This window comes from Burkholderia sp. Bp9099, from assembly GCF_003857805.1.
In the GTDB taxonomy this organism is placed as follows: Bacteria; Pseudomonadota; Gammaproteobacteria; order Burkholderiales; family Burkholderiaceae; genus Burkholderia.
On record NZ_QTPU01000013.1, the window covers coordinates 167,900 to 223,255 of the forward strand.

58 protein-coding genes and 1 pseudogene (2 of these 59 only partly in view) are annotated in these 55,356 nt (G+C 67.9%); 21 read left to right on the top strand and 38 right to left on the bottom strand.

Translation table 11 applies throughout. From position 1 onward, the window contains the following. On the bottom strand, positions 1-502 hold the 5' portion of the coding sequence (locus DIE17_RS17120) for a cupin domain-containing protein (protein WP_044844989.1). The gene continues 77 nt to the left of window position 1, outside the view; only the first 502 of its 579 coding nucleotides appear in the window; the start codon lies at positions 500-502; its stop codon lies off the left edge, out of view. Between the two features lie 499 nt (positions 503-1,001). Between DIE17_RS17120 and DIE17_RS17130 the strand changes: the two genes are divergently transcribed. Together DIE17_RS17130 and DIE17_RS17135 are read left to right on the top strand one after the other, a co-directional pair. Next, positions 1,002-2,525, top strand: coding sequence for a peptide MFS transporter (locus tag DIE17_RS17130; RefSeq protein ID WP_124921177.1), 1,524 nt, complete (start codon positions 1,002-1,004; stop codon positions 2,523-2,525). Between the two features lie 120 nt (positions 2,526-2,645). After that, complete coding sequence (locus DIE17_RS17135; RefSeq protein ID WP_044844987.1) at positions 2,646-2,852, top strand: hypothetical protein; 207 nt, start codon at positions 2,646-2,648, stop codon at positions 2,850-2,852. Between the two features lie 49 nt (positions 2,853-2,901). On the opposite strand, the gene DIE17_RS17140 is transcribed toward DIE17_RS17135, so the two are convergent. From DIE17_RS17140 to DIE17_RS17155, 4 genes are all read right to left on the bottom strand, one after another. Then, complete coding sequence (locus DIE17_RS17140) at positions 2,902-4,026, bottom strand: OpgC domain-containing protein (protein WP_124529150.1); 1,125 nt, start codon at positions 4,024-4,026, stop codon at positions 2,902-2,904. A 198-nt stretch (positions 4,027-4,224) separates the two neighbouring features. Further along, positions 4,225-4,470, bottom strand: a complete 246-nt coding sequence (locus DIE17_RS17145; protein ID WP_124921178.1) for a hypothetical protein — start codon at positions 4,468-4,470, stop codon at positions 4,225-4,227. Continuing rightward, positions 4,425-5,324, bottom strand: a complete 900-nt coding sequence (rarD, locus tag DIE17_RS17150; RefSeq protein ID WP_124486045.1) for an EamA family transporter RarD — start codon at positions 5,322-5,324, stop codon at positions 4,425-4,427. The genes DIE17_RS17145 and rarD overlap by 46 nt, the downstream gene beginning before the upstream one ends. Before the next feature lie 19 nt (positions 5,325-5,343). Beyond that, positions 5,344-5,640 carry an acylphosphatase gene (locus DIE17_RS17155; protein WP_124921179.1) on the bottom strand — a complete coding sequence of 99 codons (297 nt, stop codon included), beginning with the start codon at positions 5,638-5,640 and terminating at the stop codon, positions 5,344-5,346. Between the two features lie 256 nt (positions 5,641-5,896). On the opposite strand from DIE17_RS17155, the gene hpnA reads away from it, so the two are divergent. Both hpnA and DIE17_RS17165 read left to right on the top strand, forming a co-directional pair. Continuing rightward, positions 5,897-6,904, top strand: a complete 1,008-nt coding sequence (gene hpnA, locus DIE17_RS17160) for a hopanoid-associated sugar epimerase (RefSeq protein WP_044844982.1) — start codon at positions 5,897-5,899, stop codon at positions 6,902-6,904. A gap of 108 nt (positions 6,905-7,012) precedes the next feature. Continuing rightward, positions 7,013-8,428 carry a phage tail protein gene (locus DIE17_RS17165; RefSeq protein ID WP_124529148.1) on the top strand — a complete coding sequence of 472 codons (1,416 nt, stop codon included), beginning with the start codon at positions 7,013-7,015 and terminating at the stop codon, positions 8,426-8,428. Positions 8,429-8,552: 124 nt separating this feature from the next. Here the strand turns inward: DIE17_RS17165 and DIE17_RS17170 are convergent, their stop codons facing one another. After that, a complete protein-coding gene (locus tag DIE17_RS17170; RefSeq protein WP_044845035.1) occupies positions 8,553-9,740 on the bottom strand; it encodes a glycosyltransferase in 1,188 nt (395 codons plus the stop codon). 416 nt (positions 9,741-10,156) lie between these two features. Here DIE17_RS17170 and ispH point away from each other — a divergent pair, with 416 nt between their 5' ends. Next, positions 10,157-11,098, top strand: coding sequence for a 4-hydroxy-3-methylbut-2-enyl diphosphate reductase (gene ispH / locus DIE17_RS17180; RefSeq protein WP_044844980.1), 942 nt, complete (start codon positions 10,157-10,159; stop codon positions 11,096-11,098). Positions 11,099-11,110: 12 nt separating this feature from the next. Beyond that, positions 11,111-12,271 carry an adenosyl-hopene transferase HpnH gene (hpnH, locus tag DIE17_RS17185; RefSeq protein ID WP_044844979.1) on the top strand — a complete coding sequence of 387 codons (1,161 nt, stop codon included), beginning with the start codon at positions 11,111-11,113 and terminating at the stop codon, positions 12,269-12,271. A 167-nt stretch (positions 12,272-12,438) separates the two neighbouring features. Here the strand turns inward: hpnH and DIE17_RS17190 are convergent, their stop codons facing one another. The 5 genes from DIE17_RS17190 to DIE17_RS17210 all read right to left on the bottom strand — a co-directional run bounded on the left by DIE17_RS17190 (position 12,439) and on the right by DIE17_RS17210 (position 14,424). Continuing rightward, positions 12,439-12,699 (bottom strand): hypothetical protein, encoded by a 261-nt coding sequence (locus tag DIE17_RS17190; RefSeq protein ID WP_124486042.1) that lies wholly within the window; start codon positions 12,697-12,699, stop codon positions 12,439-12,441. A 180-nt stretch (positions 12,700-12,879) separates the two neighbouring features. Beyond that, entirely contained in the window at positions 12,880-13,359 is a 480-nt protein-coding gene (locus DIE17_RS17195; protein WP_124486041.1) for a hypothetical protein, read from the bottom strand. Continuing rightward, positions 13,356-13,568, bottom strand: coding sequence for a hypothetical protein (locus tag DIE17_RS17200; RefSeq protein WP_124486040.1), 213 nt, complete (start codon positions 13,566-13,568; stop codon positions 13,356-13,358). Before DIE17_RS17200 ends, DIE17_RS17195 begins: the two co-directional genes overlap by 4 nt. Before the next feature lie 14 nt (positions 13,569-13,582). Further along, positions 13,583-13,960, bottom strand: a complete 378-nt coding sequence (locus DIE17_RS17205; protein WP_124486039.1) for a hypothetical protein — start codon at positions 13,958-13,960, stop codon at positions 13,583-13,585. Positions 13,961-14,136: 176 nt separating this feature from the next. Beyond that, complete coding sequence (locus DIE17_RS17210) at positions 14,137-14,424, bottom strand: hypothetical protein (RefSeq protein ID WP_124486038.1); 288 nt, start codon at positions 14,422-14,424, stop codon at positions 14,137-14,139. Between the two features lie 30 nt (positions 14,425-14,454). Between DIE17_RS17210 and DIE17_RS17215 the strand changes: the two genes are divergently transcribed. Together DIE17_RS17215 and DIE17_RS17220 are read left to right on the top strand one after the other, a co-directional pair. Continuing rightward, entirely contained in the window at positions 14,455-14,808 is a 354-nt protein-coding gene (locus DIE17_RS17215) for a DOPA 4,5-dioxygenase family protein (RefSeq protein ID WP_044844975.1), read from the top strand. 129 nt (positions 14,809-14,937) lie between these two features. Continuing rightward, positions 14,938-15,369: a nuclear transport factor 2 family protein gene (locus tag DIE17_RS17220; RefSeq protein WP_124486037.1), complete on the top strand. Its 432-nt coding sequence runs from the start codon at positions 14,938-14,940 to the stop codon at positions 15,367-15,369. A gap of 93 nt (positions 15,370-15,462) precedes the next feature. Here the strand turns inward: DIE17_RS17220 and trhA are convergent, their stop codons facing one another. The 5 genes from trhA to DIE17_RS17250 form a co-directional block, all read right to left on the bottom strand. After that, the gene (gene trhA, locus DIE17_RS17225) at positions 15,463-16,083 is read right to left on the bottom strand and encodes a PAQR family membrane homeostasis protein TrhA (protein WP_044844973.1); all 621 of its coding nucleotides are present in this window, start codon (positions 16,081-16,083) and stop codon (positions 15,463-15,465) included. 228 nt (positions 16,084-16,311) lie between these two features. Beyond that, complete coding sequence (locus tag DIE17_RS17230; protein WP_124486036.1) at positions 16,312-16,518, bottom strand: YbdD/YjiX family protein; 207 nt, start codon at positions 16,516-16,518, stop codon at positions 16,312-16,314. A 12-nt stretch (positions 16,519-16,530) separates the two neighbouring features. Continuing rightward, positions 16,531-18,609 (bottom strand): carbon starvation CstA family protein, encoded by a 2,079-nt coding sequence (locus DIE17_RS17235; protein WP_124520108.1) that lies wholly within the window; start codon positions 18,607-18,609, stop codon positions 16,531-16,533. 290 nt (positions 18,610-18,899) lie between these two features. Beyond that, positions 18,900-19,328 carry a PRC-barrel domain-containing protein gene (locus tag DIE17_RS17240; protein WP_124520109.1) on the bottom strand — a complete coding sequence of 143 codons (429 nt, stop codon included), beginning with the start codon at positions 19,326-19,328 and terminating at the stop codon, positions 18,900-18,902. Between the two features lie 375 nt (positions 19,329-19,703). Continuing rightward, positions 19,704-20,834, bottom strand: a complete 1,131-nt coding sequence (locus tag DIE17_RS17250; RefSeq protein WP_014900794.1) for a 3-deoxy-7-phosphoheptulonate synthase — start codon at positions 20,832-20,834, stop codon at positions 19,704-19,706. 425 nt (positions 20,835-21,259) lie between these two features. On the opposite strand from DIE17_RS17250, the gene DIE17_RS17255 reads away from it, so the two are divergent. Beyond that, a complete protein-coding gene (locus DIE17_RS17255; RefSeq protein ID WP_124486034.1) occupies positions 21,260-21,814 on the top strand; it encodes a hypothetical protein in 555 nt (184 codons plus the stop codon). A gap of 59 nt (positions 21,815-21,873) precedes the next feature. Here the strand turns inward: DIE17_RS17255 and DIE17_RS17260 are convergent, their stop codons facing one another. Continuing rightward, on the bottom strand, positions 21,874-22,584 hold the full coding sequence (locus tag DIE17_RS17260) for a YceH family protein (protein ID WP_044844969.1): 711 nt from the start codon (positions 22,582-22,584) through the stop codon (positions 21,874-21,876). A gap of 416 nt (positions 22,585-23,000) precedes the next feature. On the opposite strand from DIE17_RS17260, the gene DIE17_RS17265 reads away from it, so the two are divergent. Together DIE17_RS17265 and hutC are read left to right on the top strand one after the other, a co-directional pair. After that, on the top strand, positions 23,001-23,765 hold the full coding sequence (locus DIE17_RS17265) for an SDR family oxidoreductase (protein WP_124520112.1): 765 nt from the start codon (positions 23,001-23,003) through the stop codon (positions 23,763-23,765). Positions 23,766-23,808: 43 nt separating this feature from the next. Continuing rightward, positions 23,809-24,546, top strand: coding sequence for a histidine utilization repressor (hutC, locus tag DIE17_RS17270; protein ID WP_124921180.1), 738 nt, complete (start codon positions 23,809-23,811; stop codon positions 24,544-24,546). A 181-nt stretch (positions 24,547-24,727) separates the two neighbouring features. On the opposite strand, the gene DIE17_RS17275 is transcribed toward hutC, so the two are convergent. Both DIE17_RS17275 and DIE17_RS17280 read right to left on the bottom strand, forming a co-directional pair. Continuing rightward, positions 24,728-25,576, bottom strand: a complete 849-nt coding sequence (locus DIE17_RS17275; RefSeq protein WP_044844966.1) for a phytanoyl-CoA dioxygenase family protein — start codon at positions 25,574-25,576, stop codon at positions 24,728-24,730. A 55-nt stretch (positions 25,577-25,631) separates the two neighbouring features. Then, complete coding sequence (locus DIE17_RS17280) at positions 25,632-26,435, bottom strand: ABC transporter substrate-binding protein (protein ID WP_124486032.1); 804 nt, start codon at positions 26,433-26,435, stop codon at positions 25,632-25,634. Between the two features lie 217 nt (positions 26,436-26,652). Here DIE17_RS17280 and DIE17_RS37465 point away from each other — a divergent pair, with 217 nt between their 5' ends. The 3 genes from DIE17_RS37465 to DIE17_RS17290 all read left to right on the top strand — a co-directional run bounded on the left by DIE17_RS37465 (position 26,653) and on the right by DIE17_RS17290 (position 28,091). Continuing rightward, entirely contained in the window at positions 26,653-26,814 is a 162-nt protein-coding gene (locus DIE17_RS37465) for a hypothetical protein (protein WP_185640962.1), read from the top strand. Positions 26,815-26,925: 111 nt separating this feature from the next. Then, a complete protein-coding gene (locus tag DIE17_RS17285; protein ID WP_124486031.1) occupies positions 26,926-27,405 on the top strand; it encodes a helix-turn-helix domain-containing protein in 480 nt (159 codons plus the stop codon). Continuing rightward, on the top strand, positions 27,402-28,091 hold the full coding sequence (locus DIE17_RS17290; protein ID WP_124921181.1) for a nucleotidyl transferase AbiEii/AbiGii toxin family protein: 690 nt from the start codon (positions 27,402-27,404) through the stop codon (positions 28,089-28,091). The genes DIE17_RS17285 and DIE17_RS17290 overlap by 4 nt, the downstream gene beginning before the upstream one ends. On the opposite strand, the gene DIE17_RS38325 is transcribed toward DIE17_RS17290, so the two are convergent. Next, the gene (locus tag DIE17_RS38325; protein WP_311768787.1) at positions 27,973-28,338 is read right to left on the bottom strand and encodes an ankyrin repeat domain-containing protein; all 366 of its coding nucleotides are present in this window, start codon (positions 28,336-28,338) and stop codon (positions 27,973-27,975) included. The genes DIE17_RS17290 and DIE17_RS38325 overlap by 119 nt on opposite strands. Here DIE17_RS38325 and DIE17_RS38330 point away from each other — a divergent pair. Together DIE17_RS38330 and DIE17_RS17300 are read left to right on the top strand one after the other, a co-directional pair. After that, positions 28,234-28,554, top strand: a complete 321-nt coding sequence (locus DIE17_RS38330; RefSeq protein WP_185500305.1) for a hypothetical protein — start codon at positions 28,234-28,236, stop codon at positions 28,552-28,554. The genes DIE17_RS38325 and DIE17_RS38330 overlap by 105 nt on opposite strands. Positions 28,555-28,587: 33 nt before the next feature. After that, positions 28,588-29,454: a LysR family transcriptional regulator gene (locus DIE17_RS17300; RefSeq protein WP_044844964.1), complete on the top strand. Its 867-nt coding sequence runs from the start codon at positions 28,588-28,590 to the stop codon at positions 29,452-29,454. Between the two features lie 58 nt (positions 29,455-29,512). On the opposite strand, the gene DIE17_RS17305 is transcribed toward DIE17_RS17300, so the two are convergent. The 3 genes from DIE17_RS17305 to DIE17_RS17315 form a co-directional block, all read right to left on the bottom strand. Beyond that, the gene (locus DIE17_RS17305; RefSeq protein ID WP_124486028.1) at positions 29,513-29,992 is read right to left on the bottom strand and encodes a nuclear transport factor 2 family protein; all 480 of its coding nucleotides are present in this window, start codon (positions 29,990-29,992) and stop codon (positions 29,513-29,515) included. Positions 29,993-30,057: 65 nt separating this feature from the next. Continuing rightward, positions 30,058-31,242: an amidohydrolase family protein gene (locus DIE17_RS17310; RefSeq protein ID WP_124520114.1), complete on the bottom strand. Its 1,185-nt coding sequence runs from the start codon at positions 31,240-31,242 to the stop codon at positions 30,058-30,060. Positions 31,243-31,322: 80 nt separating this feature from the next. Beyond that, a complete protein-coding gene (locus DIE17_RS17315) occupies positions 31,323-32,522 on the bottom strand; it encodes an amidohydrolase family protein (protein ID WP_124921182.1) in 1,200 nt (399 codons plus the stop codon). A gap of 451 nt (positions 32,523-32,973) precedes the next feature. Between DIE17_RS17315 and DIE17_RS17325 the strand changes: the two genes are divergently transcribed. Beyond that, the gene (locus tag DIE17_RS17325; RefSeq protein WP_044844961.1) at positions 32,974-33,588 is read left to right on the top strand and encodes a glycine zipper 2TM domain-containing protein; all 615 of its coding nucleotides are present in this window, start codon (positions 32,974-32,976) and stop codon (positions 33,586-33,588) included. Positions 33,589-34,159: 571 nt separating this feature from the next. Further along, a complete protein-coding gene (locus DIE17_RS17330; protein ID WP_124486024.1) occupies positions 34,160-34,666 on the top strand; it encodes a GNAT family N-acetyltransferase in 507 nt (168 codons plus the stop codon). A gap of 90 nt (positions 34,667-34,756) precedes the next feature. Here DIE17_RS17330 and DIE17_RS38005 read toward each other — a convergent pair. Next, a pseudogene (locus DIE17_RS38005) lies at positions 34,757-35,115 on the bottom strand (endopolygalacturonase); the annotation flags it as partial. A gap of 181 nt (positions 35,116-35,296) precedes the next feature. Continuing rightward, positions 35,297-35,833 (bottom strand): fimbrial protein, encoded by a 537-nt coding sequence (locus tag DIE17_RS17340; RefSeq protein WP_260427252.1) that lies wholly within the window; start codon positions 35,831-35,833, stop codon positions 35,297-35,299. 514 nt (positions 35,834-36,347) lie between these two features. On the opposite strand from DIE17_RS17340, the gene DIE17_RS17345 reads away from it, so the two are divergent. Continuing rightward, the gene (locus DIE17_RS17345) at positions 36,348-37,706 is read left to right on the top strand and encodes an aspartate aminotransferase family protein (protein WP_124486022.1); all 1,359 of its coding nucleotides are present in this window, start codon (positions 36,348-36,350) and stop codon (positions 37,704-37,706) included. Positions 37,707-37,869: 163 nt separating this feature from the next. On the opposite strand, the gene DIE17_RS17350 is transcribed toward DIE17_RS17345, so the two are convergent. The 5 genes from DIE17_RS17350 to DIE17_RS17370 form a co-directional block, all read right to left on the bottom strand. Then, positions 37,870-39,162 carry a serine hydrolase domain-containing protein gene (locus DIE17_RS17350; RefSeq protein WP_124921183.1) on the bottom strand — a complete coding sequence of 431 codons (1,293 nt, stop codon included), beginning with the start codon at positions 39,160-39,162 and terminating at the stop codon, positions 37,870-37,872. Beyond that, entirely contained in the window at positions 39,162-40,361 is a 1,200-nt protein-coding gene (locus tag DIE17_RS17355) for a serine hydrolase domain-containing protein (RefSeq protein WP_124486020.1), read from the bottom strand. Before DIE17_RS17355 ends, DIE17_RS17350 begins: the two co-directional genes overlap by 1 nt. Positions 40,362-40,430: 69 nt before the next feature. Beyond that, a complete protein-coding gene (gene hydA, locus DIE17_RS17360) occupies positions 40,431-41,846 on the bottom strand; it encodes a dihydropyrimidinase (protein WP_124486019.1) in 1,416 nt (471 codons plus the stop codon). 10 nt (positions 41,847-41,856) lie between these two features. Next, entirely contained in the window at positions 41,857-42,585 is a 729-nt protein-coding gene (locus DIE17_RS17365; RefSeq protein WP_124486018.1) for an aspartate/glutamate racemase family protein, read from the bottom strand. Between the two features lie 52 nt (positions 42,586-42,637). Then, positions 42,638-43,936, bottom strand: coding sequence for an MFS transporter (locus tag DIE17_RS17370; protein ID WP_124486017.1), 1,299 nt, complete (start codon positions 43,934-43,936; stop codon positions 42,638-42,640). Between the two features lie 172 nt (positions 43,937-44,108). On the opposite strand from DIE17_RS17370, the gene DIE17_RS17375 reads away from it, so the two are divergent. Further along, on the top strand, positions 44,109-44,822 hold the full coding sequence (locus DIE17_RS17375) for a GntR family transcriptional regulator (RefSeq protein ID WP_124486016.1): 714 nt from the start codon (positions 44,109-44,111) through the stop codon (positions 44,820-44,822). Positions 44,823-44,881: 59 nt separating this feature from the next. On the opposite strand, the gene DIE17_RS17380 is transcribed toward DIE17_RS17375, so the two are convergent. Then, positions 44,882-46,066, bottom strand: a complete 1,185-nt coding sequence (locus DIE17_RS17380; protein ID WP_124520128.1) for a M20 aminoacylase family protein — start codon at positions 46,064-46,066, stop codon at positions 44,882-44,884. A 38-nt stretch (positions 46,067-46,104) separates the two neighbouring features. Then, positions 46,105-47,373, bottom strand: a complete 1,269-nt coding sequence (locus DIE17_RS17385; RefSeq protein WP_124921184.1) for a diaminopropionate ammonia-lyase — start codon at positions 47,371-47,373, stop codon at positions 46,105-46,107. Positions 47,374-47,554: 181 nt separating this feature from the next. Here DIE17_RS17385 and DIE17_RS17390 point away from each other — a divergent pair, with 181 nt between their 5' ends. Further along, the gene (locus DIE17_RS17390) at positions 47,555-48,031 is read left to right on the top strand and encodes an Lrp/AsnC family transcriptional regulator (protein WP_124486013.1); all 477 of its coding nucleotides are present in this window, start codon (positions 47,555-47,557) and stop codon (positions 48,029-48,031) included. Positions 48,032-48,041: 10 nt separating this feature from the next. On the opposite strand, the gene DIE17_RS17395 is transcribed toward DIE17_RS17390, so the two are convergent. The 6 genes from DIE17_RS17395 to DIE17_RS17420 form a co-directional block, all read right to left on the bottom strand. Next, positions 48,042-48,659 carry a PolC-type DNA polymerase III gene (locus DIE17_RS17395; protein WP_124486012.1) on the bottom strand — a complete coding sequence of 206 codons (618 nt, stop codon included), beginning with the start codon at positions 48,657-48,659 and terminating at the stop codon, positions 48,042-48,044. 231 nt (positions 48,660-48,890) lie between these two features. After that, entirely contained in the window at positions 48,891-50,615 is a 1,725-nt protein-coding gene (locus DIE17_RS17400; protein ID WP_124921185.1) for a tannase/feruloyl esterase family alpha/beta hydrolase, read from the bottom strand. Between the two features lie 28 nt (positions 50,616-50,643). Next, a complete protein-coding gene (locus DIE17_RS17405) occupies positions 50,644-51,783 on the bottom strand; it encodes a porin (protein WP_124520138.1) in 1,140 nt (379 codons plus the stop codon). A gap of 67 nt (positions 51,784-51,850) precedes the next feature. Beyond that, positions 51,851-53,056: a 3-(3-hydroxy-phenyl)propionate transporter MhpT gene (gene mhpT / locus DIE17_RS17410; protein WP_124486009.1), complete on the bottom strand. Its 1,206-nt coding sequence runs from the start codon at positions 53,054-53,056 to the stop codon at positions 51,851-51,853. Positions 53,057-53,329: 273 nt separating this feature from the next. After that, on the bottom strand, positions 53,330-53,824 hold the full coding sequence (locus DIE17_RS17415; RefSeq protein ID WP_027790251.1) for a MarR family winged helix-turn-helix transcriptional regulator: 495 nt from the start codon (positions 53,822-53,824) through the stop codon (positions 53,330-53,332). A gap of 122 nt (positions 53,825-53,946) precedes the next feature. Continuing rightward, positions 53,947-55,356: the 3' portion of an acyl-CoA dehydrogenase gene (locus tag DIE17_RS17420; protein WP_124486008.1), read on the bottom strand. The gene runs 342 nt beyond the window's last position; the window shows 1,410 of its 1,752 coding nt (coding positions 343-1,752); its start codon lies beyond the right edge, outside the window; the stop codon is at positions 53,947-53,949.

A 55,356-nucleotide genomic window follows, 5' to 3' on the forward strand; every position in this document is an offset into this window, starting at 1 on the left:
TCGACTGATAGTGCGAACTGTCGCCGGCCTGCAGGACGAACGTCTTGCCTTCCAGCGTCAGCGACACTTCCCCTTCAATCACATACAGGAATTCCTCTCCTGCATGGGTCGTCACCTCCGACCGCTTCTGCCCCGGCGGCATCCGCACGAGGATCGCCTCGAGCTGACGCCCTTCGGTCACGTTGGTCAGCCTCGCGAACAGGTTCGCCGAATCGGCGAATCCGAAGAAGCGCAACTGATCGCCTCTGCAGACCGAGCGTTCCTCGCTCGGCGTATCCACGAAGTACTGCACCGTCACGCCGAGCGCCTGTGCGATACCGGCCAGCGACGTCAGTGACGGCGACGCGAGCCCGCGTTCGACTTGAGACAGAAACGGCTTCGAAATCCCCGCGGCGGTAGCGGTGTCGTCGAGCGTGCGCTTGAGTCGTTGGCGCAACGCGCGAATCTTGCTGCCGAGTGCGGCAGCGTCTGCCGCTCGCGAGTTTTCAGTGGGGGGAACCATAGCAGGCCGAAAAGTGGTCGTCAAAAAATGTTTGATGGAAAGTAACTAAGTTAATACGAGATAGCTTAATCTTCGGGTTCGCACACGTCTTCGGTGTTGAGCCCGGTGCACTAAACAGGGCACGAAGCGGGCGAAACGACGCGCTATCTTGCCAGACTCGCCGGCTTCACAGGCAAGCTGCAAGCGGCTCTCCGGGAATTTTCGGAGAACGGGCGCGAAGCTTACAAATAGATGATGAGACAAATTTTCCTGAAAGCTGCTGCCATATCGGGAGTTTCCCTGAGTGGCGCGGACCTGACGCACCGGACCGGCAAACGTTACCACTCGCGCGCCGGTCGGGGCCTCGCACCGCCTTATCGGGCGGAGTCCGACCCCGGCCCGGGCTAACCCGCCCGACTGCTCCATCGCCGACGCAAAGCCTACCCGGCCACCGTGCTCCGGCGCCAGTTCGACCCCCAAGGCGACGCGCGATCCGCGCCGTCCGTTTCAAACGAGATTGATGATGCACGCACCTGTTTCACAGACCCGTTCGTTTACGACGGTCTTCCTCATCGAAATGTGGGAGCGCTTCGGCTACTACGGTATGGCCGCGCTCCTGGTCCTCTTCATGGTCGACCGGCTCGGTTTCACCGACAGCCATGCGAACCTGACCTGGGGCGCGTTCACCGCGCTCGTCTACGCGTCGCCGTCGATCGGCGGCTGGATCGGCGACAAGGTGCTCGGCGCACGTCGCACGATGATCATCGGCGCGGCCGTGCTGTGCGCCGGCTACCTGATGCTGGCGGTCCCGAACGACGCGCTGGCGTACATGTACGCATCGCTCGGCGTGATCGTCGTCGGCAACGGCCTGTTCAAGGCCAACGCGGCGAACCTCGTGCGCCGCATCTACGAAGGCGACGATGCGCGCATCGACAGCGCGTTCACGATCTACTACATGGCGGTCAACATCGGCTCGACCGTGTCGATGCTCGCGACGCCGTGGATCAAGGATCACTGGGGCTGGCACACCGCGTTCGCGGTCTGCTGCGCCGGCATGCTGCTCGCGATCCTGAACTTCATGCTGATGCACCGCACGCTCGCGCACATCGGCTCGCAGCCCGACGACGAACCGATCCGCTGGAAGCGCCTCGGCGGCGTGGCGGCGGGCGGCGTGGCGCTCGCGCTGGTCACGCTGTACGTGCTGCAGCACAAGCAGCTCGCGGTCGCGAGCGTATGGACGGCGGCGTTCGCGATCCTCGCGATCTTCGCGTACATGATCGCGAAGTCGGAGCGTTCGGAACGCGCGGGCCTGATCGCGGCGCTCGTGTTGATCGGCCAGGTGATCCTGTTCTTCATCTTCTACGTGCAGATGTCGACGTCGCTCACGCTGTTCGCGCTGCGCAACGTCGATCCGCGCTTCATCCTGTTCGGCACGACGCTGTTCACGTGGAGCGCCGCGCAGTTCCAGGCGCTGAACCCGATCTGGATCATGATGCTGAGCCCGGTGCTCGTGTGGGTCTACAACGCGTTCTCGAAGAGCGGCCGTGACCTGCCGGTCGCCGCGAAGTATGCGTTCGGCTTCGGCGCGGTAGCCGCCGGCTACCTGGTGTTCACGATCAGCGGCCGCTACGCGGTGGACGGCCGCGTGTCGTCGTGGTTCATGGTGTGGGGCTACGGCCTCTACTCGCTCGGCGAACTGCTGGTGAGCGGCCTCGGCCTCGCGATGATCGCCCGCTACGTGCCGGCGCGCATGAGCGGCTTCATGATGGGCGCGTATTTCGTCGCGACGGGTGTGTCGCAGTATCTGGGCAGCGTCGTCGCGAACTTCGCGCAGATGCCGTCGCACGACCTGCCGGCCACCGAATCGCTGCCGCTGTACCTGTCGCTGTTCGAGAAGCTCGGCTGGCTCGCCGCGATCGGCATGCTGCTCGCCCTGCTGCTGCTGCCGATGATGAACCGCCTGTCGCGCCAGCATCAGCGCTGCGCGGAAGAGCGCCGCGAGGAAGAAGCGGTGCAGGCGCAGGCGATGGCCTCGGCGCAGTAAGTACTATCCCTCGGCGTGCGGCGTGCACGCCACATTCTCCCGCCAGCGCGGCCAGCACGTCCTACACTGGTTGCAACGGCGCATCTGCTCCGTCGTGATGCGCACTGGCGGGAGAAGATCATGAAAAACAAGACGACTCGGCTCTTGAGGATACTGTCGGACATCCGGCACGCGCAGCGCTGCACCACATTGCGCGCCGCCCGGGCCGCGGCCGAAGCCGATGCGGTGCTCGCGCAGCAGGACGATCCGAAGTCCGACGAACGCGACGACGCCGAATCCGACGACGCGACCGTCGTCCCCCGCTCCCGTATCGGCTCACCTCACTGAGCGCACAGCGCGGCACGTTGCGTGCCGCCTGCGCGTTTTCCCGCACCGTTCACGCGGCCGCGCCGCGCCGGCGTGCGAACCACGTTCCCGAACCGGCCACCGCCATCATCAGCCCGACCGCGCATGCGTCGGCCGCGAGGCCCACGCCGATATGCCGCAGCTCGGCGCCGTTCGCGACCGGATGCAGCAGCGAATCGATGACGAGCGAGATCGCCGCGCCCGCGACGAAGCAGATCAGGCCGCGCCGGCCGACCGCGACGACCGGCCGCACGGCCCGCGCAATGCGCGCGATCCAGCCGTAGCGCACGCAGTCGGCCATCAGCCAGGCAATCGCCGCGAAGCTCACGATGCGCGGCAGCGCGAGATCGCGCTTGAGAATACCTTCCGGCAACGGCAGCCCCGAGAACAGCTTGTAGCTCGCACAACCGAGCACGATCGCGCACGCGACGCCGGTCGCCGCGGCGCTCCAGCGCCCGAGCGCGACGTACCGGTAGAAAGGCTGGCAGCGGGCGAGCACGCCGGCGACGAACATCAGCTGCCACGCGAACGGGTTGAAGTTCCAGCGGAACGCATCGGTGTCCAGCAGCTCGGGGCCGAGCCAGCCCGCCGCGAGCCACGACGTCGCGCCGAACGCGACGAGGAGCCACGGATGGCGGCGCGCGAACGGCACGATCACCGGCGACGCGAGCGCGAACAGCACGTACATCGGCAGCACCGACGCGAGATACGGCTGGCGCTGGAACGTGAGCAGTTCGGCGAGCCCCGTGAGCGGCGACGCGAGCATCACACTGACGTCGTCGAGCGCGAGGTTCGGCGTGTCGATCCCGTAATGGTCGAGCACGGCGGACACGACGAGCATCAGCGTCGACGTCGCGAGAAACGCGCGGTAGATCTGCATCGCGCGGCGCACGAACCGCCGCTGCGCCGCGCGCGCGCCGTGCCGGTCGGCGATCGCGCCGTACGCGCTCGCGGTCGCGAAGCCGCCGAGGAACACGAACACCTCGGCCGCATCGCACAGCGCGAATGCATGGAGCGTCACGCGCGACAGCACGCTCGCGCCGATGTGATCGACGACGATCATCAGCAGCACGATGCCGCGGAAGAAATCGACTTCGATCAGGCGCGCGCTACGGGTCGGCGGCATCGGGACGGCAGGCGGCGTGTTCAACGACATGGCCGCACCTGCACGACGACGGTGCGGCATGCACCGAAGGAGGATTCGGAAGGGAGAAGGCGAACGCGATCGGCGGCGCTACGCGTATGCTCGTATCGCGCCAACCCGGCCGGCCCGGCACGAAAATGACCGTTCATGGAAAAGCCGCATACGAAGAGGAGGCGGTCAGATCAGTCTAGCGGCCGGTCGGGAGATACCCTAAGTAACAAAGTGCAACGGAATCTTCTGTTCGATTACAGGCGTGACATCGGCGATGCAACGCTGGCGAGGCCGCCAGCCAGACGTCAGCTGCACATCAGCGCGATGCCGGTTCGACGCCGGCATCGCGTGACGCGACGCAAGCAATGCGCGCTGCGCGGCACGTTCGTTGCCGCCGTCGCGCGGCCGGGCGGCGATGCTCAGCCGCGCGCGGGCAAGCGCCGCATCAGCATCGCGCTGTGCCACGCGGTCAATGCAACGGCCGCCCAGATCGGCCCGTACGTCGCGAGCTGCGCGACGCTCAGCGTCTCGCCGAGCAGCAGCAGCGACACCGCGACGAGCAGCACCGGTTCGACGTAGCCGAGGATCCCGAACAGCGCCATCGGCAGCATCCGGCTCGCCTTCAGGTAGCTCGCGAGCGCGAGCGTGCTGAGCACGCCGAGCCCCGGCAGCAGCACGGCCCACAGCAGCGGATGGCTGGCGACCGGCGTCGCGCTCGCCGACACCATCGCGAACGCGACCGGACACAGCAGCACGATCTCGAGCGCAAACGCGGCCAGCGAATCGGCGTTGATCCGGCGGCGCAGCACGAAATACGGCGGATAGCCGAGCGCGACGACGAGCGTCGGCCACGCGAACGCGCGCGTCGCCCATACCTCGTGCGCGACGCCGAGCGCCGCGCATGCGACCGCCGCCCATTGCAGCGGATCGAGCCGTTCGTGATAGTAGAAGCGGCCGACGAGCACCATCGTCAGCGGCAGCAGGAAATAGCCGAGCGACACTTCGAGCATGCGTCCGTGCAGCGGCGCCCACAGGAACAGCCACAGCTGCAGGCCGAGCAGCGCCGCGCTCGCGGGCAGCGCGACCAGCAGGCGCCAGTCGCGCACGCCGCGCCGCACGAGTTCGACGAGCGCCGGCCAGCGGCCGCGCAGCGCGATCAGTGCGAGCGCGCCCGGCGCGGTCCACAGGATGCGCCACGCGAAGATGTCGAGCCCCGTGAGCGGCGCGAGCAGTTTCGCGTAGGCGGACATCAGCGCGAACAGCGTCGACGCCATCACCGACAGCGCGATGCCGCGCCCGGCCTCCGGATACCCCGTCATGTTGTTTTAGCCTTGCGCGTTACTGCTGCTGGAAGCGCTCGAAGCGCTTTTCGACGTGGCGCTCCTCGAACGTCACCTCGGTCACGCGCGCGGACGGCGGCCCGTGGCGCAGCCACGCGAGCATCCGGTCGATCTGTGCGCCCGTGCCCTGGATCATCGCCTCGACGCTGCCGTCCTCGAGATTCGCGACCCAGCCGCGCAGCTTCAGCGCATGCGCCTCGCGCACCGTCGCGTGACGGAAACCGACGCCCTGCACGACGCCGCGCACCCGCACGTAGTAGGTCTCGATCCGTTCGTCCAGTTCATTGCGGCTCATCGCGTCGCCCTCCCGTCGTGCAATCCATTCAAGCCCGGCATTGTAGTCGCGTCGGCCGCTTCGCACACGGGCCCGGCGGGCCGGCTCGGCGCCGTCGCCAGTGCAGCCGCCCGCGCGAGCACGCAACTGCGGGTTTGCTGCCCGGCGATGCGTGCGTGCCGGAGGACGGCGCTCGCGTCGCCGGGCGCGCCGACCACGTACAATCTCGCCGACGCACAACCGCCGCGCCGCCCGCGCGCGGCCCTGAAGGAAACGCATGACTGATACTTCCCGCGATCTCGTTCTCGTCACCGGCGCGTCCGGTTTCGTCGGCTCGGCCGTCGCACGCATCGCGCAGCAGAAAGGCTATGCGGTGCGCGTGCTGGTGCGCCCGACCAGCCCGCGCACGAACGTCGCGGATCTCGACGCCGAGATCGTCACCGGCGACATGCGCGACGAGACGTCGATGCGCGCCGCGCTGCGCGGCGTGCGCTACCTGCTGCACGTGGCGGCCGACTACCGGCTGTGGGCGCCGGACCCGCACGAGATCGAGCGCGCGAACCTCGAAGGCGCGGTCGCGACGATGCGCGCGGCGCGCGCCGAAGGCGTCGAACGGATCGTCTACACGAGCAGCGTCGCGACGCTGAAGGTCACGAGCGCCGGCGATCCGTCCGACGAGAACCGGCCGCTGACCGCCGAGCAGGCGATCGGCGTGTACAAGCGCAGCAAGGTGCTGGCCGAGCGCGCGGTCGAGCGGATGATCGCCGACGAAGGGCTGCCGGCCGTGATCGTCAACCCGTCGACGCCGATCGGCCCGCGCGACGTAAAGCCGACGCCGACCGGCCGCATCATCGTCGAGGCCGCGCTCGGCAAGATTCCCGCGTTCGTCGATACCGGGCTGAACCTGGTGCACGTCGACGACGTCGCGCACGGCCACTTCCTCGCGCTCGAGCGCGGCCGGATCGGCGAGCGCTACATCCTCGGTGGCGAGAACCTGCCGCTGCAGCAGATGCTGGCCGACATCGCGCAGATGACGGGCCGCAAGGCGCCGACGATCGCGCTGCCGCGCTGGCCGCTCTACCCGCTCGCCGTCGGTGCGGAGGCCGTCGCGAAGTTCACGAAGAAGGAGCCGTTCGTGACCGTCGACGGGCTGCGGATGTCGAAGAACAAGATGTATTTCACGTCCGCGAAGGCCGAGCGCGAGCTCGGCTACCGTGCGCGTCCGTACCGCGAAGGACTGCGTGACGCGCTCGACTGGTTCGGCTCGGCGGGCTACCTGAAGTAACACAAAGCGGCGTATTTCACGCCGCTTTGCGCACTTTGTTACACGTCGCTGACGGACCGGCACCGGCGCAGCGGTTAAAATCGCGGGTCTTACGCAGAGAAGACACGCATGAACCTGAACGAACAGATCGATTCGCTCAACGCGGGCGTCGATCAGCTCCTCCACGATCACCACGCCGCGCAGCAGGCGGCACGCAGCGCGGAAGCGTTCGCGCGCGCCGCCGCGGCGGAAGCCCAGGCCGCCGCCGCACGTCACGCCGCCGCGGAAGCCGAAGCACAGGCCGCCGCGCAGCGCCACACGGCCGCAGCCGCCGACGCCGATGCCGCGCAGCAGCGCCACGCCGACGCCACCGCCGCGGCCGAAGCCGCCGCCCAACGCCACACCGAAGCCGCCGCGCAGGCCGAGGCCGCCGTCCAGCGGCACGCCGAAGCGACCGCGCTGACCGAGGCGCTCGCGCAGCGCCACGCGGATGCCGAAGCCGCGTCGCAGCGTCATGCGGCCGCGATCGCCGAAGCCGAGGCCGCCGCGCAGCGTCATCACGCCGCCGCGACCGAAGCGGACGCGGCCGCGCAGCGTCATGCAGCGGCCGCCGCGGAAGCCGAAGCCGCCGCGAAGCGCCATGCGGAAGCGACCGCCGCAGCCGAGGCCGCGACGCAGCGCCACGCGGCCGCGATCGCCGAGGCCGAGGCACTCGCGCAGCGTCACACGCAGGCGATCGCCGAAGCGGAAGCGGCTGCGCAGCGCCATGTCGAGGCAACCGCCGAAGCCGAAGCGATCACGCAGCGTCACGCCGAAGCGATCGCGCAAGCCGACGCGGCCGCGCAACGCCATGCGGAGGCGACTGCCGAGGCCGAGGCCGTCGCGCAGCGCCATACCGACGCGATCGCGCAGGCGGAAGCGGCCGCCGAGCGTCACGCGAAGGCGATCGCCGACGCGGAAGCGCTGGTCGAAGCCGTCGTGAAGGACGCCGCGACGAACGCGGCAGCTTTGGCCATCGAGCCGGCCGTCGCGGCTGAGGTGGTCGAACCGGCCGTCGGGTCCGCCGTTGAGCCGATGACGAACGCCACCGCGCCGGCTGCCGCCGATGAAGTCGCCGCTGCGGCGGCCGACGCGATCACCGACGTCGTCGCGACCACCGTCGCCGACGCCGCGATCGAAGTCGCACCTGCGGCCGAAGCAGCCGCCGACGCCCCCGCGGACAAGGCGACGCTGCACGTCGCGCGCCCGTCGCAGAACGAACTGACGCTGACCGTCAACGGCCAGTCGATCACGTTGCACCCGGAACAGCTGGGCCAGCTGATCGAGGAACTCGCGCATGCGCGCGCGTCGATGCAGCCGGAACCGCCGCCGGGCATCCCGGCCGGCTGGCGCTTCGTGACGACGAAGAACCCGATGATGGCCGTGCAGAAGCAGTCGAACGGCGATCGTCTGCTGGTCGCGCGCCACACCGGCTACGGCTGGGTGCCGTTCACGTTCTCGCCGGACGTCGTGATTCAGATGTACATGATGCTGACGCAGCGGTAAGCACGCGCGCAGCGGCGACCGGACGTCGGCCGGAAAGCAAACAGCCCGAATCGGCTCACGTCGATTCGGGCTGTCTGTTTTCAGCAATCCGGTGGTCCTGACGGCCGGCATCCGCCGGCCCGCTTCAGCGCTCCACCGGCGCCTGCACCCGCGCCTTCCACTGACCACCCTTGCCGCGCCAGTAGCGCCACGCGGACGCGAACGTCGCGCCGACGTAGAACAGCGCGACGAGCGGCAGCGCGGGCGCCCACAGCGGCGAGCGCCGGTAATAGCGCAGCATCGGCGCATACGCCGTGCACATCGACGCCCATGCCAGCCACGCCGGCCAGGCCCGCGCGCCGTATGCGAGCGCGGCCACAGGCGGCACGAGATAGATGATCGTCATCCCGAGCAGCGTGCCGGCGAGCAGCAGCGGCGAATAATGGAGCTGCGTGAACGCGGTGCGCGCGATCATGTTCCAGATGTCGCGCCAGCTGTCGTACGGACGCAGCGACACGCTGCGCTCGGCCAGGTCGAGCCGGATCGGATGCCGGCCGCTGCCGCGATGCTTGATCTGCGCGGCGAGGCTGCAGTCGTCGATCAGCGCGCCGCGGATCGATTCGATGCCGCCGGCCTCTTCCAGCGCGCTGCGCTTGACCAGCATGCAGCCGCCCGCGGCGCCGGCCGTCCGGTTGCGCGGATTGTTGATCCACGAGAACGGATAGAGCTTCGCGAAGAAGAACACGAACGCCGGGATCAGCGCCTTTTCCCAGAACGAATCGCAGCGCAGCCGCACCATCAGCGACACGAGATCGCGCTGTTCGGCCTGCGCGCGCGTGACGAGCTGGGCCACCGCGTCGGGCGGATGGCCGATGTCGGCATCCGTCAGCAGCAGATAGTCGGCCGGCAGCCCGAGCGTGCGCACCGCGGCGATGCCCTGCGACTGCGCCCATACCTTGCCCGACCAGCCGGCCGGCAGCGGCTTCGCGGCCAGCACCGTCAGCCGGTCGGCGCGGTTGATCGCGAGCGCGGCCGCGCGGGCTGCGGCGGCGGTGCCGTCGTCGCTGTGGTCGTCGACAATGATCAGATGAAAGTCGCCCGGATAATCCTGCTCGAGCAGCGACGTCGCCGCTTGCGCGATCACGTCGACCTCGTTGCGCGCCGGCACGACCGCGACGACGGCCGGCCAGCCGGCCTCGGCCGCGGCGCCACGCGCTTCCGGCGGCAGGGCCCGCGCGGGTCGCGCGCGCCAGAAGCCGCCGCGCGCGACCAGCAGCACGATCCAGATCAGCAGCGACAGGCCGGACACCAGGAAGGTAATCGCCAGCATCATCGGCACGCCTCCTGCCGGACGCCGGCGCCAGCAGCCCCGGATCGTTCGATCTCAATCGGGGTCGGAGTGGAAACACCCTTGACCGCACCAGCGGCAGGGCAATACGCGTAAGAATCGACGGTCATCGAATGGCCTTGAAATGAGCGCGACGCCGGGCAGCCGGACGGGCTGCCCGCGAAACCGCGCAGTTTACCGGGTTCCGCACGCACGAGCGCCGACGCGGCGCTGCGGCGGATGCAACACGGCCGATACAGCACCAGAGCAAGGACGGCCCGATAGGGTTAAAATGCGCGATTAATTCGGGGTTCCGGGGCCTGGCCTGGCCGGTTCGTTCCTGCCTTCATAACATCAAGCCGGGGCGAGCGAGCGGTGCCAGCTCTTCGAACCCGGCGTCTGTCGTCGGAGTTCGCTCACTTATGCGAGTCATCCTTGCCCAGCCCCGCGGCTTTTGTGCGGGGGTTGTCCGCGCGATCGAGATCGTCGATCGCGCGCTGCAACAGCACGGCGCGCCGGTCTATGTGCGTCATGAGATCGTGCATAACCGGCACGTCGTCGAAAACCTGCGTAATAAAGGGGCTCGATTCGTCGAGGAGCTCGACGAGGTGCCGCACGGCGCCGTGGCGATCTTCAGCGCGCACGGGGTCGCCCAGACGGTCGAACGCGACGCGGAAACGCGCGGGCTCGACGTGCTGGACGCCACCTGCCCGCTCGTCACGAAAGTGCACGTGCAGGGCCGCCAGTACGTCGCGGCGGGCCGCCGGCTGATCCTGATCGGCCATGCGGGCCATCCGGAAGTCGAGGGCACGATCGGCCAGATCCCGGCCGAGGTGATCCTCGTGCAGAGCGAGGCCGAAGTCGATACGCTGACGCTGCCGGTCGACACGCCGGTCGCGTACGTCACGCAGACGACGCTGTCGGTCGACGACACGCGCGGCATCATCGAAGCGCTGCAGCGCCGGTTTACCGACATCGTCGGCCCGGACACGCGCGACATCTGCTACGCGACGCAAAACCGCCAGGCCGCCGTGCGCGAGCTGAGCGGCCAGGTCGACGTGCTGCTGGTCGTCGGTGCGACGAACAGCTCGAACTCGAACCGCCTGCGCGAGATCGGCACCGAAAGCGGTGTACCGAGCTATCTCGTCGCCGACGGCTCGGAAGTGAAGGCCGAATGGTTCGCGGGCGTGCAGACGGTCGGCCTGACCGCCGGCGCGTCGGCACCCGAGGAAATGGTCGAGGATGTAATCGGCGCGCTGCGCGCGCTGGGGCCCGTCGATGTCACGACGATGGCGGGCCGTGAGGAAAAAGTCGAATTCAAGTTGCCGGCGAAGCTTACGCAAGCTGTCGCCCGCGAAGTTTAAGGAGGACATCTCTTGTCTATTCCGCTGCTCCAGCAAGTCCGCGTCGGCGCATACATCATGCGCCAACACCTGTCCGGCAACAAACGCTATCCGCTCGCGCTGATGCTCGAGCCGCTGTTCCGCTGCAACCTCGCCTGTAACGGCTGCGGCAAGATCGATTATCCGGACCCGATCCTGAACCAGCGCCTGTCCGTCGAGGAATGCCTGGAAGCCGTCGACGAGTGCGGCGCGCCCATCGTGTCGATCGCCGGCGGCGAGCCGCTGCTCCACAAGGAGATGCCGGAGATCGTCAAGGGCATCATGAAGCGCAAGAAGTTCGTGTACCTGTGCACGAACGCGCTCCTGATGGAAAAGAAGATGGACGACTACCAGCCGAATCCGTATTTCGTCTGGTCGGTCCACCTCGACGGCGACAAGGAAATGCACGACCATTCCGTGTCGCAGGACGGCGTGTACGACAAGGCGGTCGCGGCCATCAAGGAAGCGAAGCGCCGCGGCTTCCGCGTGAACATCAACTGCACGCTGTTCAACGATGCGATCCCCGAGCGCGTCGCGAAGTTCTTCGATACGCTGGGGCCGATCGGCGTCGACGGCATCACCGTGTCGCCGGGCTATGCGTACGAGCGCGCGCCGGATCAGCAGCACTTCCTGAACCGCGACAAGACGAAGAACCTGTTCCGCGAAATCCTGAAGCGCGGCGAAGGCGGCAAGCGCTGGTCGTTCAGCCAGTCGTCGCTGTTCCTCGACTTCCTGGCCGGCAACCAGACGTACAAGTGCACGCCGTGGGGCAACCCGGCGCGTACCGTGTTCGGCTGGCAGAAGCCGTGCTATCTGGTCGGCGAAGGTTACGTGAAGACCTTCAAGGAACTGATGGAAGACACGAACTGGGACAACTACGGCGTCGGCAACTACGAGAAGTGCGCGGACTGCATGGTCCACTGCGGCTTCGAAGCCACCGCCGTGATGGACACGATCGCGCATCCGCTGAAGGCGTTCGCCGTGAGCCGGAAGGGCATCAAGACCGAAGGCGCGTTCGCGCCGGACATCTCGATCGCGAAGCAGCGTCCGGCCGAGTACGTGTTCTCGCGCCACGTCGAGATCAAGCTCGAGGAAATCCAGCGCGCCGGCAAGGGCAAGCTGCAGAAGCCGGCCAAGCCGGCAACGGCGGCTTAAGCGCGTGTCGCCATGCGGAGGTTCGCGCCTCCGCATCGGCCGGCATCGAAGAAGCGCCACGGAGTTCGCTCCGTGGCGCTTTTGTTTTGTCGGGCTTGGGTTGTGTCGGCGTTCGTGCGGGGAGCGGCGCGCATCCGCGCACGCATGAGCAGGCGAACGCCGCTCGCCTAGTGTCTCGACTCCGCGGCCGCGATCAATTGCCATGCCGTCGGGCCGGGGTCGAGCAGCGGGTCGGACGGCGGATCGAGATCGTGCCGATGCTCGTCGTCGGACGGCAGCGTCTGCCGCTTCGCAATGCCGATCTCGTCGCCGCATACGGTGCATCGATAGATGCCCGCGATCGTCACTTCGCTGCCCGGCGGCAGGTTCTCGCTGAATGCGCGGCCGCTTCCGCACGTGAAGTAGCCGCCGATCCTGTATAGCGCCATCGCTCCTCCTGATCGAACCGGATGCGTTCAAGCCGACACGCACGATCATCGCCCACGCGACGATGGATCGTCATCGACCGAACCCGTCCGGTTCCCGTCATGACATTAGACGGCGAGCGTCGGCGTCGGGGAATGGGACAGGTATGAAACATCGCGCGGCGCCGGTCGCGTCGACGATGCTCAATGCAGAACGGCCCGTTCCCGCATCTTCGCCGCGGCTTGCGCGACGAGGGCCGGCTGGTCGGCCGACGCGAACGCACTGACGTGACGCCACAGCTCGGCGAGCCGGTGCCGCGTGAGCGTCGCGACGCACGCGTCGTTCGCGGCGAGGATGCGCTCGAGCACCGCGCATTCGTCGTCGTGCAGTGTCCATGCGCCGCTTTCCGCCGCGCGCGCGACGCTCGCATCGAGCATGCGCTCCGCATCGACGCACAGGTCGACGCTCGCGTCCGCCGATACCGCGTCGTCGAGCGCGAGGAACACCAGGTAGACGCTCGTGCGCAACCGCATCAGCAACGTTTCGCTGCCGTGCTCGCCACGCAGCGCGACGAGCGCCATGTGGCATTTCAGCGAGATGTCGCGCACATGCGCGGGCGGCAACGGCAGCAGCCATTCGCGCGTCAGCGGCGGATGGCGACGGCTTTTCCGGACGGCCTTCATGATCCGCTCTCGCTGGCGGCAACGTCGTCCGCGTCGAAGCGCGGCAACCCGGTGCGGCACGCGACTGCGCCGGGGCGCGCGGCGCGATGGCCGTTCGCGCGGCGCCGCGCGGCGTACGGATCGTCACGCCGCCGCGTCGCGCACGCGCGCGGCAGCCGGCGGATCGTCGACGCGCGCCACGCGTCGGCGAGTCGGTTCGCGCATGCCATGCTCGTCTCCCGCATCAGAACGTGTTCTCGCCTTTCAGGTAGTACGCGGTCTTCACGAAGAACGCCTTTACCGGATGGCCGCTCTGCGCGGCGCTGGCCGCACGCGCTTCCATCGCGGCCTTCTCGTCGCGCGAGCGGTCGGGCACCGGGTTCCGTACGCGTTCGAGCGCACGCTGCATCGCGAGCGGATAGTTCTGGTTGCCGGCCGTCGTCGCGCGATAGCCGGCGCGCGTCATCTGCATCAGTTGCGCGTCGGTTTCGGCACGCGCCGCGGACCAGGTCAACGGCGCGACGTTCGACTGCCGCTCGGTGTCGACGGACTGCGCGAAGCTCGCGGCGGGCAGCGCGGCAAGCGCGCCGGACAGCACTGCAAGGGAAACAACGGATCGCATCATGGCCTCCAGATGGTTGCGTCCGCATCGATCTTCGACGTCGATGCGGTGAAACCATCGTATGTCGCGCGGCCGCGCGCTTGAATAGCCGATTCCGCAATTGATATTTTCGGCACTGACGGCCGGCGCGTGACGCGCGCGACTCGCCAATGCCGCCCGAGTGGAATTTCTTTATTTCATTCAACGACCTGATCGCGTTTTTGCAGACGATTCGATGCAGTGCGCGAATCGCTTTTGCCATTTTCGAAATGACGTATTGCCGAAGCGATTTCGCTCGGAGCCCGCGCCGGCCGGGCTTGCGGCACGATGCCGCGCATGCCGGCCCGCGCGGGAAATACCTCAACGAACCCGCCGGTTTCTTTGACGCGCAACCATTCTTCACGCCGATTTATCGCTTCGCGACAAGACGTGTCCGACAAGGACGCGCGATAATTGCCCATCGCGCCGCAAGTGACGGCGCTCATGCCTTCCCTATTCCTCTCACGAGTCCCGTCATGGCTGATATCGATTCCACCGCGATCAACAGTTGGCACGCACACGTCTACTTCGACGCCGCCAGCCGCGACGCGGCCTGGGCGTTTCGCCTCGTCGTCGAAGAACGGTTCGGCGCGATCATCGAGCTCGGCCGCTTTCACGAACGCCTCGTGGGCCCTCATCCGGCCTGGTCGTACCAGATCGCATTCGACGCCACGCGGTTCGACACCATCGTGCCGTGGCTCGTGCTGAATCACGGCGCGCTCGACATCTTCCTGCATCCGAATACCAACGACGAACTGCGCGACCATCGCGACAGCGCGGTGTGGATCGGCAAGTCGCATGAACTGAATCTCGGCGCGCTGGGGGGCTGACGCGAACGGCGGAACGCGGTTGCGGTTGCGCTCGGCGCACGCAACATCCGCGTTTCGGCCTGCGGTGAAACGTCCGGCAGCGTTGCATCAATACAGTGGTGCCGTTATCCACGCTTGCCGGAACCCGCCATGACCCACGCCGACACCGATGCGCACCGCATCCATCGAGACTGGCACGCCGCCGTCGTCGCACGCGACCTCGATGCGCTGATGTCGCTGTACGCGGACGACGCGATCCTCGAAACGCCGCTGATCGTCGCCACGCTGCCCGATCACGGCTCGGGCGTGCTGCACGGCAAGCCCGCGATCGGCGCGTTCTTCGCGGCAGGGCTGCGCAATCCGGGCAACCGGCTCGGACGCTGGTACCGCACGGGCCTGTTCTTTTCGAACGGCAAGCAACTCACCTGGGAATATCCGCGCGAAACGCCGGACGGCGATCAGGTCGATCTCGTCGAGGTGATGGATCTGCGCGACGGGCTGATCGCGCATCATCGCGTCTACTGGGGGTGGGTCGGGTTCAACACGCTGCGCAACGTCGCGCCAGCGGCCGGTCGCACCTGACGCCGACGACCACGAAGAACGCACGGCGCGCCTGCTCCGGCTGACACGGCCGCAGCCGCATGCGGCTGCGCCTTCGTCTGCGTCCCGCGTCGCTCACGCCACATACATCGCGACACTGACGAACTGGCACAGGCTGCCGGCCAGCACGAAAAGGTGCCAGATACCGTGCCCGTGGCGGATGCGTTCGTCGTTGATGAAGAAGTAGATCCCGGCGCTGTAGATGACGCCGCCGGCCACGAGCCATGCGGTACCCACCGGCGGCAACGCATGGATCAGCGGGCGGATCGCGACGAGCGCGAGCCAGCCCATCAGCACGTACAGGATCATCGACACGATGCGCGTGCGCCGTCCGAGCGTGAGCTCCTGCACGATCCCGAACGCGGCGAGCCCCCAGCTGACGCCGAACAGCGACCAGCCCCACGGGCCGCGCAGCGTGACGAGCGTGAACGGCGTGTAGCTGCCCGCGATCAGCAGATAGATCGCCGAATGGTCACACTTCTGCAGGATCGCCTTGAGCCGCGGGTTGCGCACGCTGTGATACGCGGTCGAGATCCCGTACAACAGGATCAGCATCGCGCCGTACACGCTGAAGCTCACGATCTTGTAAGGATCGCGGTCGAGCGCACCCATCGTCACCAGCGCGACCAGCCCTGCCACCGACAATACCGCGCCGACGAGATGGGAAATGCTGTTGAAACGCTCACCGACATGCACGACGGGTTCTCCTGCGCGGATTCATCGGAAAAAAGTAGAGCCCTATGATACCGGCGGCCGGATCAAGCCGCGCTGAAGCCGGCCAACCGCCGCAACCACGACAGGCAGCAAACATGCCCGCCCCGGCCCGCCAAATAAAAAGCGCCGCGAATGCCTTCGCGGCGCTTCCTGGTCCGTCACCGGACTGCCCTTGGTGGTGCCCTTACCGGCCGGCTTCGCCGGCCCGGTTCAGCAACACTTCCCTGTCCCCGACCCGTACCGCGCATTCTGACGCTCGCGGAAGAATTCCTCATACGTCATCGGCTCGCGGTCCGGATGGGTGTCGCGCATGTGCGCGACGTAGGTGTCGTAGTCGGGCAGGCCGACCATCAGCCGCAACGCCTGCCCGAGGTAACGCCCCGCGCTGCGCAGGTCGCTGCCCAGATCGCTGAACATCGCGGCCTCCCTTTAACGTCCGCTGCCGAGCGCCTGCGCGGCCGGCATCGCTTCGTACGGCGTCTCGCGCACGGTCGGCTTCGACTCGCGCCGCGCGCGCAGCACGGCGAGCAGCCCGTACCCTGCGATCGCCACGACGACGAAGATGAACAGGCCGGCCAGCGCCGCATCGATGTAGTCGTTGAAGATGATCCGCTGCATCTGCGCGATCGACTTCGCCGGCGCGAGCACCTTGCCTTCGTCCACCGCGGCCTGCAGCTTCGCCGCGTGCGCGAGGAAGCTGACCTTCGGGTTCGCATCGAAGATCTTCTGCCAGCCTGCCGTCAGCGTGCAGATCAGCAGCCATGCGGTCGGCACGATCGTCACCCACGCGTAGCGCTCGCGCTTCATCTTGAACAGCACGACGGTGCCGAGCACCAGCGCGATCGCGGCGAGCATCTGGTTCGAGATGCCGAACAGCGGCCACAGCGTGTTGATGCCGCCGAGCGGATCGACCACGCCCTGGTACAGGAAGTAGCCCCACGCGGCCACGCACAGCGCGGTGGCGACCAGGTTCGCGGGCAGCGACTCGGTGCGCTTGAGCGCCGGGTGGAACGTGCCGAGCAGGTCCTGCAGCATGAAGCGGCCCGCGCGCGTGCCGGCGTCGACCGCCGTCAGGATGAACAGCGCCTCGAACAGGATCGCGAAGTGATACCAGAACGCCATCATCGCTTCGCCGCCGATCACCTGGTGCAGGATGTGCGCCATGCCGACGGCCAGCGTCGGCGCGCCGCCCGCACGCGCGATGATCGTCGTTTCGCCGACGGCCTTCGCGGTCTGCGTCAGCATGTCGGGCGTCAGCACGAAGCCCCATTGCGTGACCGTGTTCGCGACGGCTTCCGGCGTCGAGCCGAGCACGGCGGCCGGCGCGTTCATCGCGAAGTAGATGCCCGGCTCGATCACGCACGCGGCGACCAGCGCCATGATCGCGACGAACGATTCCATCAGCATCGCGCCGTAACCGATGAAGCGCGCGTTGGTTTCGTTGTCGATCAGCTTCGGCGTCGTGCCCGACGAGATCAGCGCGTGGAAGCCCGACACCGCGCCGCACGCGATCGTGATGAACAGGAACGGGAACAGGTTGCCCGACCACACCGGGCCCGTGCCGTCGACGAACTTCGTCAGCGCGGGCATCTTCAGTTCCGGCGCGACGACCAGGATGCCGATCGCGAGGCCGAGGATCGTGCCGATCTTCAGGAACGTCGACAGGTAGTCGCGCGGCGCGAGCAGCAGCCACACCGGCAGCACCGATGCGACGAAACCGTAGCCGATCAGGATCCACGTGAGCTGCGTGCCGCTGAACGTGAACCAGGCGGCGAGCGCCGGCGAATCGTGCACGGTCTGGCCAAACGCGATCGACGCCATCAGCAGCACGAAGCCGATGATCGACACTTCGCCGATGCGGCCCGGACGGATGTAGCGCGTGTAGACGCCCATGAACAGCGCGATCGGAATCGTCGCGGCGACGGTGAACGTGCCCCACGGGGAATTCGTCAGCGCCTTCACGACGATCAGCGCGAGCACCGCGAGGATGATCACCATGATCAGGAACGCGCCGAACAGCGCGATCACGCCGGGCACCGTGCCGAGCTCCATCTTGACGAGGTCGCCGAGCGAGCGGCCGTCGCGGCGCGTGGAGATGAACAGCACGATGAAGTCCTGCACCGCGCCGGCGAACACGACGCCGGCCAGGATCCACAGCATGCCGGGCGTGTAGCCCATCTGCGCGGCGAGCACGGGGCCGACGAGCGGCCCGGCGCCGGCGATCGCGGCGAAGTGATGGCCGAACAGCACGTACTTGTTGGTCGGCACGTAGTCGAGGCCGTCGTTGTGCCGGACGGCCGGCGTCATCCGCAGCCCGTCGAGCTGCATGACCTTGCTGGCGATGAAACGGCTGTAGAAGCGATATGCGATCAGATATACGCAGACTGCGGCGATCACGATCCACAGCGCGCTGACGCGTTCGCCGTGCGCGAGTGCGATCGTCCCGAACGCGAATGCGCCGAGCAGCGCGACGGCGATCCATAGCAGGGTACTGGAAGCCCGATTCATGGCGTCTCCTGGTCTCCAATGTGGTTTTGAGTGGATCCGGCCAGGCGCCGAACCCGCGTGACGTCGATGCGTCGTGCCGCGTCTCGTGGATGCCGCGGCGATGGGCCGTAGTATTCCGCGCGACAGGGGCAGCTTACAAGCGCACAACTACGTATGCGGGGCTACGTAGAATTACGTAGACCGAGCGCGGGCGCGCACTGCGCCCGTAATGGATCGGCGCGCGACGCGACGTGGCGCGGCCCGGCGCGCGGCCGGCCGGGCGCGGCACGTCGCGCGCCGGGCCGCGTGGATCAGTGCTTGTCGTCGGCCTTCTTCGGCTTCGGCGGCGACGGCACCTTCGCGTACTGGAATGCCGGCGTGGCCTTCAGCGCGTCCTTCGTCGCGCCCGGCAGGTAGATGTTGCCGTTGCGCACGTCGAGCGACGCGATCGGCACCGCGACGTCATGCGCGGCCACGCCGAGGAAGCCGCCGGCCGACACGATCGCCGCCGACACCGAGCCGTCCGGCGCGACGATCAGGTCGCGCACCGTGCCGACTTTCTGGTTCGCGTCGTTGTACACGGCCTTGCCGAGCACGCTCTTCTTCACGCTCCAGCCTTCGAGCAGCGCCTGCGATTGCTCGACGGTCACGCTGAGCGGCTGCGCGCCGGCGATCTGCGCGTGCGCGCTGACGCTCGATGCGAGGACGGTTGCCGCGATGAGGGTCTTGTAGAACTTCATGTATTGCACTCCGGTTCGGTTGTTGTTGATTCCGGGAGCGAAGCGACGCGGGCGCAACGGCTGATCGGTGAGCGCCCCGCGCTTCGTCGGTCGCGTGGCGGCCAGCCGCGCCGCCACTGCGTGTGTGCATGACGGACCGGCGTGGCCGGACCGCAGCGTGCAACACGGCTTCATGGTAGCGGCATTCGCCGGATCGTGCGTTCGGAGTGCGACGTGACAGGCGGGGCGACACGGATGAAGATCAATGTCCGTGCGGACAGGACGTGCGCGCCGCGGCATGTCGACCGGGAGAACGTCGGAGACGGGCATCCGGTCGTCACCGGCGCACGGACCGTGCGGCGGACGTCCCCGGCCCCGCCACGCAGTCACACCGCCTCACGCGTTGCGCGAATACACCCTGCGATGCCGCACCGCCTCCGCCAGCACGTCGAGCACCGGCTCCGTCTGCGTCCAGCTCAGGCACGCATCGGTGATCGACACGCCGTACTGCAGCGGCACGCCCGGCTTCAGATCCTGGCGCCCGGCCTCGAGATGACTCTCGACCATCACGCCGACGATCCGGTGCTCGCCCTGCGACAGCTGCCGCGCGAGATCCTGCGCGACCTCGATCTGCCGCTCGTGCGACTTGTTGGAATTCGCATGCGAGCAATCGACCATCACCTGCTCGCGCAACCCGCTCTTGCGCAGCACCGCGCAGCTCGCCTCGACGTGTTCGGCGTCGTAGTTCGGCCCGTTCTTGCCGCCGCGCAGGATCACGTGCGCGTCGTCGTTGCCGCGCGTCTCGAAGATCGCGGCCATGCCCATCTTCGTCATCCCCATGAACGCATGGCTCGCGCGCGCGGCGACGATCGCGTCGGATGCGACCTGCACGCCGCCGTCGGTGCCGTTCTTGAAACCGATCGGACAGCTCAGCCCCGATGCCAGCTGACGATGGCTCTGGCTCTCGGTCGTGCGCGCCCCGATCGCGCCCCACGCGATCAGGTCCGCGATGTACTGCGGGCTCAGCAGGTCGAGGAATTCGGTCGACGCAGGCAGGCCGAGCGCGTTGATGTCGAGCAGCAGTTGCCGCGCCGCGCGCAGCCCTTCGTTGATGCGGAAGCTGCCGTCGAGGCGCGGATCGTTGATGTAGCCCTTCCAGCCGACCGTCGTGCGCGGCTTCTCGAAGTACACGCGCATCGTGATCAGCAGGTCGTCCTTCAGCGCATCGGCGGCGGCCTTCAGGCGGCGGGCGTACTCGAGCGCCTGGTCGTGATCGTGGATCGAGCACGGGCCGACGACGAGCAGCAGCCGGTCGTCGCGGCCGTGCAGGATGTCGCCGATCGCGCGGCGCGTGTCCTCGACGAGCGTCTGCGTGGCGGCCGGCACCGGCAGTTCGTCCTGCAGCAGCGCCGGCGAGATCAGCGGACGCACGGCGCCGATGCGGACGTCGTCGATACGCGTGGTGTCCTGCGTCGCGTCGGCACTGCCTACCTCGCGATCATGGGAAGGATTGTCGAGGTTCTGCATGGTGATTCTCCGGGGGACGTCTGGAATGAGGTGCAGGCTCGATTATGGCACTCGCGCAAGGCGGCAGCGAGGCGCGGCGGGGGCATGCGATCTGCGTCAAGAGGCCGGGCGAAAGAACGGCGATCCGCAACGGATCGCCCGGGCATTCGGCGCGTTGCGCCGATGCCGCGCGTTTCGGGCGCGCGCCTGCCGACGTTTCCGGGCCTGTCGACAGGGCTTCATGGAACGGGCTTCATGCAAGCGCCGCCGGTCGCCAGCCGCAACGCGACCCGGGGCGCCGGCCGTTCGGCCGAGTGGTCGCGTGTGGCCGACGTACCGTACGATCATCGCTGTCCGCTGCCGATGACGCCTCGCCTTCTGCGCAGGCGGCACGACGCACCACCTGTCTGTGATTGATCGTACGCAACATGACCCGACACGCCACGATGACCGTATCCGAACTGCTCAGCGCCATCCGCCAGCCCTACGCCGACCTGCTCGCACAAGCGGCAGCGCAACCGGCGGCCGTCGTCGAACCGGCCTACCGGAAAGCCGACGGCACGCTGGCCACCGAAGGCCCGCTCGCACTGCCGTGCCGCGCCGACATCGTTCACACCGAAGGCGAATCGGCCGGCCAGCCGGCAATGGTCGACTCGACCACGCAACTGGACTTCGAACCGTTCGCGTTCGAACTCGAAACGGCGGCGGTGTCGATCCGGCCGTTCGTGTGGGACTGGGCGACGATCGAAGCCGACGGCATCGGCGAGGCCGCGGCCACCGACGCGTTCAGGACATGGTTCTTCGCGTGGTTCGACGCCGACGACGCAGGCGAGCCGGCCGAGGACGGCCTGCACGGCATCGTTCACTATCTGTCGGAACCGGCGGGCACGGAGCAAGGATGGCGCGTCAATGCGGACCTGGGCTCGGCGCCGGGCGCGGCCGTCGAGGATCTGCTGTTCCGGCTCGTCGACGCAGGTGCCACGCGAATCAGCATCGGCTGAATCGCTTCTCCATCCACGACTCAAATGCGCGCCGGTGTCGAGTTGGCTCGGGCGGGCAATCAGCCGGCGTCGCCCGGGGTATCGACGTCGATCCCGAGTTCGGTCGCCATCCGCTGCACGAGTGCGTTCAGCCGCGCCACTTCATCCGCAAGCCGCTTCTGCTCGGCCTTGAGCGCCTCGAACTCCGACGGCGGAACGGAATCCGCGCCGCCGCCCGCGTCCGCACCGGCGTAGTCGGCGACGTTCACCTCGCCGCACATCAGGTGCATCCAGCGGTTCTCGCGCGCACCGGGCGCGCGCGGCAGCCGGACGACGAGCGGCTGCGCACGCGCCGCGAGTTCGTCGAGGAACGCCTCGACCGACGAGATGTCCGCGAAGCCGTGCAGGCGTGCGCTGTTCAGGCGCAGTTCGGCGGCCGTCTGCGGGCCGCGCAGCAGCAGGATCGTCAGCAGCGCGATCGCCTGGCTCGGAATCCCGAGCACGCGGTTCACATTGTGCTCGAAACGCGGCACGCGGCTGCTGCTGCCCTCCATCACGAGGCTCAGGTGCTTGAGCCCGTCGAGCGCGGTCGTGACTTCGTCCTCGCTGACGTTCATCACCGGCGAGCGCGCGGTTTTCTGGTTGCAGCCCGCGGTCAGCGCATTCAGCGACAACGGATAGGTGTCCGGCACCGTGTGCTGCTTCTCGACGAGCACCCCGAGAATGCGGGCCTCGAGGGGCGTGAGTTCGCGCAGGGCGCGTGGCGTGGGCATGTCCGGCGTGGTGTTCATGGATGGCGTCGCAGCGTGCAGCGGGTGAAGGGAAACGGTCGCGGCCCGTCCGGCGTCGCGAACGGGCGAGCCATATGATAGCTCGCGACGTGAGGCCCGGCGCCACTCGCCGCCGCGGCGCGCGCACTTGCCGCGGCCGGTTTTCGTCCAACGGTTCGGCCGTGCGGCGGCGCACGGCGACGCCTGCGTTCGGCCGCACGAACGCATGCTCCGCGCTCACGCGCGGCGTCGTCCCGCGTTTGCGCGTCGCGCAGGCCGGCGCTACGATATGCGTACACCCGGACGCGCGGCGCTCGGCCGGATTCGTCCGCCAGGTCAATACCGCGCATCGCCCGTCCCGCACGCCGTGCCGCCCCGCCTGCGCGCCGCGCCTGTCAACACGCTTCAACCGTTCACTCGTTCACTCGTTCACCGCCATGATCGCCTCCTCTCTCGCGCCGCACGTGCGCGCCATCGTCACCGGACACACGCGCGGCCTCGGCGCGGCGCTTGCCGAACAATTGCTGCAGGAAGGCATCGCCGTGCTCGGCGTATCGCGCAGCGGTCATCCGTCGCTCGCCGCGCAGGCCGGCGACCGTTTCGCCGAAATCGAACTCGACCTGTCGGACACGTCGGCCGTCGCAACCTGGCTCGCCGGCGACACGCTGCGCCGCTTCGTCGACGGCGCGTCGATCGTGCTGCTCTTCAACAACGCGGGCATCGTCGATCCGATCGGGCCGCTCGACGCACAGGATCCGGCGCTCGTCGCGCGCGCGGTCGGCCTGAACGTCGCGGCGCCGCTGATGCTGTCGGCCGCGCTCGTGCAGGCGGCAGCGGCGCCGACCGAATGCCGGATCCTGCACGTGTCGAGCGGCGCCGCGCGCAACGCGTACGCGGGCTGGAGCGTCTACTGCGCGACCAAGGCCGCGCTCGATCATCACGCGCGCGCCGTCGCGCTCGATGCGAACCGCGCGCTGCGAATCTGCAGCGTCGCGCCGGGCGTCGTCGATACGGGCATGCAGGCGACGATCCGCTCGACCAGCGAAGCGAACTTCCCGATGCGCGAGAAATTCGACGAACTGAAGTCGAGCGGCGCGCTATCGACACCCGAGGCTGCCGCGCGGCAGCTGATCGGCTATGCGCTGAGCGATGCGTTCGGATCCGTGCCGACGGCCGACGTTCGCGAACTGCCCGCGCCCTGATCCGGGATAGAATTTCGCGATTGCCCTTCCCCAAGGATCCCCGATGGTCACGAAGACCACCGCACCGTTCCAGCAGATCAAGACACTCGTTCGCCAGAACGTCGATGCGGGCAACTGGCGCCCGGGGGACCGCATTCCGTCCGAACTCGATCTCGCCGCGCAATTCGGCGTCGCGCGCATGACGGTCAACCGCGCGCTGCGCGAGCTGACCGAGGAAGGCGTGCTGAAGCGCATCGCGGGCGTCGGCACCTTCGTCGCCGAGGTGAAGCCGCAGTCGAACCTGCTGATGATCGCGCACATCCGCGACGAGATCCGCGCGCGCGGCCACGAGTACCGCTGCCGCGTGCTCAGCCAGTCGCGCGAGCCCGCGTCGTTCGACGTCGCGGCCGCGTTCGGGCTGGCGGTCAACACGCCGGTGTTTCACGTGGTGTGCGTGCACGAGGAAAACGGCCGCCCGATCCAGCTCGAGGATCGCTACGTGAACCCGGCCGCCGCGCCCGAATTCATCGATCAGGATTTCCAGGCCGAGCCACCGTCCGAATACCTGTTCAACAACGTGTCGCACTACGAACTGGAGATCGAGCACGTGGTCGACGCGTCGCTGCCGTCCGGTGAACAGGCGCGGCTGCTCGACATGCGCGCCGACGAGCCGTGCCTCACGCTCACGCGCCGCACCTGGACGAACGGGCTGCCCGTCACGTTCGTGCACTTCCTGCATCCCGGCAACCGCTACCGGCTCGGCTCGCGCTTCAAGCCGGGCGCCGGACGTCACCAGACCTGAACCTTCCTCAGCGCGGGTAAGAGACCACGCGCGGCGCGCCGCTTCGCGAAGCAACGGCCACCGCGCGCATGGCGTCGCTGAAGGTCGCTTGCCGTCGCTTGCCGTCGCTTGCCGTCGCTTGCCGTCGCTTGCCGTCGCTCGATGTCGCTCGATGTCGCGCGACGTAGTCGATCCGCGCCGCTCAGATCGCCCCGACCTGCCCCGCGCCGCGCGACCACACGACCGGAAACAGCGCATGCTCGAGCGGCGCGCCGTCGGGCAGTTCGTCGGCCAGTCCCGGGAAATCGGGCGACGTCTTCCAGCGGCGCGGCGCATGACGGATATCGTCGCCGACGAAGCGGATCGAGAACGCGCGCCGGCGGTTCTGCGTCCCGCCCGACGCATGCAGCGTCAGCATCCGGAAGCACACCATGTCGCCCGGCTCGAGCGCCCAGTGACGGATCGGGAACGCCGCGCGGTCGGCTTCGATGTCGGGCAGGTCGGCGAGGCTGCCTTCCGGGAACCACTTCGCCTCCTTGTCCATGAACGTGCGCGGCATCAGCCATGGCCCCTGGTGCGAACCCGCGACGAATTCGAGCGTCGATTCGAGCGGCACCGGATCGACCGGAATCCACATGCTGACGTTGTCGTCGCCTTCGATGTTGTAGTACGGCTGGTCCTGGTGCCACGGCGTGCGCTGCCGCGTGCCGGGCTCCTTCACGAGCAGGTGGTCGTGATGCAGCCGCACCGTCTGCGTGCCCATCAGCGCCGCGGCCACCGACGGCGCGGGCGACCGCACGATGAAGTCGCGATACGCGTCGTTGTGCTGCCAGTTGCAGAAGTCCTCGAAGAACCAGCCCGGATCGTCGGGCCGGCTCGCGACCTTCGCGCGCGCGCTCGGCTGCGCGAGGTTCGCGTCGATGCCGGCACGCAGCGCGGCCACTTCGTCGGGCGAGAAGATGCCCTTGATGCATACCGCGCCTTCGTCGCGGAAGGCGGCGATCAGTTCGGGCGTCACGGCTTTCGCGACGCGTTCCTGGATACTCGTCATGGGTTGCCTGTCGATTGATTGAGCCACGGGGTCATGGAATTGCAGGGTCACGGGTTCACGGCGCGGAAGTCAGCTGCTGCTTGGCGCCGTAGATGTCGAAGTCGAAATATTTCGCGGCGATCTTCTGGTACGTGCCGTTCGCGCGGATCGCGACGATCGCGTCGTTCAGCCGCTTCTTCATCTCGGCGTCGCCTTTGCGCACGCCCATCGCGACGCCGTAGCCGGTGATGCGCACGTCGGTCACGTCGGGCCCCGCGAATGCATAACCCTTGCCGCGCGGCGTCTTCAGGAACGAATAGCCGGCTTGCGTCTTGTCCTGGAAGGTCGCGTCGAGGCGGCCGTTCACGAGATCCTGATACACCTGGTCCTGGTTCTGGTACGACACGATCGTCACGCCCTTGGTCGCCCATTCGGCCTTCGCGTAGGCCTCCTGCGTCGTGCCCTGGTCGATCCCGACGCGCTTGCCGGCGAGCGACGCCGCGGTCGGCAGCAGCTTCGAGCCGGCCGGTGCGACGAGCGCGCCCGGCGACGCATACAGCTTGTTCGAGAAGTCGATCTGCTTGAGCCGCTCGTCGGTGGCCGTCATCGCGGACATGATCACGTCGAACTTGCGCGCGCGCAGCGCCGGAATCATCCCGTCGAAACCCTGCTCGACCCACACGCATTTCGCGCGCAGCTGCTCGCAGATCGCATTGCGCAGGTCGATGTCGAAGCCGGCGAGCGAGCCGTCGGGCTGCTTCGCCTCGAACGGCGGATAGGTGGGATCGATGCCCCAGCGGATCGTCGCCGTGTCCTGCGCGAACGAGACGAGCGGCGCGAACGCCAGCGCGGAAGCGAGAAGCCTTGCAGTGCGGTTCATGGTGTGTCCTTTTGGTCTCGACGTGGCGGGGGAAGGCGCCGGGCGTCCGTTGGGGAGCGTCGTGCCGGCTGGCCCGGCGCGGTACGCGAAAGACGGGGACTTCGATGAAGCTGCGATGCAGTCTAGACCGCTTGATTTTCGAGCGCAAGCGGAAGGAATGGATGTGGGGCGGATTGAGGGAGTCGGGGAAATTAAATCGGGGAAAGGAGCAGAATAGATGAGCGAAAAATGGGCATTTACACGATTTTCTCCATATTTTGAGCGTTTACCCGGGGTGATGCTTGACTGCCACAAAACGAGTTTTCACGGATTTCCGTCGAGCGAGTATGTCTATACAGCGCGACCGATCGCCGTCTCTCGCAACATTTTCTTCGCTTGAACAGACCATCCATCCTATACCGCACCCGCGTCCATGCGTGACAATGCATACCATCGAGATGTAAGATATAACTTACATTTTCGTGCGGTGAACCTGCGTCGGGAGGTGAACATGCAACTCTATGAAATCGGTCAGGCCGTTGCCAAACGGCGGGCGGAACTCGATCTCACACAGGCCCAGCTTGCAAAACTCGCCGGATTGTCTCGTCTCACGGTGAACCAGCTCGAAACCGGCAAGGTCAAGGATCTTGGAATCAACAAGCTCATCCCGTTGCTCAGCGTGCTCGGCATCGAACTCCTGGCGCAGCCGCGATCGGCCCAAAGCGGCCTCTACAAGGCCGTCGTGAGCTCGAACGTCAGCTATAAGGGTGAATTGACCGAGCGACTGCTGGCGGACGCGCTGACCACGGGACAAATTCCGGCAGGGTACGAATCGCAGATCTCCGTCATCCTCGACGAGGTACCGTTGCCGGTGGTGGTGAAGGCCGCCGAAGAAGCGGCCGCACGCTCCGGCACGCCGCTTCGCGCCATCTGGAAAAACCTGGCCGCATGGTCGAAGGATCTTCATCTGTACCGGGAGGTATGGGCATGACTGCACCGGCCGAATTGCCCGACGGCCCGTGGCAGGGGCTTTTCCGCAAAACGCTGACGCTAATCGACGAGATACGCCAGTACGGCGCGGCACATCCGTTCTGGACATTTGGCGACGGCACCGTCCTCATGCTGCGTCACGGACATCGTGTCAGCAAGGACATCGATATCTTCGTACCCGACCCGCAGTACCTCGGGTACGTGAACCCACGCATCAGCGACGCCGCATCCGACATCACGACCGAGTACGAGGAACACGCCGGTTTCGTGAAACTGGTGTTGCCCGACGGTGAAATCGACTTCGTGGTCTCCCGAAACCTGATGTCTCCCGGTTACGACGAATGGATGCTGATGGACCACATCGTCAAGGTCGAGACTTCAGCGGAAATCGTGGCCAAGAAAATGTGGCATCGCGGAGATCGTCCCACCGCGCGAGACCTGTTCGATCTCTGCCTGGTCATCGAGCGGGAGCCGGAGAGCCTGATGGAGGCAAGCGCATTTCTCGTTCGCCATCGAGATACCTTCCTGCATCTGCTCGACGAACGTCGCACGTTCGTTCAGTCTCGCTTCAACGATATCTCGACACTCGGTTACACGCCGTCGTTCGACTACTGCGTGAATCTGGCCGGCGAGTTCCTCCGCCAGCTTCCCGACACCGGCACCGCGCGCAAATCGCATTCCCGCTGACGCCACTGCCCTTTCGCTGCCCCCGAAATCCGCTCGATCTTCGTATACCTCGGCTGCGCGCATGCCACAGCGGTGTCTCGCCGTTCGAATCGACCAGGTTCACGTCCGCCTTCGCATCCACCAGCAACTGCACGATCCGCACATGGCGCTCGCCGCCGTCGCCGAGCGCAATCGCTTCCAGCAGCGCGGCCGCGCCGAGCCGGTTCACGTGATCGACCTTCACGCCCGTGTCGATCAACGTGCGCACCGTGTCGCCGTGGCCACGCTCGGCCGCCCCTCGAGCGCGCCACCGTCGGCGGCGGCACTCGTGAGCTTCATCAACACAAACGCGCCGACGATCGCCATCCGTTTGAAAAACCCCCGGTGCCTCCTTGCAAGTCCGCCCGCACAGCCGCGCCGGGTCCGGCGAAACCGCGATTGCCCGCGGTCTCGGGCCATGTTAAAAGTCGTCGCACGCATTTGAAAATGAAATGCTCGAATCCGCAAAAGTGCAGAAATGAATAGACCTTTGTTCGACCTCGACCTGTTGCGCGCGCTCGTGATGGTCGCCGACTGCGGCAGCTTCACGACCGCGTCCGCGCGCCTGCATTCGACGCAGTCGACGGTCAGCCAGAAGGTGCGGCGGCTGGAGGAGATCGCCGGGCATCGCCTGCTCGATCGCGGTACGCGCGACGTGCGGCCGACCGACGCCGGCGTGACGGTGCTCAGCTACGCGCGGCGCATGATCGCGCTGAACGACGAGATGCTGGAAGCGCTGTCGGGCGCGACCGTCGCACTGACGATCCGGCTCGGCGTGCCCGACGATTTCGCGGCGGGCCGCACGACCCATGCGCTCGCCGCGTTCAAGCGCGATCATCCGCAGGTGAAGCTCGAGGTGACGTGCGGGCTGAGCCGCGACATTTGCGCGGCCTACGATCGCGGCGAGCTCGATCTCGTGCTGATCAAGCAGCGGCGCGACAGCCGCGAGGCGGTGGTGCGCTGGCCGGAGAAACTGCGCTGGATCGACAGCGCGCAGCATCCGACGATCGACCTCGATCCGGTGCCGATCGTCGTGTTCCCACCGCGCGGGCTTTATCGCGACGACATGATCAAGGCGATCGAGGAACGCGGCCGCCGCTGGCGGATCAGCTTCACGACGTCGAGCCTGAGCGGGATCCAGGCAGCCGTCGCGGACGGGCTCGGCATCAGCGTGCTGCCAGCGCGCGTGGTGACCGACGACCACGTCGTGCTGACCGACGCGCACGGCGGCTTCGCGCCGATCGAGCACATGGACATCGCGATCCTGCATCGGCCGACCGCCGATCCGATGGTCAGCGAACTGACGAAGGCGCTCGCAACGATGCTGGAGCACGAGCAGGAATGAGCGCAGCGATGCGGGCGGGCATCGACCGGGCGGCGGCGCATGTCGAGAAAACCGACCGTCAGAACATCGTGTTCCCGTTCGCCGCCTGCTCCGGCACCGGCTGGTTCACGTCCCAGTGTTCGACGATCTTGCCGTGTTCGAGCCGGAAGATGTCCACGATCGCGCTGCCGCGCGTGCCGGGTTCGCGCACCGCGTGCACGTGCAGGATCACGTAGTCGCCGTCGACGAACGAGCGCTTGATCTCGCTGTGCGACTGCGGATACTTGTCGCGCAGGAACGCGACGAACTTGCGGAAACCGTCGCGGCCGTCGGCCGCGTTCGGGTTGTGCTGCACGTACCGGTCGCCGACGTACGCGAGGGCGGCATCCGCATCCTTCTCGTTCAGGCCTTTCTCGTAGAACGCGAGCACCGTGCGGCGATTCGCCTCCTGCTGCGCGCCGTCCGCGCCCGCCGCCATCGCCTGCGCGGCCGCCGTCGCGAACGTCGCCGCGGCGATCCATCCTGCGGCCCGTGCGGCCATCGTGCGTGTGCGTCGCATCGTCGTCTCCCGGCAGATCAGGCTGAAGGAAGCCCGATCATAACCGGCACGATGCGGCGCCCGGTTCAGACCAGCGCGCCGTCGCGCGCGACGATCTTCCCCGACGACACGACGAGCCGCCGCGTCGGCCGCGCGACGACGGCCTCGGCGAACGTCAGCGCATCGACCAGCACGACGTCCGCGCGCTTGCCTGCTTCCAGGCCATAGTCGGCGAAACCGCAACCGCGTGCCGCGCCGTGCGTCACGCAGTCGAGCGCGACTTCGAGCGCGTCGTCGCGGCGGAAATCGTTGCGCATGCCGATCAGCATCGCGCGTTCGAGCATGTCGGGCGAGCCGTACGGCGTCCACGTGTCGCGCACGCCGTCGTTGCCGCCGATCACGGTCACGCCGGCCGCGCGGCACGCAACGACCGACGGCACCGGCACCGCGGCCGGCGCGGTCGTGACGATCGCGACGCCGAGTTCGGCCATCCGCGCGAGCAGCGCGTCGCGCTCGCGCTCGGCGATGTCGCCGAGGCAGAAGCCGTGGCTGATCGTGACCTTGCCCTGCATGCCGAGCGCGGCCGTGCGCTGCAGGATCAGATCGAGCGAATACGCGCCCATCGATCCGCGTTCGTGCAGATGCAGGTCGAGGCCGCGGCCATGACGCTCGGCGATTCCGAACAGCACGTCCACCGCTTCGACCGGATCGCCTTCGATCGCGCACGGGTCGAGACCGCCGAGCAGGTCGGCGCCCGCGCCGAGCGCGTCGGACAGCAGCGCGGCCGTGCCGGGCCGCTTGAGCACGCCCGACTGCGGAAACGCGACGATCTGGATCTCCACCTGGCCGCGCAGCGTCTCGCGCGTCGCGAGCACGCCGTGCAGATGGCGCAACCCGGCTTCGGTGTCGACGTCGACGTGCGTGCGGATGCGCGTCGTGCCGGCCGCGAGGAACGCGCGCGACAGCGCGAGCGACGCGGCGCCCGCGTCATGGCCGCTCGTCGCGCGGTAATTGCGCTCGTTCTCGATGCGGTCGACGAGACGCGGCCCCACCGCGTTGCGATACCACGGCATCCCCCAGTGGGTCTTGTCGAGATGCGTGTGGCCTTCGACGAGGCCGGGCAGCGCGAGCGCGCCCGCGCCGTCCTCGATCGCGCAGCCGGCCGGCGCGTCGAGCGACGGGCCGACGCGCGCGATGCGCTCGCCGTCGATCAGGATGTCGAGCGCTTCGTCGGCGTGCGTGCGGACGTTGCGGATCAGCAGGTTCGTCATGTCGGTTCCGGTGTGGTCGGTCAATCGTTCAGTCAGTTTGAAGCCGTCGCGATGCACGCACCGCGACGGCGGTCGGGTCGTCAGCGCGTGAAACGCAGCGCCGGCGCGAACGGCGCGCCGGTGTCGCTTTCGCCGCGCCGGAACACCCAGCGTTCGGCCGGCACGCCGGCGACGGCGGCCGCCGCATTCGGCGCGCGCACCGCGACGAAGCTCGCGTCGCAGCCGACCGCGATGCCGTAGTGCGCGAGGCCGAGCGCGCGCGCGCCGGCGTGCGTCGCCATGTCGAGCGCGATGCCGAGCGCTTCGTCGGTATGGAAGCCCGAGCGGTAGCCGACCATCATCGCGCGCTGCAGCATGTCGCCGTTGCCGTACGGCCACCACGCGTCGCGAATGTTGTCGTTGCCGGCGAACACGTGGACGCCCGCGTCGCGCAGCTGCTGAACCGGCGGGAATGCGCAGTCGCCCGGCGCGTTGGTCAGGATCGACACGCCGGCGTCGGCGAGTGCCGCGGCCGCACGCTCGACGTCGCCATGTTCGACCTGGCCGAGCGCATACGCGTGGCTCACGTTCACGCGGCCGCCGAGGCCGGCCGCGCGCGTGCGCGCCGCGATCCGCAGCAGTTGCGCGATGCCGGTCTCGCCCGGTTCGTGCAGGTGGATGTCGATCTTCGCGCCGCGCTTCTCGGCAATGCCGAACACGATGTCGAGCTGGCCGTCCGCGTCGCCGTCGAGCGTCGTCGGGTCGATCCCGCCGACCACGTCCGCGCCTTCGCGCACGGCCGCATCGAGGAGCGCGGCAGTGCCCGGGCACGTCGCCACGCCGGCCTGCGGAAACGCGACCAGTTCGATGTCGACGATTCCGCGCCACTGTTCGCGCGCGGCCATCACGGCGTGCAGGTTCGACAGGCCGGTCGTCGCGTCCACGTCGACGTGGCTGCGCATCGCGATCGTGCCGAACGCGGCGGCCTGCGCGATCAGCGCATTCGCGCGCTCGACGATCGGCGGCGCGGCCGCGAGCTGGCGCTTCTCGACCACGAGCCGCTCGCGCAGCGAGTCGACCGATTGGTGCGGCACCCAGCGGTCGCCGACGAAACTCTTGTCGAGATGGATGTGGCCGTCGACGAAGCCGGGCAGCACGACGCGGCCGCCGAGGTCGATCGTTTCGGCGCCGGGTGCGGCAGTGCAAGCGGCGCCGATCGCGACGAAGCGGCCGTCATGGACGACGAGGTTGACGGGCCGGCCGCCGGCATCGACGGCGTTGGTGAAGAAGCGATCGGTCATGAGTCGGAATGAGTGGGGCGGACGCTGCGCGACGCCGACGCGGACAGGGGAAGGCACCGCAGCCGGCACGGCGCGACCGTTGGCAGGGATGTGCGGTCACGATATCGGACGGGGCGGCCAGTGGCCAATTAAATGTCGCGATGCCGCGCATTCGATTTCGCGATATGCGGGCGAGCTGCCCGTCGGGCGTGGCGCGAAGATGGGGTGTGATCACCGGGCGGGCGCCCGCGGATGCCGATCGTCGCACAATCGGCGCCCTCACGCGGCTGCCGGACGGCGAACCGCATCGTCGAATCTCGGCCGCGCCGCACCGCGATTTGCGCGGCAACAGACTTTACACGTTGTTACCCGGCCGCACCGGACGTGCATCCGCCCTTTCCTTATACTCACGCCGAGTTCGCCACCCGTCCCGGAATTCGTCGGCGAACACGTTGCCGATGCAGGAAACATCATGATGCGCATGCCTTCCACGAAGACCGTTCTGTTCGCCACGCTCGTCGCCGTGGCGGCGCTTCCGCTGACCGCCTGTGTCGCGCCGGGCTACTACGGCGCGCAACCGGGCTATCCGCAGCAACAGTACGCGACGCCCGGCTACGCGCAACCCGCGTATTCGCAACCGGGTTACGTGCAGCCGCAGCAGCCGGCCTATCCGAACCAGGCGCCGCAGTACGACCAGTACGGCAACCCGCAGCCTTACGGCGGCCAGTACGGCAACGGCTACGGCACGCAATACGGCACCGTCGCGAACATCCAGCCGATCAACGGCTCGGTCGGCACGTCGGGCGTCGCCGGCACCGTCGTCGGTGCGCTGGTCGGCGGCCTGGTGGGCAACCAGTTCGGCCGCGGCCACGGCCGCGATGCGGCCACCGTGATCGGCGCGCTCGGCGGCGCCGTCGCCGGCAACCAGATCGGCCAGCAAATGGGCGCGGCCCAGCCGCCGAGCAGCTACCGGATCGACGTGCGGGTGAGCGACGGCTCGACGCGCTCGTTCGACGTGCAGTCGCCGGGCGACCTGCGCCCGGGCGATCGCGTGCAGATCAACGGCAATCAGCTGTCGCGGTATTGAGGCGGATCGCATGCGCCTGAGCTGATCGGGTGCATCACACGTATCGCGGACACCTCACGTCGCGGAGGCGGTATCGAGGCGGATCGCATGCGCCTGAACTGATCGGGCGCATCACATATATCGCGGCCCCCTCACGTCGCGGACGTATTTCGCGTGTCCGGCGGCGCTTCGGCGCAATGGCCGGCACGCGCTTCACTTCATCCCTCTTCCACGAGTCGGCGCGGCATGCCTGTCGCGCACGGCACTGCGTCGTCACGTTCCTCACGTCGCGCGCCACATGCACGCGTTCGCGTCCAACGCAACGGCAGGTGCGTTCGCATCCGGCTCGTTTCCACGCGCATGCGTTCGGCGCCCCGAGCACGATTGCCTGCGGACTTCGCGAACGCGCAGCGATGCTCCACGCGTCATCCCGACCATCACTCGCGCCTCGGTAGCGCGCTTCACGCCTGTCGATGCGGCGTGCCGATCGCACCGGCAAATGCGTGTGTTTTCGATTAGCATCGGTCGATGCCTTGCCGCGCACCGCGCCGCAGATTCCGACCTTCCGGCACACCAACGACAACACCGACCGATGATCACGATCCGCCTGCTCGACGCCGCCGACGCGGCGCAATTCCAGTCCGTCCGCCTGCGCGCGGTCGACTCGTCGCCGACTTCGTTCCTGCCGACCCGCGACGAGGAAGCCGGCGTCCCGGTCGACGAATTCGCGACGCGCATCACGCCCACCCACGAGCGCGCCGTGTTCGGCGCATTCGACGATGCATCGCTCGTCGGCATCACGGGCGTGCGCCGCGACGCGCGCGCCAAGGTCGCGCACAAGGCGACGATCTGGGGCGTGTTCGTCGACCCCGCGTATCGTGGCCGCGGCATTGCGCAATCGCTGCTCGACGGCGCGACCGCGCATGCGGCGCATGCGTGGAAGTGCAGGCAACTGATCCTGTGCGTGAACGAGATCAACGGCACCGCGGAACGCTTGTATGTGTCTCAAGGGTTCGTCCGGTTCGGCACGGAACCGCGTTCGCTGTTCGTCGACGGCCGCTTCTACGATGAACATCACATGGTCAAGACGCTGGCATGACGCGTCGCGTTCGCGCGTATCGGCCGGCCGCACGCGAACGCCCCTCCACCCCGTTGCGCCACCGCTTGCCGGTGCTCGTCGCGTTGCTGCCCGCCCGGCGATCGTCACGTTCGTCAGCGTCATCGCGCTCACATTGAATGCATGGATCGCCCCCGCCGATGTGACCATCGGCATGCCCGATACACCGGCGTGCCGAAGTCGTAGTTGCCGATCGTCACGCCGGCAATCGGCTGCACGGCGGGCAGCGGCGGCGTGCCGTTGTAGTCGAACGCAACCGGCCCCTGCACGACGATCGCCTGGAAACACGACGCAGTCACGCCGCTCAACGTCACGTCCGAGATCGCCACGTTCCGCGCGACCGGCGGCCGCGTGTGTACCGCATCGTTCGCGGGCTGATCGTCGCGGTCGAACGCGCCCCATTCATATGTCGTCGTACCATACTGTGCAGCCTAGACGCGATCGAGGCTGGGGATGAATTGGTTGTTTACTCCGATTACATTGGTCTAATGCCGTAAATGTGAGTACACACTCACATCTAATTTCGCGCCCCAAGAGATAGGTTGTCGTATGTTTATGCGCAAAAACTTCGACTGAAAGACCCCGCCCGATACGTCCGACGGGGCCACGGCCTTACTCGCCGACTGCGGAAACCCGCTCCACCGCCGGCTCGCGTCCAGCCGACGCGGCCGGTTCGAACACCAGCACGACACTGGCCGGATTACGGCCGACAGTCGGCTGCCCGGTTCCGCGCACGTCCTGCACGTGCGCGCTGATCTTCACGTCATGAGTTTCGTCGTAGCCGTCGAAACCGTCGTGTCCGCGCTTCGCCAGCCGGACCGGCCGGCCGGCGCCAGGCACCGTGCCCCGGTCGCCCGCGTTGTCCGTCAGACCGACCTTCACATCGGCCAGGCCGTCAACGCCGCTCGGCGAACCGGACGGCCGCAACAGTACGACGTTGATATCGGGATTCGTCGCGCGCACGCGAATCGGCAACGTTGCGCCGACGGTCTGCTGCGCGCCGCCCGTCGCGTTCAGTTCGACCACATCGCCCAACGCCGAGTTGTCCGGCCTCGAAACGAACAGACTGTCGCCGATGTTCGCGGTCAGCGTGATCTTCTTGACGACCGCCTGCGGCGATGTCGGCCCGGCGTACGTCAGGCCGGTCAATGCGCAGCAAGCGGCGAGCGCGGCGAGTTGATGGTGGATCTTCATTGTGAGGTCCCGCTTTCAGGATGGTTGAAACCCGGTTGCCGAAATAGCCGGCCCGTTTCGAGCGCCCGATCACCATCGCAATGAAAAATCCGCATTCCGTTATCCCGAAATTGGCCTGCAATGCGAGGTGGAATTCGCTTCGCTCAGCCGTATGCGTGTGCGATCGAAGCACCCGCCAGCCATTGCGATCGTGCGTCGGATACGCTGCACAGCCAGCAACGATGGCATCCGGCAGACCGCATGCGCCACGGCTTACCACCACGATAGGTCGCGAAACCTCATACCAGAATCCATGAAAACCTTCATGTTTCTGCCGGGTTTCGATTTACCTGTGCAATCTCGAAATCAAACAGGAATTCGCCGCGAACATGCCGTACTCACTTGCGCATCGGTGTCGGTAATTCTGCGTCTGTTCAGCCCCCGCCCGCCGCGCTATCGTTGTTCCACCTTCACAGCCCAGGAGTTGCCTTTGCCTTCCCGCCACGGAGTCGACCTCATCCGCGCCCGCGCGCTGTTCGATCGCGAGCGCCGTGCATTCACCGAAGCCATGCCGATCTCCCGCGCGTTGTCCGCGGAAGCGTCCGAGCATTTGCTGTTCGGCGTGCCGCTGCACTGGATGCAGGACTGGTCGACCCCGTTCTCGCTGGTCGTGAAGGAGGCGCGCGGCGCGACCTTCACCGACGTCGACGGTCATCGCTACGCGGACTTCTGTCTCGGCGACACGGGCGCGATGTTCGGCCATGCGCCCGAGCCGGTCGCACGCGCGCTCGCCGAACAGGCGACGCGCGGCTACACGACGATGCTGCCGAGCGAGGACGCCGCCTGGGTGTCGCGCGAACTCGCGCGCCGCTTCAGGCTGCCGGTCTGGCAGTTCGCGCTGAGCGCGAGCGACGCGAATCGCTTCGTGCTGCGCTGGGCGCGCGCGGCCACCGGCCGCAACACGATCGTCGTGTTCAACGGCTGCTATCACGGCACGGTCGACGACGTGTTCGTCGATCTCGTCGACGGCCGCCCGGTGCAGCGCGACAGCCTGCTGGGGCAGTCCTACGACCTGCTGGCGAACACGCGCGTGGTCGAGTTCAACGATCTGGCCGCGCTCGAGGCGGCGCTGAAGGATGGCGACGTCGCATGCGTGCTCGCCGAGCCGGCGATGACGAATATCGGCATGGTCCTGCCCGAGCCGGGCTTCTGGGAGGCGGCGCGCGAACTCACGCGCCGCTACGGCACGCTGCTCGTGATCGACGAAACCCACACGATCAGCAGCGGCCCGGGTGGCTACGCGGCCGCACACGGTCTCGAACCGGACGCGCTGGTGGTCGGCAAGCCGATCGCGGGCGGCGTGCCGTGCGCGGTGTACGGATTCAGCGCCGAATTCGCGGAACGCGCGAAACAGGCGAAGCTGAGCGCACCGCCCGGCCATTCCGGGATCGGCACGACGCTCACCGCGAACATGCTCGCGATGCATGCGATGCGCGCGACGCTCGCCGACGTCGCGACCGATGCCGCGTATGCGCATATGTTCGAACTGGCCGCGCGGCTTGCGACCGGGCTCGAACAGGCGATCGCGAAGCATCGGCTGCCGTGGTGCGTGACGCGCATCGGCGCACGCACCGAGTTCCAGTTCACGCCGGTGCCGCCACGCAACGGCACGATCGCCGGCGAGCAGCTCGACAGCGAACTCGAGCACATCGTGCATCTGTATCTGCTGAACCGCGGGGTGCTGATCACGCCGTTCCACAACATGATGCTCGTGTGTCCGCAGACGACGGCCGACGATGTCGACACGCTCGTCGCGCAGTTCGACGCGTGCCTGGGTGAACTGGTGTGATGTGGGACACGCGGTGTGTCCGGCCCGCCTGCATCGGGCCGACCGGACACATGCCCGACGCTACTTCGGCAGATCCGTCGAATCGACCTGCGCGCCGGGCACGCCCACGGAGCACGCACTCACTTCCCGCTCCACACGCAGCGCCGCACACGTATCGACGCGCCTACTTCGGCAGATCCGTCGGATCGAGCTGCGTGCCGGGCACGCCCGCGGTGCGCGCACTCACTTCGAGTTCGTCGCGCAGCGCCGCAAGCGTATCGCCGGCGCCGCCGCCCTGCCCCGACGCCGCACCGCCATCGAGCGCCGGCAGGATGTAGCCGTTCACCATCCGCCGGAACAGCTTCACGTTCTCCGCGTCGCGCAGGCCGCCGTCCACCGGCAGCACGCCCGTCATCACGATCACCGTATTGCGCTTCGGCAACACCGTGATGAATTGCCCCTTGAAGCCCATCGCGTCGAATTCCGGCTCGCTGTCGACGATGTTGTTGATCCACCAGTAGTAGCCGAAGTGCGGCGACACGCGCGGCGCCGTCATCTGCGCGATCCACGCCCGCGGCACCACCTGCCGCCCCTGCCAGCGCCCGCCGTCGAGCACGAGCATGCCGATCTTCGCCATGTCGACGGCGCGCAGCCGCAGCCCCCAGCCGGCCGACACGAGCCCGGTGCGATCCGCGCGCTCCCATGCCGCGCGCTTCATGTCGAGCGGGCCGAACAGGTGCGTGCGCGCATAGCGCTCGACGGGCTCGCCGGCCGCCGCGCTCAACATCGCCGACGCGAGGATCGGGTTCACGTCGGTGTACTCGAACGCGGTGCCCGGCGCGACCTTCGGCGCGGCCGACGCGGCGAGCCTCAGCCGGTCCGGCGCGGTGTAGTAGATCGGATCGTCCTTCGGGCTGAAGTCGTAATGCAGGCCGCTCGACATCGACAGCACGTGCTTCAATTCGATGCCGCGCTTGTCCGCGAGCGCGCCGCCGAGCTCGGGGCGCCACGCGGCAAGCCGCGCGGCCACCGGCTCGTCGAGCTGCACGGCGCCATGCTCGACCAGGATGCCCGCGACGAGCGACGTCACGGCCTTCGTCACCGAGTACAGCTCGTAGGTCGAGTCGCGCGACGCGTTCGCGCCGTAGCGCTCGAAGATCAGCTTACCGTCCTTCACGACGAGCAGGCTGTACACGTCGAGCTTCTGCTCGCGGATCCAGCGCGACAGCGCGACGAGCCTGCGCGAATCGACGCCGACGTCTTCGGGTGCGGCCGCCGCGATGCCGGTTTCATGCAGCGGCAACGCGTCGGCCGCGTGCGCCACGGACAGCATCGGTGCCAATGCCGAGGCCAGCGCCCCGCCGCCGATCAGCAACGCGGCAACCCGTGCGAGCAGCCGGCGCATGAACGGCGCAGCGGGCCGCCGTGCATCGGAACGCCACACGGACGAATGGTCACTGAAATTTGCAATCCTCATCAAATCTCCGGCGCATCGTTGAACGCGGTGGCGGTACCGGGCACCCCCTTCGTCTGCCGGCTGCGCTCGAGTTCGTCGCGCAGCGCCTGCGTGGCTGCCGCGCTTTCGACCGGCGGCCGCGCGGGCGTGAGCGCCGGCAGGATGTAGTCGTCGACCATCCGCCGATAGAGGTTCAGGTAGGTCGCGTCGCGCAACCCGCCGTCGGTCGGCAGCAGGCTCGTCATCACGACGACCGCGCGCTGCGCGGGCAGCACCGTGATGAACTGCCCCTTGAAGCCCATCGCGCCGAATTCCGGCGTGCCGCGCTCGACGACATGGCCGATCCAGCAGTAGTAGCCGTAGTCGGCCGCGGCCGGCGATGGCGTCGTCATCTGCCGGACCCAGCCGGCCGGCACGACCTGCTTGCCGTTCCAGCGGCCGTTGTCGAGCAGCAGCATGCCGATCTTCGCCATGTCGACGGCGCGCAGCCGCAGGCCCCAGCCACCCGCCACCGCGCCGGTGCCGTCGGCGCCGCTCCAGCGGTAGTGCGCGAAGCCGAGCGGCTCGAACAGCCGCTCGCGCGCGAAGTCGTCCTCGCGCTCGCCCGCGGCGATCGACACGGCCGTACCGACCAGCACCGGGTTCACGTCGATGTAGTCGAAATGCGTGCCGGGCGGCTGCGCGGCACGGCTCGTCACGGCAACCTGCAGCCGGTCGGGCGCGTCGTAGTACAGCGGATCGGTGCCTTCGCGCGTCGTGTAGCGCAACCCGCTCGACATCGACATCAGGTGCCGCAGCTCGATATCCTGCTTGTCCGCGAGTTCGCCCGCGAGATCGGGCCGCGCGGCCGCGATCAGCGGCGCGACCTTCGTCGACGGGCCGAGCTTGCCATCGCCGTCGAGAATGCCGGCGAGCAGCGCGGTGATCGTCTTCGTCACCGAATACAGCTCGTAGTTGTTGTCGCGCGTGAGGCCGTCGCCGTAGCGCTCGAACACGATCTTGCCGTCCTTCACGACGACCAGGCTGCGCACGTCCATCCGGTCGCGGCGCAGCCATTCGGACAGCCGCACGAGCGGCGCCGAATCGACGCCGGCCGCTTCGGGCACGACGCTCGGCGGATCCTGCGGCGCGCCGCCGGCAGCCAGCGCCGGGCCGCCGCCGCATGACCCGGCGACGATCGCCGCGGCCGCGAGGCCGCGCATTGCGAGGGAAACGCTCATCGTAGCTCCTGTTGAAACGGCGCCCGCCGCGTCGCGCGGGCGCTCACATCGCAATCGCATCGCGCGACATCAGTCGAGGCACGGCTTGCCGGCCGGCAGGAACTGCCCGCGCCCCGGCTCCGCCGCGAGCAGCCGGCCGTCCTCGACGAGCAGCTCGCCGCGCGACAGGCAATGACGCGGCCAGCCCGTCACCTCGATCCCTTCATAAGGCGTGTAGTCGACCGCATGATGCAGCGACGCATTCGCGATCCGCACGCGCTTGTCCGGATCCCACACGACGATATCCGCGTCGGCACCGACCGCGATCGTCCCCTTGCGCGGATACAGCCCGTACAGCTTCGCGGGGCGCAGCGAAGTCAGCTCGACGAACTGGTGCAGCGACAGGCGCCCGTTGCGCACGCCGTCGAACAGCAGCGGCAGGCGCGTCTCCAGCCCCGGAATGCCGTTCGGGATATGGTCGAACGAGACGGCCTGCCCGCCCGGATGCTTGCCGCACGGATCGTCGTAGTTGAACGGCGCGTGATCGGACGAGAATACCGAGAACACGCCCTGCTTCAGCGCCTTCCACACCGCCTGCTGGTTCGCCGGATCGCGCGGCGGCGGGCTGCATACGCATTTCGCGCCTTCGTAGCCGTCGTGACCGTGATGACCGAGATCGGCGGCCGTCAGATACAGGTACTGCGGGCAGGTTTCGGCGAGAATTGGCAGCCCGCGCGACTGCCCCCAGCGAATCTGCTCGATCGCCTCGGCGCCCGATACATGCACGATCAGGATCGGCACGTCGACGAGTTCCGCGAACGCGATCGCGCGATGCGTCGCCTCGCGCTCGACCACGGCCGGCCGCGCGTGCGCATGAAAATGCGGCGCGACGTGGCCGTCGCCGAGCAGCCGCTCGGTCAGCCAGCCGATGCAGTCCGAATTCTCCGCATGCACCATCACGAGCGCGCCGTGCTCGCGCGCGACCGACAGCACGTCGAGCATCTGCCGGTCATTCAGCTTCAGGTCGTCGTAGGTCATGTACACCTTGAACGACGTGTAGCCGTTCGCGATCAGCCGCGGCAGCTCGTCGGCCAGCACGTGCGGCGTCGGATCGGCGACGATCAGGTGAAAACCGTAGTCGATCAGCGCGCGCCCTTCCGCGCGCCGGTGATAGTCGTCGACGGCCGCCTGCAGCGACTGCCCCTTCGCCTGCGCGGCGAACGGCACGACGGTGGTCGTGCCGCCGCACAGCGCGGAGCGCGTGCCGGACAGGAAATCGTCGGCCATCTTCAGCCCGTCGGGCATCGGCTGGTCGAGGTGGCAGTGCGCATCGACGCCGCCCGGCATCACGAGCATGCCGCTCGCATCGAGCTCGCGCGGCGCGCGCGGCAGCCCGTGGCCGAGCATGGCCACGCGCCCCGCGCGGATGCCGATGTCGCACGAGAACCGGTCCGCCGCCGTCACGACGTCCGCGTGACGGATCACGAAATCGAGATCGTTCGACATGACGCGCGCCTCAGATCACGTCGCTGAAGAGACGCCCCCAGCCCTTCACCTGCCGCGTGTCGTAATCGGCGAGCTGCAGCGACTTCCACACGACGGTCGAGATCGTGTCGTAGATCGGAATGCCCGTCTCTTCCTCGAGCGCCGGCACCAGGTGCGCGGCGTTCAGGTTCGTGCAGAAGATCGAGATCGCGCGCGGGCCGGCCTTCGCCACTTCGCGCACCATCCCGCCGATCTGGTCGCCCGTCACTTCGGAGAACGAGAAATTGACCTTCAGGTTCAGATGGCGCTCGGCGATGCAGTTCAGCCCCGAGCGGCGATAGTTGTCGACGATCTTCGTCTGCACGTCGTCGAGATACGGCGTGACGAGGCCGAACTCGTGCGCGTTCGTCTTCTTCAGGATCTCGTTGAGCGCGAGCACCGAGGTCGTGGCGGGGATCCCGGTCGCTTCGGTGATGCGCTGGCACAGCCGCTCGTCGGCCTCGAAGCCGAGCCAGCCGGACGACGTGCCGTTCCATGCGATCACGTCGACCTTCGCGTCCGCGAGCAGCATCGCGGCCTGGATGATCTTGTCGTCGTCGAACTGGCCGAGCGCCTGGCCCGTCAGCGAGATTTCGGTGACGGGAAAGCGCGCGAAGTGCGCGGACACGCCCGGCAGGCCGGCGACCATCGCGCTCGTCAGCGGTTCGAGCGACGTGTTGGACGAAGGGGTGAGCATGCCGAGCAGGGTACGTTTCTTCATGATGGGTTTTCTCTCTACCAATGAATGCAGTCGATGCAGTGAAAGGGGGCGGTCAGACGGGGAGCTTGTTTTCGTAGTCGATCGCGCTGGAGCACACGAACAGGCCGACGCCGGCCGCCGCGAACACCATCAGCGCAAGGAAGTAGGAACCGGTGAACTGCACGATCGCGCCGACGAGGATCGGCACGGTGATGCCGCCGATGTTGCCGCCGAGGTTCATGAGGCCGCCGAGGAAGCCGATCTTGTTGCGTGTGCCGAGCGACGACGGGATGCACCAGTACAGCCCGCACCAGCGCAGGAAGAACAGCGTCGTCGACAGCAGCGCGACGCACACGACCGGGCTCTTCACGTAGGCGACGGAAAAGATCGACACGGTCGCGATCACCGCGGCGATGCCGAACAGCGTGCGCATCACGACGTTCGGACGCCCGCCCGCGGCTTTCCACTTGTCGGCGATCCAGCCGCCGAGCAGCTCGCCGACGAAGCCGCAGAAAAAGATGATGAAGGTCGACCCGCCCATCTGCTTGATGTCGAAGCCGTGCACCTTGTGCAGGTAGTTCGGCATCCACGTGAGCAGCCCGTAGAACACGCTGTTGAAGCACATCCAGCCGAAGAACATGCACCACACCGAGCGGTATTTGAAGAAGTCGCGCGAGCGCCCCGATGCACCGGCCGGCTCGGCCGCGAGGTCGCTCGCGTGCGACGCCTCGATGTAGTCGGCCTCGAGATCGTTGACGCCCGGATGCTCGCGCGGCGTGTTGCGGATGTAGTACCACGCGAGGAAACCGGCCAGCACGGTGCCGACGCCGGCCACCGCGAACGCGAGCCGCCACGAGCCGAGCAGCGCGATCAGGCCGGCGATCAGCACCGCGCCCAAGGCCGCGCCGAGCGGCGCGCCGCCGTCGAGCAGCGTGGCGCCGCGGCCGCGCTCGGTCTGCGTCATCCAGATCGCGTTGAGCTTGCCGCCGGCCGGATAGATCGGCGCTTCGGATGCGCCGAGGCCGAGGCGCGTGAGCAGCAGCGACGGCGCGTTCGTGCACAGCGCGGCGATCGCCTGGAAGAAGCCCCAGAACACGGTCGCCGTCGCGATCACGATGCGCGGCTTGAACCGGTCTGCCAGCATCCCGCCCGGGATCTGCATCACCGCATAGGTCCAGAAGAACGAGCTGAGGATCAGGCCCTCCATCGCCGGCCCGATCTTGAACTCCTGCGAGATGTAAGGCATGGCGACGGACAGCGACGCGCGATCGACGTAGTTGATCGCGATGAGGCTCAGCATGACGACGAATATCTTCCAGCGGACGGCGGACTTGCCGACCGTCAGGGCGGCGACACCGGAGGTTGAAGACATGGACGGACTCCAGGGATGAACGAGGATGGTCAGGACGTCGCGCAACGTTGAGCCGAGTATAGGATTAGAAATTTATAATTACCGTTAGCGTAAACGCTTGGTTTCATTGAATTTGTTTTATCACTATCGTGGTGCAGGGTAAGCCCCGATATCGTGATAAGCTTGCGCCATCATGAGCCAGACACCCCGCAATCCCCTGCTTCTGCGCACGCGCGGCATGGCCGCGGAGATCGCCGCGCGCCTGCGCGTGATGATCGACGAGGGCGAACTGCCGCCCGGCGCGCGGATCGACGAAAAGGAACTGAGCCTCGCGTTCGACGTGTCGAAGACGCCGCTGCGCGAAGCGCTGAAGGTGCTCGTCGCGGAAGGCGCCGTCACGCATCGCCAGTACATCGGCTATCGCGTCGCGTCGATCGACATCGACGATCTCGTGTCGACGTTCGAGTTGCTGCACGGGCTCGAGGCAATGGCGGGCGAATTGCTGCGCAAGCGGATCGGCACGTCGACGCTCGCCTCGCTGCAGGCGAAGCACCGGCGGATGGTCGAGTGTCACGAGGCCGGCAAGCGGGTCGAGTATTTCCGGCTGAACCAGCAGATTCATCAGATGATCATCGACGCGGCCGGCAACCCGGTGCTGTCGGGCATTTATGCGTCGCTGATGTCGAAGGTGCACCGCGCGCGCGGCGCCGCGAACGCGGACACGCTGCGCTGGGCCGAATCGCTGCACGAGCACGAAGCGATCATGGCTGCGCTCGCCGATCCCGACCACGCACGGCTGCCGCAGGTGCTGCGCAGCCATTCGGAGAACACCGCGCGCGAAGTGCTGGCGATCCTCGATCGCACCGGCACGGCCGACGTGTCGGCCAAGCGGGCGGCCGAAGCGTAACGGCCTGCCGGCGAACCGAACGCGTAGCGGGGCCCTGCGAACAGACCGCCGACGGCCTGCTACGCCGCCTTCAACGCCCGTCGCGCCACCTCCGCGAAATACCGCGCGCCGACCGGCAGAATCTCGTCGTTGAAATCGTACGCCGCGTTGTGCAGCGGCACCCCGCCGCGCTCGGCCGCTTCGCCGTTGCCGATGAACACGAAGTTGCCCGGCACCGCCTGCAGGAACGCGCCGAAGTCCTCCGAGATCATCATCGGCTGCACGTCGGCGTTCACCGCGTCGGCGCCCGCGACGTGCGCCGCGGCCTCGACGGCCGTGTCGACCCATTCCGGGGAATTCACCGTCGGCGCGAACTCGTGCGTGTATTCGAACGTGCAGGTCGCACCGTGCGCGCGGCAGATCCCTTCGCTGATCTCGCGCATCCGCGTTTCGAGCAGCGTTTGCACGTCGCGCGCATAGCTACGCGTGTCGCCCTTGATCGTCACCGTCGACGGCAGCACGTTGCGCAGCCCGTCGGTGATGAACTCGGTGCACGAGATCACCGCCTGCAGGCCCGGATCGAGATTGCGCGACACGATCGTCTGCAGCGCGAGCACGATCTGCGAGCCGATCACGATCGGATCGATGCCCATGTGCGGGCGCGCCGCATGCGTGCCGCGCCCGTCGATCCGGATCACGAAGTTGTCCTCGCTCGCCATGATGCCGCCCGCGCGCGTCGCGAACGTGCCGGCGCGCATGCCCGGCATGTTGTGCGCGCCGAAGATCGCGTCGACCGGGAAGCGCTCGAACAGCCCGTCGGCCATCATCGCCTTCGCGCCGCGGCCATGTTCCTCGGCCGGCTGGAAGATGAAGCGCACGGTGCCGTCGAAGTCCTTGCGCTCGGCCAGCAGTTGCGCGGCGCCGAGCACCATCGACATGTGGCCGTCGTGCCCGCACGCGTGCATCTTGCCCGGCGTGCGCGACGCATGTTCGCGGCCCGGCGCGTGCTCGGCGATGTTCAGCGCGTCCATGTCCGCGCGGATGCCGATCGCGCGCGTGCCGGTGCCGGCCGTCAGGTTCGCGACCAGCCCCGTGCCGCCGATCCCGCGCTGCACGTCGAGCCCGAGTGTCGTCAGGATCCGCGCGACGTAGTCCGACGTGTTTACTTCCTCGAAACCCGTCTCCGGGTGCTGGTGCAGATGCCGGCGCCAGGTTTTCAGCCGGCCCTGCAGCGTGCTTCCTGCCGTTGCGTCCAGTGCGTCCATCGTGCTTGCCTCGTCGGTCGTCAGGTCGTTCGGGTCGCTCAGGCTTCCGCGGCCGCGCGGGTCCGCGTCAGCCAGTCGCGCTGGCGCGCCAGCACCGCGTCGGCCGTCTCGCCGACACACCGCCGGTAGACGCTCGGCGCGGTCGCGCCTTCCGTGTTGATCGCCAGCACGCGCGCGTTCGCATCGAGCCCCGCCTGCCGCGCCAGCGCCGGATCGCGCATCAGCACGGTCAGCCCCGCGATGCCCGCCGCGCCCGACTCGCCGGACACGAACGGCACGTCACGTTCGCTGCCGGCGGCCAGCGCGCGCATCGCCTGCACCGCGTCGTCGTCGTCGATCAGCATGAAGTGATCGATGCCCGGCTCGAGAAAGTCCCATGCGAGCGGCGACGCCTCGCCGCACGCGAGCCCCGCCATCACCGAGTCGACGCTGCCGGTCGCCTTCGTCGCGCGCCCGGCGAGCGCGCTCTGGTACAGGCAATCGGCCTGGCGCGGCTCGACGACGATGAAATGCGGCCGCCGTGCGCCGGCATGCTCCCACAGATAGCTCGCGACACCGGCCGCAAGGCCGCCGACGCCGCCCTGCAGGAACACGTGCGTGAACGGCCGGTTATCGCCGCTGCCATCGCCATCGCCGAGGTTGCCCTCTGCCGCCGCCTGCGCGAGCGCCTCGGCCGCGATCACGCCGTAGCCCTGCATCACGTCGCGCGGAATCGCCTCGTAGCCGTCGTACGACGTATCCGACACCACGTGCCAGCCGTTCGCGTCCGCGAGCTGCGCGGCGTGCACGACCGATTCGTCGTAGTTGCCGGCGATCCGCACGATCCGTGCGCCATGCGCGGCGATCGCATGCTCGCGCTCCGCGTCGACGTGCGCGTGCAGTACGATCACGCAGTGGCAGCCGATCGCGCGCGCGGCGGCGGCCAGCGCGCGGCCGTGATTGCCGTCGGTTGCGCTGATCACCGTCAGGTCGGCCAGCGACGCCGCATAGCGGCCCGTGACGAGCCCCTGCGGATCGAGCGCCTCGTTGCGCCGCAACCGCTTCACGAGCCGCATCAGCGCGATCGGCGCGCCGAGCGCCTTGAAGCTGCCGAGCGGCGAACGGCACGCTTCGTCCTTCACGCTGACGCTCGCGACGCCGAGCCGCGCGGCCAGATCGGGCAGCGCGCGCAACGGCGTGCGGGCCGCGCCGACGAGCGGCCAGTGCGCGAGCCACGCGCCGCTCTCGTCGGCCGCGGCGATGTTCATGATGCGGCGCAGCGTGTCGGGATAGTCGGTGCGCGACGCGCGGGGATTGGCGATCAGCATGGCTGGAAGGGCTCCGGAAATTGGCCGCGCGGGCGGCCCGGCGGTGAATGCGGTGCGGGCGCATACGGGTTGCGCACGCCGTCGGTCCGAAAAATAATATTGCGCATCCCGGTCAATAAAATCGCCAAATCGGCGCTCCGGACGCAAAAATTTCTCATTCTTTCGAGGCTGCCGCACCATCATGCCCACCCCACTCGATGCGTTCGATCGCAAGCTGCTGATGGAAGTCCAGCGCGACGCGAACACGCCGCAGACCGAACTCGGCGCCCGCGTGAACCTGTCGACCGCCGCCGTGAACCGCCGCCTGCGGCGGCTCGCGGAAGACGGCGTGATCGAGCGCTACACGGCGGTCGTCGCGCCGGAGAAGGTCGATCATCCGCTGACGATCGTCGTGAACGTCGAAGTCGAGCGCGAGCAGATCGACCAGCTCGACGCGATGAAGCGGACCTTCGAGCGCTGCCCGCAGATCCAGCAGTGCTACTACGTGACCGGGGAATGGGATTTCGTGCTGATCCTCGCCGTGCGCAACATGGATCAGTACAACGCGCTCACGCGCGAGCTGTTCTTCGCGAACAACAACGTGAAGCGCTTCAAGACGCTCGTGAGCATGAGCCGCGTGAAGGTCGGGCTCGAGGTGCCGATGGATCCCGGCGAGTGACGCTCGAACGTCAGCGCCTGTCGGCAGCCAATGAACCGAAAAACGTCGCGACCTTCGCCTTGCTCGTCGTCTGCAATCGCGACATCAGCCCGTGATCGACCTGCCGCAACCCGTAAGTCTCGCCGATGTCGCGCTGCATCCGGCACCACAGATGGCTCGCGATCTCCGCGTCGACCATCGCGCGGTGGGCACGGCCCGTCTGCGGCAAGCGCAGCATGGTCGCGAGGTTCGACAGCCGGTGACTTTGCGCGTGCGGGTAGAGGCGCCGCGCGACGAGCATCGTGCATGCGAACGCATGCTCGGCCGCCATGCCGAGCATGCCGAGTTCGGCCTGCCAGAACCGCTTGTCGAAGCCGGCGTTGTGCGCGACGACGGGATGGCTGCCGACGAACGCGGCGGCTTCCTTCATGACCTTCGCCACCGGCGGCGCCGACGCGATCATGTCGTTCGTGATCCCCGTGAGCGCGACGACGTCGGACGGAATGCGGCGGCCGGCGTTCATGAGGCTCTGGTAGCGGTCGACGATCTGGCCGTCGCGCAGCAGGATCACGGCGATCTCGGTCGCCCTGTCGCCCATGTTCGGAGACAGCCCGGTTGTTTCGAAGTCGAGTACCGCTACGGTTTGCATGGTCGAATCGGAGGAAGGATAGCTGGCGGCGCACGTCGGCCGGGACGTGTCTCGCCGACGCGAAAGCGCCACAGTGTATCCCCGGATGCCGCGTCGGGCGGCAAACTCGATCGTCATGCGCGGCGCACCGCCGTTTCCATCCGGACGGACCGGGACGCTCGCGCCATCCGCCGCCGAACGGCGGCGAATGTACCGAAGCTTCCGCGCGTCGGTACATCCCCCTTCCCTACATCATCGACAACTGAAGCTCGCCCCCGAATTCACGTCGCCCGAGCCGTTGTAGCGCGCGACCTGCGGATACGGACACAGCGGCCGCGTGCGTCCCGCGCCCCACGACGTCGGCACGTCCGCGTTCGGCACCGCGTTCGTCGTGTCGCGCGCCGTGGCGACGATCGCCGCCGGCGCCTGCCCCTGCTCGACCCACGCGACGAGCGGCGTCAGCATGTCGAACTGGTCGGCCGCCGGCCCGCCCGAGCAGTGGTTCATGCCCGGCACCGGATAGAAGCGCGCGAAGCCCGACGCGTCGCCGCCGTTCGCCTGCGCGAGCCGCCCGTACCAGTCGCTCGTGTCGTTGAACGAGAACACCGGGTCACCGGTGCCGTGATAGACGAGCAGCTTCGCGCCGCGCGATTTCAGCGCGGACAGGTTGGTCTCGTCAGGCGGCGTCATGAACGACCACGACGATTGCGTGTACACGCCGTTCGTCGCGAAGATCGCCGGCGCGTCGTTGTCCATGTCGAAGCCGAGCGCGAAGCCGGTGAGATTCGCGAGCGTCGCGGCGGTTTTCGGCGGCGTCATGAACGTGAATGCCATCGCGGCCGGGTCAAGCGTGACCGAATTCGACTGCTTCCACGCGGCCCAGCCGCCGCTGGCCATGCCCGGATCGTACGGAAAGCTCGCATAGAGCGCCGTGCCCGCGCTGTTGCGCGCGCCCGCGAACACGTTCTCGAGCGCGCTCTTCTGCGCGGTCGTGAGGCACGCGCCGGTGCGCGTGCCGTTCGCGCAGGTCGGGATGTCCGTCTCGACGCTGAAATGCGCCTGGCACGCGGCGACGTCCTGCACCATCCCGTCGGCCACGCCATCGAGCGCATCGCACTTGTCGAGAATCGTCGCGCCGACGAACCGGCGCTCCGCATCGGTGAAGCCGCTGCGGATGTCGGGCAGCCCGTTCGTCCCGGTCGCCGACGCGATCTTCGCGAACTGCTGCGCGCCGTACATCTCGCCGATCGCCGCCTTCGGCAGATGGAAGCCCGGATCGCCCGCGATGATCCCGTCGTAGTCGCCCGCGTTGCGCACGGCCGTGACCATCGCGTGCCGGCCGCCGTTCGAGCAGCCGCCGAAATAGCTGCGGTCGGGCGTCTTCCCGTATGCGAGCCGGATCACCTGCTTCGCCATCGGCGTGAGCGCGTCGACCGCGCCGTAGCCGTAATCGATGCGCGCCTGCGGATCGAGGCCGAACAGCGGGTTCTGCGCGGCGCTGTGCCCGGAATCCGAACTGATCACCGCGAAGCCCTGGTTCAGCGCGTCGGTCAGCGGGCCGCCGCCGCCGATTTCGCCGGTCGCGGTCACGACGTTGCCGTCGAGCCCGCCGTTCGCCTGGTAGAAGAAGCGGCCGTTCCACGCTTTCGGCAAGCGCATCTCGAAGCCGATCGCGTAAGTCTTGCCGTCCACCGCGCTCACGCGCTCGTTCATCTTCCCGTCGATCACGCAGTGCTCGGCGATCGGCTTGCCGGCCACCGTCAGCGCGCCGGCGGCCGCGGTCGTCACCGACGTGAACGACGTGTTCGCATACGCGAGCTTCGCGGCGAGCGCGTCGCACGTCTGCGCCATCGCGGCCGGCGTCGCGGCGCTCAGGTGCGTCGGCGTGGCGCTGACCGAATCGTCGCCGCCGCAGCCGGCGAGCATGGCCGCCGCGGACAGCGGCGCAATACAGAGGAATGCAGATTTCCTGTTCAAGATAGCTCCCGTTCGTCTGGCTGCCGGATCAGAACATGTGCCGCACGCCGACCATCGCGCCGAGCTGCCCCATCCCTGCGCCGGGCGTCGTGCCGGGCCCGCCGCCGCTGACCGCGTAGCGTGCATGCGCGCTGTTCCACAGATACGACGACTGTGCGTAGACGGCCGTGCGCTTGCTCAGCAGATAGGTCGCGCGCAGCGTGGCCATCGTCGCGCGCGTGTCGTGCGCGCTGTTGACGATCCGGTAGCCTTCGCCGTCGACGACGAAATCGGGCTTCACCGCATACGACGCGCCAAGGAAGAACAGGTCCGAATGCGCGCCCGGCGCGGCCGGCGAACCGGTCGACACGCGCCGCCCGATCCAGCCCGCGCCGATCCGCGCGCCCGCCGCCTGCGCATACGCGCTCACGTGCGTGCGCGCGTCCTTGCCGCCGCTGCTGGTAAAGGCGACCGGCGCGACGCCGTCGAAGAAGTTCGCGGCCGCGCCGGTGCCGCCGCGCTGCTCCTCGTACGACGCCGCCGCACCGAAATACGCGCTGTCGTACTTGAGCATCACCGACCAGTTGCGGCACTGGACGGCATCGCCCGGCACCTGCCCCGCGCAGGTGCCCTGCCCCGGCGAGTTGCCGGTGCCCGCGCCGTCGCGGCCGAACGAATACGCGGCGCCGAGCGTCACGCCGCGATAGGTGCCGACGTAGGTCACCGCGTTGTCGGCGCGGCCGTTAGGCACGTATGCGTCGAACGAGCCGAGCCCGTAGATGTCGGGGCCGATGATGTCCGCGCCCTGCAGCGCGAGATAGGTCATCGTGTACTGGCGGCCGAACGCGAGCGTGCCGAAGCCGCTCTTCAGCCCGACGAACGCCTGCCGCCCGAACAGCCGGCCGCCCTGGCCGAGATCGCCGCCGCGCACGTTGAAGCCGCTTTCGAGCGTGAATACCGCCTGGTAGCCGCCGCCGAGATCCTCGGTGCCGCGCAGGCCCCAGCGCGACGGCAGCTCGCCCGTCACGCCCGGCATGCGCACGACGTGGTCGCCGGCCGCGTTCGCGTGCGACACGAACTCGACTCCCGTATCGATGATCCCGTACAGCGTCACGCTCGACTGCGCGTGCGCGCCGGTCGCGGCGAGCGCGCATGCGCCGGCCGCCAGCAAGGCTTTGGTGTGCTTCATGGTGTTCGTCTCCAGACCTGTGTCGTAATCGCGCTCTACCGGCGCTCGTGGTTGAAATGGGAAGAAATCAGTCGTGCGCCTGCGGGCGCCGGATCAGCACCAGCGCAGCGACGGCGGCGACGAGCGTGACGGGAATGCTCGCGCCGATCACGACCGACGCGCTGCGGCCCATTGCGAGCAGTTCGGCGGCGGCGAGCGGCCCGACCACCGAGCCGAGGCGGCCGACGGCAACGGCGGAGCCGACGCCGGTGCCGCGCATCGCGGTCGGGTAATAGATCGCGGCCAGCGCATACAGCACCGACTGGCCGCCGACGACGAACATCCCGGCCGCGAACGCGGCGGCGGACAGCCACAGGAGTCCAGGTGCGATCGCCAGCGCGGCAAGCGACAGCACGATCCCCGCGTACATGCCACCGACCACGCGCGATGGACGCAAGCGGTCCATCGACATGCCGATGCCGAGCACGCCGAGGCCGCTGCCGATGTTGAAGAAGATCTGCACGATACCGGCCTGGCTGCGAGCGAGCCCCTTCGCGGCCATCAGCGACGGCAGCCAGTTCAGCAGGAAATACAGCACGATCAGCGTGCAGAAGTAGCTGAGCCACAACGCCAGTGTCGTGCCGGTGCGCGAGCCGCCGAACAGCGTCTGTCCGACGCTGGGGCGCGCCGCGCCCGATGCGCTGACGTCGAGGAACGCACGCGATTCGGGCAGCAGTGCGAGCAGCAGCGGCGCGAGCAGCAGCGGGCCGACACCCCCGACATAGAAAATGTGCCGCCATTCGGTGTCGCCCGCGAGCAGCACGCCGATCAGCGACGCGATCACGCCGCCGAACGGAATCCCGCAGTACATCACGGCCACCGCGCTGCTGCGCGAGCGTGCGTCGACCGCTTCCGACGACAATGCAATGAGGTTCGGCATCGCGCCGCCAAGGCCGAGGCCGGTCAGCGCACGAACGGCGACCAGCATCGCGAAGCTCGACACCTGCGCGGTCGCGATCGACAGCAGCCCGAACAGGCAGACCGACGCGATCAGCACGTGCTTGCGGCCAACCCGGTCGGCCAGCCAGCCGCCGAGCATCGCGCCCGGCAGCAGGCCGAACGTGCCCGCGCTGAACGCGAGCCCCATCTGTGAAACCGAGAGCCCGAATTCGTGGGCCATGCGCGGTGCCGCGACGCCGACCGACTGCAGGTCGAGCCCCTCGAGCAATGCGATCGCGAAACACAGGCCGAGCGTCGTCGCGACGGCCGGCCTTGCGGCAACGGAAGTGTCCATGTCGTCTCCTAACCGTGACTCGCGCGGCATACGCGGAACGTATGCGCGGTGTCCTTGCTTTATCGTGATCGGGTCTCGTCAATTTATCAGGTAACCTGATTAAGAACCCGAAAGAAAATCCCGTCGAGGGACGGGATGATTTAATAACAGGTAACCTGATATTTCAAGTGTCGCGAGCGCGGTGTTAACCCGCAACCCGTTCGCAACCCGGGCCACGCTGCGGCGTGGCCCGGCGCGGCCGGCGGAACCGGAACGAAAGACGCGGCGGCGTGCTCAGTCGCGCAGGTTGCGCACGAACAGTTCGAGCGTGCGGTGAACCTGCGCGACGTCGTCGGCGCTCACGTCGTCGCCGAGCATCCGGCGTTCGAGCGGCCGCAGCACCTGCTCGCATTCGCGCAGGATTGCCGAGCCCTCGTCGGTCAGACGCAGCAGGATCACGCGGCCATGGCTGGGATCGGCCTCGCGCGTCACGAAGCCGCGGGCGGCCATCGCAACCATCACTTCGTTCGCGGATTGCGGCGTGATGAACGAGCGCACCGCGAGTTGCGCATTGGACAGCGCGCCGCGCGCCTCGAGCACCGACAGCGCCGTGTACTGCGCGAGCGTCACACCGAGCGGCGCGAGCGCATCGCTCATCTGGCGGCGCAGCAGCCGGTCGAGATTGCCGATCAGGTAGGTAAGCCGCTGCTGCGAACGCATGCGCGGCCTGGCTTCGCTGGCGCGGGCCGTGCGTTTCGTGCCGGCCGGTTTGACGGGTGTCGAGCTCATGAACGTGTCGGAAGGAGGATCGCGGGCCATCTTACCTCACGCGGTCCGTATATCGGCCCGCACGGCGGCTCGTGCCGGCCGGCGAGCCGCCCCGGGCCGTCCACGCCCGGCTCGGACGAACCTTATGCCGCGGCAGCCGGCAACGCCGCGCGGCAGCCCGCGTCCACCAGCGCGAGCCGGTGTGCGAATGCCGCGAGCGGATAGTCGAAGAAGTAGGTGCCGACCGCGCGCTTGCCCGCACGGAACGAATCGTCTCCCGGCGCATCGCCGACGATGCGCAGCGTGCGCGCCCACGCGAACGCGAGCAGCAGCCAGCCGACCAGCGCGAGATAGTCGTCCGCGACCCGGTAGGGCAGATCCGGATCGTGCTCGCTCGCGCGAATCACGCCGCCCGTCACGCGCTCGAGCTCCGCGCACAGCGTGGCGACGCGCGCCCCGGCGTCCCTCGCCCGCTCGTCCGCCGCCGCCTGGACGCTCTGCGCGGCTTCCGCGCGAATCAACTCGAGCAGCGCATGCAGCGCCTCGCCGCGATCCCCCAGCACCTTGCGCACGAGCAGATCGATCGCCTGGATCTCGTTGGTCCCTTCGTACAGCATCGACACGCGGCAATCGCGCACCGTCTGTTCGATCCCGTATTCGTGAACGTAGCCGTAGCCGCCGAATACCTGCAGCGCGTTCGACGCGGCCGCGAAGCCGTTCGCGGTGAAGAACGCCTTGGCAATCGGAGTGAGCAACGATGCCAGCCGCGACGCCGCGAGCCGTGCCGGCGGCTGCGGATCGTGCGCGGCGACGTCGAGCCAGTGCGCGATCCAGTAGCCGATCGCGCGCTCGCCTTCGACGATCGCCTGCGCATCGAGCAGGATGCGGCGGATCGCGGCATGTTGCGCGATCGGCGCCGCCCTGCCCTGCACGCGTTCGCGCGCATAGGCCGACGCGGCCTGCCACGCGCTCTGCGCATGCCCGACACCCTGCATGGCGACCTGCAGGCGCGCCGCGTTCATCATCACGAACATCGATGCGAGCCCGCGATGCGGCTCGCCGACGAGCCAGCCCGCGGCCGCGTCGAAACGCATCGTGCAGGTCGGGCTTGCCTTCAGCCCCATCTTCTTCTCGATGCCGTCGCACCAGACGCCGTTGCGCACACGGCCGCCCGGCGCGTCGAGCCACTTCGGCACGACGAACAGCGACAGCCCCTTCGTTCCCGCCGGCGCATCGGGCAGGCGCGCGAGCACGAGGTGCACGATATTGTCGGTCAGGTCGTGCTCGCCACCGGTGATGAACAGCTTGCTGCCGCTGATTCGGTAGCCGTCGGCGGCCGGGTCCGGCACTGCCTGCGTGCGCAGCAGGCCGAGATCGCTGCCCGCCTGTGGCTCGGTGATGCACATCGTCGTCAGCCACTCGCCGCTCGCGATCTTCGGCAGCACGTCGCGCTTCAGGCGCTCGCCGCCGTGCGCGCGCAGGCACGCCACCGCGCCGTGCGTGAGCCCCGGCGACATCAGCCACGCGTGGTTCGCCCCCGCGAGCATCTCCTG

Bases quoted from the DNA above. Each gene is read 5' to 3' on its own strand.
- hutC (WP_124921180.1), top strand. From the start codon at position 23,809: ATGGTCACGAAGACCACCGCACCGTTCCAGCAGATCAAGACACTCGTT.
- DIE17_RS17370 (WP_124486017.1), bottom strand. From the start codon at position 43,936: ATGTCTTCAACCTCCGGTGTCGCCGCCCTGACGGTCGGCAAGTCCGCC.
- DIE17_RS37465 (WP_185640962.1), top strand. From the start codon at position 26,653: ATGAGCGAAAAATGGGCATTTACACGATTTTCTCCATATTTTGAGCGT.
- DIE17_RS17310 (WP_124520114.1), bottom strand. From the start codon at position 31,242: ATGACGAACCTGCTGATCCGCAACGTCCGCACGCACGCCGACGAAGCG.
- DIE17_RS38330 (WP_185500305.1), top strand. From the start codon at position 28,234: ATGGCGCTCGCCGCCGTCGCCGAGCGCAATCGCTTCCAGCAGCGCGGC.
- DIE17_RS17250 (WP_014900794.1), bottom strand. From the start codon at position 20,834: ATGCAGAACCTCGACAATCCTTCCCATGATCGCGAGGTAGGCAGTGCC.
- DIE17_RS17385 (WP_124921184.1), bottom strand. From the start codon at position 47,373: ATGCTGATCGCCAATCCCCGCGCGTCGCGCACCGACTATCCCGACACG.
- DIE17_RS17415 (WP_027790251.1), bottom strand. From the start codon at position 53,824: ATGAGCTCGACACCCGTCAAACCGGCCGGCACGAAACGCACGGCCCGC.
- DIE17_RS17235 (WP_124520108.1), bottom strand. From the start codon at position 18,609: ATGAATCGGGCTTCCAGTACCCTGCTATGGATCGCCGTCGCGCTGCTC.
- DIE17_RS17195 (WP_124486041.1), bottom strand. From the start codon at position 13,359: ATGAAGGCCGTCCGGAAAAGCCGTCGCCATCCGCCGCTGACGCGCGAA.
- DIE17_RS17230 (WP_124486036.1), bottom strand. From the start codon at position 16,518: ATGTTCAGCGATCTGGGCAGCGACCTGCGCAGCGCGGGGCGTTACCTC.
- DIE17_RS17300 (WP_044844964.1), top strand. From the start codon at position 28,588: ATGAATAGACCTTTGTTCGACCTCGACCTGTTGCGCGCGCTCGTGATG.
- DIE17_RS17215 (WP_044844975.1), top strand. From the start codon at position 14,455: ATGGCTGATATCGATTCCACCGCGATCAACAGTTGGCACGCACACGTC.
- DIE17_RS17190 (WP_124486042.1), bottom strand. From the start codon at position 12,699: ATGGCGCTATACAGGATCGGCGGCTACTTCACGTGCGGAAGCGGCCGC.
- DIE17_RS17380 (WP_124520128.1), bottom strand. From the start codon at position 46,066: ATGGACGCACTGGACGCAACGGCAGGAAGCACGCTGCAGGGCCGGCTG.
- DIE17_RS17330 (WP_124486024.1), top strand. From the start codon at position 34,160: ATGATCACGATCCGCCTGCTCGACGCCGCCGACGCGGCGCAATTCCAG.
- DIE17_RS17375 (WP_124486016.1), top strand. From the start codon at position 44,109: ATGAGCCAGACACCCCGCAATCCCCTGCTTCTGCGCACGCGCGGCATG.
- DIE17_RS17170 (WP_044845035.1), bottom strand. From the start codon at position 9,740: ATGATGCTGGCGATTACCTTCCTGGTGTCCGGCCTGTCGCTGCTGATC.
- DIE17_RS17405 (WP_124520138.1), bottom strand. From the start codon at position 51,783: ATGAAGCACACCAAAGCCTTGCTGGCGGCCGGCGCATGCGCGCTCGCC.
- DIE17_RS17165 (WP_124529148.1), top strand. From the start codon at position 7,013: ATGAACCTGAACGAACAGATCGATTCGCTCAACGCGGGCGTCGATCAG.
- DIE17_RS17290 (WP_124921181.1), top strand. From the start codon at position 27,402: ATGACTGCACCGGCCGAATTGCCCGACGGCCCGTGGCAGGGGCTTTTC.
- DIE17_RS17210 (WP_124486038.1), bottom strand. From the start codon at position 14,424: ATGAGCGCCGTCACTTGCGGCGCGATGGGCAATTATCGCGCGTCCTTG.
- DIE17_RS17155 (WP_124921179.1), bottom strand. From the start codon at position 5,640: ATGAGCCGCAATGAACTGGACGAACGGATCGAGACCTACTACGTGCGG.
- DIE17_RS17140 (WP_124529150.1), bottom strand. From the start codon at position 4,026: ATGTCGTTGAACACGCCGCCTGCCGTCCCGATGCCGCCGACCCGTAGC.
- DIE17_RS17220 (WP_124486037.1), top strand. From the start codon at position 14,938: ATGACCCACGCCGACACCGATGCGCACCGCATCCATCGAGACTGGCAC.
- DIE17_RS17315 (WP_124921182.1), bottom strand. From the start codon at position 32,522: ATGACCGATCGCTTCTTCACCAACGCCGTCGATGCCGGCGGCCGGCCC.
- ispH (WP_044844980.1), top strand. From the start codon at position 10,157: ATGCGAGTCATCCTTGCCCAGCCCCGCGGCTTTTGTGCGGGGGTTGTC.
- DIE17_RS17285 (WP_124486031.1), top strand. From the start codon at position 26,926: ATGCAACTCTATGAAATCGGTCAGGCCGTTGCCAAACGGCGGGCGGAA.
- DIE17_RS17275 (WP_044844966.1), bottom strand. From the start codon at position 25,576: ATGACGAGTATCCAGGAACGCGTCGCGAAAGCCGTGACGCCCGAACTG.
- DIE17_RS17395 (WP_124486012.1), bottom strand. From the start codon at position 48,659: ATGCAAACCGTAGCGGTACTCGACTTCGAAACAACCGGGCTGTCTCCG.
- DIE17_RS17280 (WP_124486032.1), bottom strand. From the start codon at position 26,435: ATGAACCGCACTGCAAGGCTTCTCGCTTCCGCGCTGGCGTTCGCGCCG.
- DIE17_RS17255 (WP_124486034.1), top strand. From the start codon at position 21,260: ATGACCGTATCCGAACTGCTCAGCGCCATCCGCCAGCCCTACGCCGAC.
- mhpT (WP_124486009.1), bottom strand. From the start codon at position 53,056: ATGGACACTTCCGTTGCCGCAAGGCCGGCCGTCGCGACGACGCTCGGC.
- DIE17_RS17130 (WP_124921177.1), top strand. From the start codon at position 1,002: ATGATGCACGCACCTGTTTCACAGACCCGTTCGTTTACGACGGTCTTC.
- DIE17_RS17390 (WP_124486013.1), top strand. From the start codon at position 47,555: ATGCCCACCCCACTCGATGCGTTCGATCGCAAGCTGCTGATGGAAGTC.
- rarD (WP_124486045.1), bottom strand. From the start codon at position 5,324: ATGACGGGGTATCCGGAGGCCGGGCGCGGCATCGCGCTGTCGGTGATG.
- DIE17_RS17325 (WP_044844961.1), top strand. From the start codon at position 32,974: ATGATGCGCATGCCTTCCACGAAGACCGTTCTGTTCGCCACGCTCGTC.
- hpnA (WP_044844982.1), top strand. From the start codon at position 5,897: ATGACTGATACTTCCCGCGATCTCGTTCTCGTCACCGGCGCGTCCGGT.
- DIE17_RS17260 (WP_044844969.1), bottom strand. From the start codon at position 22,584: ATGAACACCACGCCGGACATGCCCACGCCACGCGCCCTGCGCGAACTC.
- hydA (WP_124486019.1), bottom strand. From the start codon at position 41,846: ATGTCGAACGATCTCGATTTCGTGATCCGTCACGCGGACGTCGTGACG.
- DIE17_RS17305 (WP_124486028.1), bottom strand. From the start codon at position 29,992: ATGCGACGCACACGCACGATGGCCGCACGGGCCGCAGGATGGATCGCC.
- DIE17_RS17265 (WP_124520112.1), top strand. From the start codon at position 23,001: ATGATCGCCTCCTCTCTCGCGCCGCACGTGCGCGCCATCGTCACCGGA.
- DIE17_RS17135 (WP_044844987.1), top strand. From the start codon at position 2,646: ATGAAAAACAAGACGACTCGGCTCTTGAGGATACTGTCGGACATCCGG.
- DIE17_RS17240 (WP_124520109.1), bottom strand. From the start codon at position 19,328: ATGAAGTTCTACAAGACCCTCATCGCGGCAACCGTCCTCGCATCGAGC.
- DIE17_RS17355 (WP_124486020.1), bottom strand. From the start codon at position 40,361: ATGAGCGTTTCCCTCGCAATGCGCGGCCTCGCGGCCGCGGCGATCGTC.
- DIE17_RS17200 (WP_124486040.1), bottom strand. From the start codon at position 13,568: ATGGCATGCGCGAACCGACTCGCCGACGCGTGGCGCGCGTCGACGATC.
- DIE17_RS17365 (WP_124486018.1), bottom strand. From the start codon at position 42,585: ATGAAGAAACGTACCCTGCTCGGCATGCTCACCCCTTCGTCCAACACG.
- DIE17_RS17350 (WP_124921183.1), bottom strand. From the start codon at position 39,162: ATGAGGATTGCAAATTTCAGTGACCATTCGTCCGTGTGGCGTTCCGAT.
- DIE17_RS17205 (WP_124486039.1), bottom strand. From the start codon at position 13,960: ATGCGATCCGTTGTTTCCCTTGCAGTGCTGTCCGGCGCGCTTGCCGCG.